This is a genomic window from bacterium (assembly GCA_031082185.1).
Taxonomy (GTDB): Bacteria; Sysuimicrobiota; Sysuimicrobiia; order Sysuimicrobiales; family Humicultoraceae; genus VGFA01.
In genome coordinates, this window is sequence record JAVHLI010000003.1 from 1 (window position 1) to 57671 (window position 57671).

General features: G+C 67.1%; 52 protein-coding genes, 1 tRNA gene and 1 riboswitch (1 of these 54 running past the window's edge). All 53 genes read right to left on the bottom strand.

Annotated features, from left to right (window positions below; all coding sequences use genetic code 11):
• Window positions 1-397: 397 nt before the first annotated feature.
• A complete protein-coding gene (locus RDU83_03875; protein MDQ7840151.1) occupies window positions 398-574 on the bottom strand; it encodes a hypothetical protein in 177 nt (58 codons plus the stop codon).
• 563 nt (window positions 575-1137) lie between these two features.
• On the bottom strand, window positions 1138-1368 hold the full coding sequence (locus RDU83_03880) for a hypothetical protein (protein MDQ7840152.1): 231 nt from the start codon (window positions 1366-1368) through the stop codon (window positions 1138-1140).
• 1304 nt (window positions 1369-2672) lie between these two features.
• Window positions 2673-2759 (bottom strand) — tRNA-Leu (locus RDU83_03885).
• Between the two features lie 66 nt (window positions 2760-2825).
• Window positions 2826-3554 (bottom strand): DUF881 domain-containing protein, encoded by a 729-nt coding sequence (locus RDU83_03890; GenBank protein ID MDQ7840153.1) that lies wholly within the window; start codon window positions 3552-3554, stop codon window positions 2826-2828.
• On the bottom strand, window positions 3551-7069 hold the full coding sequence (locus tag RDU83_03895) for a DNA polymerase III subunit alpha (GenBank protein MDQ7840154.1): 3519 nt from the start codon (window positions 7067-7069) through the stop codon (window positions 3551-3553). Before RDU83_03895 ends, RDU83_03890 begins: the two co-directional genes overlap by 4 nt.
• Before the next feature lie 49 nt (window positions 7070-7118).
• Window positions 7119-8549: a 23S rRNA (uracil(1939)-C(5))-methyltransferase RlmD gene (gene rlmD, locus RDU83_03900; GenBank protein ID MDQ7840155.1), complete on the bottom strand. Its 1431-nt coding sequence runs from the start codon at window positions 8547-8549 to the stop codon at window positions 7119-7121.
• Window positions 8549-10036: an Asp-tRNA(Asn)/Glu-tRNA(Gln) amidotransferase subunit GatB gene (gene gatB, locus RDU83_03905; protein MDQ7840156.1), complete on the bottom strand. Its 1488-nt coding sequence runs from the start codon at window positions 10034-10036 to the stop codon at window positions 8549-8551. The genes rlmD and gatB overlap by 1 nt, the downstream gene beginning before the upstream one ends.
• Window positions 10037-10039: 3 nt before the next feature.
• Window positions 10040-11518, bottom strand: a complete 1479-nt coding sequence (gatA, locus tag RDU83_03910) for an Asp-tRNA(Asn)/Glu-tRNA(Gln) amidotransferase subunit GatA (protein ID MDQ7840157.1) — start codon at window positions 11516-11518, stop codon at window positions 10040-10042.
• 11 nt (window positions 11519-11529) lie between these two features.
• Window positions 11530-11823: an Asp-tRNA(Asn)/Glu-tRNA(Gln) amidotransferase subunit GatC gene (gene gatC, locus RDU83_03915; GenBank protein MDQ7840158.1), complete on the bottom strand. Its 294-nt coding sequence runs from the start codon at window positions 11821-11823 to the stop codon at window positions 11530-11532.
• Window positions 11824-11839: 16 nt separating this feature from the next.
• Window positions 11840-12715, bottom strand: a complete 876-nt coding sequence (locus RDU83_03920) for an ABC transporter permease (protein MDQ7840159.1) — start codon at window positions 12713-12715, stop codon at window positions 11840-11842.
• Window positions 12716-12786: 71 nt separating this feature from the next.
• Window positions 12787-13812 (bottom strand): ABC transporter permease, encoded by a 1026-nt coding sequence (locus RDU83_03925; protein ID MDQ7840160.1) that lies wholly within the window; start codon window positions 13810-13812, stop codon window positions 12787-12789.
• Between the two features lie 58 nt (window positions 13813-13870).
• Entirely contained in the window at window positions 13871-15634 is a 1764-nt protein-coding gene (locus tag RDU83_03930; protein MDQ7840161.1) for an ABC transporter substrate-binding protein, read from the bottom strand.
• A 110-nt stretch (window positions 15635-15744) separates the two neighbouring features.
• Window positions 15745-16776, bottom strand: coding sequence for a dipeptide ABC transporter ATP-binding protein (locus RDU83_03935; GenBank protein MDQ7840162.1), 1032 nt, complete (start codon window positions 16774-16776; stop codon window positions 15745-15747).
• A gap of 10 nt (window positions 16777-16786) precedes the next feature.
• Window positions 16787-17824 carry an ABC transporter ATP-binding protein gene (locus RDU83_03940; protein ID MDQ7840163.1) on the bottom strand — a complete coding sequence of 346 codons (1038 nt, stop codon included), beginning with the start codon at window positions 17822-17824 and terminating at the stop codon, window positions 16787-16789.
• A 73-nt stretch (window positions 17825-17897) separates the two neighbouring features.
• On the bottom strand, window positions 17898-19571 hold the full coding sequence (locus RDU83_03945; protein MDQ7840164.1) for a peptide ABC transporter substrate-binding protein: 1674 nt from the start codon (window positions 19569-19571) through the stop codon (window positions 17898-17900).
• 62 nt (window positions 19572-19633) lie between these two features.
• On the bottom strand, window positions 19634-20560 hold the full coding sequence (locus RDU83_03950) for an ABC transporter permease (GenBank protein MDQ7840165.1): 927 nt from the start codon (window positions 20558-20560) through the stop codon (window positions 19634-19636).
• Window positions 20561-20580: 20 nt separating this feature from the next.
• The gene (locus RDU83_03955; protein MDQ7840166.1) at window positions 20581-21546 is read right to left on the bottom strand and encodes an ABC transporter permease; all 966 of its coding nucleotides are present in this window, start codon (window positions 21544-21546) and stop codon (window positions 20581-20583) included.
• Between the two features lie 71 nt (window positions 21547-21617).
• A complete protein-coding gene (locus tag RDU83_03960; protein MDQ7840167.1) occupies window positions 21618-23276 on the bottom strand; it encodes a peptide ABC transporter substrate-binding protein in 1659 nt (552 codons plus the stop codon).
• A 117-nt stretch (window positions 23277-23393) separates the two neighbouring features.
• Window positions 23394-23753 carry a helix-turn-helix domain-containing protein gene (locus RDU83_03965; protein MDQ7840168.1) on the bottom strand — a complete coding sequence of 120 codons (360 nt, stop codon included), beginning with the start codon at window positions 23751-23753 and terminating at the stop codon, window positions 23394-23396.
• Between the two features lie 82 nt (window positions 23754-23835).
• The gene (locus RDU83_03970) at window positions 23836-24294 is read right to left on the bottom strand and encodes a hypothetical protein (protein MDQ7840169.1); all 459 of its coding nucleotides are present in this window, start codon (window positions 24292-24294) and stop codon (window positions 23836-23838) included.
• 14 nt (window positions 24295-24308) lie between these two features.
• Window positions 24309-25430, bottom strand: coding sequence for an ABC transporter permease (locus RDU83_03975; GenBank protein ID MDQ7840170.1), 1122 nt, complete (start codon window positions 25428-25430; stop codon window positions 24309-24311).
• A gap of 11 nt (window positions 25431-25441) precedes the next feature.
• Window positions 25442-26407: an ABC transporter permease gene (locus RDU83_03980; protein ID MDQ7840171.1), complete on the bottom strand. Its 966-nt coding sequence runs from the start codon at window positions 26405-26407 to the stop codon at window positions 25442-25444.
• Between the two features lie 43 nt (window positions 26408-26450).
• Entirely contained in the window at window positions 26451-28196 is a 1746-nt protein-coding gene (locus RDU83_03985) for an ABC transporter substrate-binding protein (protein ID MDQ7840172.1), read from the bottom strand.
• 138 nt (window positions 28197-28334) lie between these two features.
• Window positions 28335-31649, bottom strand: coding sequence for a UvrD-helicase domain-containing protein (locus RDU83_03990; protein ID MDQ7840173.1), 3315 nt, complete (start codon window positions 31647-31649; stop codon window positions 28335-28337).
• Between the two features lie 59 nt (window positions 31650-31708).
• Entirely contained in the window at window positions 31709-32164 is a 456-nt protein-coding gene (locus RDU83_03995) for a PIN domain-containing protein (protein MDQ7840174.1), read from the bottom strand.
• A complete protein-coding gene (locus RDU83_04000; protein MDQ7840175.1) occupies window positions 32161-32394 on the bottom strand; it encodes a hypothetical protein in 234 nt (77 codons plus the stop codon). The genes RDU83_03995 and RDU83_04000 overlap by 4 nt, the downstream gene beginning before the upstream one ends.
• Window positions 32395-32525: 131 nt before the next feature.
• Window positions 32526-33080, bottom strand: coding sequence for a Uma2 family endonuclease (locus RDU83_04005; GenBank protein MDQ7840176.1), 555 nt, complete (start codon window positions 33078-33080; stop codon window positions 32526-32528).
• Window positions 33081-33186: 106 nt separating this feature from the next.
• Window positions 33187-34740, bottom strand: a complete 1554-nt coding sequence (guaA, locus tag RDU83_04010; protein ID MDQ7840177.1) for a glutamine-hydrolyzing GMP synthase — start codon at window positions 34738-34740, stop codon at window positions 33187-33189.
• A gap of 26 nt (window positions 34741-34766) precedes the next feature.
• On the bottom strand, window positions 34767-35981 hold the full coding sequence (locus RDU83_04015; GenBank protein MDQ7840178.1) for a GuaB3 family IMP dehydrogenase-related protein: 1215 nt from the start codon (window positions 35979-35981) through the stop codon (window positions 34767-34769).
• Between the two features lie 20 nt (window positions 35982-36001).
• Window positions 36002-36547 (bottom strand): hypoxanthine phosphoribosyltransferase, encoded by a 546-nt coding sequence (gene hpt / locus RDU83_04020; GenBank protein MDQ7840179.1) that lies wholly within the window; start codon window positions 36545-36547, stop codon window positions 36002-36004.
• 58 nt (window positions 36548-36605) lie between these two features.
• The gene (gene pyrE / locus RDU83_04025) at window positions 36606-37181 is read right to left on the bottom strand and encodes an orotate phosphoribosyltransferase (protein MDQ7840180.1); all 576 of its coding nucleotides are present in this window, start codon (window positions 37179-37181) and stop codon (window positions 36606-36608) included.
• On the bottom strand, window positions 37178-37867 hold the full coding sequence (gene pyrF, locus RDU83_04030; GenBank protein MDQ7840181.1) for an orotidine-5'-phosphate decarboxylase: 690 nt from the start codon (window positions 37865-37867) through the stop codon (window positions 37178-37180). Before pyrF ends, pyrE begins: the two co-directional genes overlap by 4 nt.
• 5 nt (window positions 37868-37872) lie before the next feature.
• Window positions 37873-38292 (bottom strand): type II toxin-antitoxin system HicA family toxin, encoded by a 420-nt coding sequence (locus RDU83_04035; GenBank protein MDQ7840182.1) that lies wholly within the window; start codon window positions 38290-38292, stop codon window positions 37873-37875.
• A gap of 65 nt (window positions 38293-38357) precedes the next feature.
• Window positions 38358-39332: a dihydroorotate dehydrogenase gene (locus tag RDU83_04040; protein ID MDQ7840183.1), complete on the bottom strand. Its 975-nt coding sequence runs from the start codon at window positions 39330-39332 to the stop codon at window positions 38358-38360.
• A 65-nt stretch (window positions 39333-39397) separates the two neighbouring features.
• On the bottom strand, window positions 39398-39799 hold the full coding sequence (locus tag RDU83_04045; protein ID MDQ7840184.1) for a type II toxin-antitoxin system VapC family toxin: 402 nt from the start codon (window positions 39797-39799) through the stop codon (window positions 39398-39400).
• Window positions 39796-40074, bottom strand: a complete 279-nt coding sequence (locus RDU83_04050) for a hypothetical protein (protein ID MDQ7840185.1) — start codon at window positions 40072-40074, stop codon at window positions 39796-39798. Before RDU83_04050 ends, RDU83_04045 begins: the two co-directional genes overlap by 4 nt.
• A gap of 79 nt (window positions 40075-40153) precedes the next feature.
• A complete protein-coding gene (locus RDU83_04055; protein MDQ7840186.1) occupies window positions 40154-40510 on the bottom strand; it encodes a nucleotidyltransferase domain-containing protein in 357 nt (118 codons plus the stop codon).
• Window positions 40461-40694, bottom strand: coding sequence for a HEPN domain-containing protein (locus RDU83_04060; GenBank protein MDQ7840187.1), 234 nt, complete (start codon window positions 40692-40694; stop codon window positions 40461-40463). The genes RDU83_04055 and RDU83_04060 overlap by 50 nt, the downstream gene beginning before the upstream one ends.
• Window positions 40664-40951: a hypothetical protein gene (locus RDU83_04065; GenBank protein ID MDQ7840188.1), complete on the bottom strand. Its 288-nt coding sequence runs from the start codon at window positions 40949-40951 to the stop codon at window positions 40664-40666. The genes RDU83_04060 and RDU83_04065 overlap by 31 nt, the downstream gene beginning before the upstream one ends.
• Window positions 40952-41118: 167 nt before the next feature.
• Window positions 41119-42861 carry an S-layer homology domain-containing protein gene (locus RDU83_04070; GenBank protein MDQ7840189.1) on the bottom strand — a complete coding sequence of 581 codons (1743 nt, stop codon included), beginning with the start codon at window positions 42859-42861 and terminating at the stop codon, window positions 41119-41121.
• 372 nt (window positions 42862-43233) lie between these two features.
• Complete coding sequence (locus tag RDU83_04075) at window positions 43234-43644, bottom strand: pre-16S rRNA-processing nuclease YqgF (GenBank protein ID MDQ7840190.1); 411 nt, start codon at window positions 43642-43644, stop codon at window positions 43234-43236.
• Entirely contained in the window at window positions 43641-44465 is an 825-nt protein-coding gene (locus tag RDU83_04080) for a TonB family protein (GenBank protein MDQ7840191.1), read from the bottom strand. The genes RDU83_04075 and RDU83_04080 overlap by 4 nt, the downstream gene beginning before the upstream one ends.
• Window positions 44462-46264 carry a TonB-dependent receptor gene (locus tag RDU83_04085; protein ID MDQ7840192.1) on the bottom strand — a complete coding sequence of 601 codons (1803 nt, stop codon included), beginning with the start codon at window positions 46262-46264 and terminating at the stop codon, window positions 44462-44464. The genes RDU83_04080 and RDU83_04085 overlap by 4 nt, the downstream gene beginning before the upstream one ends.
• A gap of 25 nt (window positions 46265-46289) precedes the next feature.
• Window positions 46290-46537: riboswitch (cobalamin riboswitch) on the bottom strand.
• Between the two features lie 9 nt (window positions 46538-46546).
• Entirely contained in the window at window positions 46547-49348 is a 2802-nt protein-coding gene (locus RDU83_04090; GenBank protein ID MDQ7840193.1) for a fused MFS/spermidine synthase, read from the bottom strand.
• A gap of 1 nt (window position 49349) precedes the next feature.
• Window positions 49350-50255: a DUF3084 domain-containing protein gene (locus tag RDU83_04095; GenBank protein ID MDQ7840194.1), complete on the bottom strand. Its 906-nt coding sequence runs from the start codon at window positions 50253-50255 to the stop codon at window positions 49350-49352.
• Window positions 50252-51868, bottom strand: a complete 1617-nt coding sequence (locus RDU83_04100; protein ID MDQ7840195.1) for a glycosyltransferase family 39 protein — start codon at window positions 51866-51868, stop codon at window positions 50252-50254. The genes RDU83_04095 and RDU83_04100 overlap by 4 nt, the downstream gene beginning before the upstream one ends.
• Window positions 51853-52923: an LptF/LptG family permease gene (locus RDU83_04105; protein MDQ7840196.1), complete on the bottom strand. Its 1071-nt coding sequence runs from the start codon at window positions 52921-52923 to the stop codon at window positions 51853-51855. Before RDU83_04105 ends, RDU83_04100 begins: the two co-directional genes overlap by 16 nt.
• 5 nt (window positions 52924-52928) lie before the next feature.
• Entirely contained in the window at window positions 52929-53645 is a 717-nt protein-coding gene (lptB, locus tag RDU83_04110; protein MDQ7840197.1) for an LPS export ABC transporter ATP-binding protein, read from the bottom strand.
• Window positions 53646-53656: 11 nt separating this feature from the next.
• On the bottom strand, window positions 53657-54418 hold the full coding sequence (locus tag RDU83_04115; protein MDQ7840198.1) for an LptA/OstA family protein: 762 nt from the start codon (window positions 54416-54418) through the stop codon (window positions 53657-53659).
• A 61-nt stretch (window positions 54419-54479) separates the two neighbouring features.
• The gene (lptC, locus tag RDU83_04120) at window positions 54480-55079 is read right to left on the bottom strand and encodes an LPS export ABC transporter periplasmic protein LptC (protein ID MDQ7840199.1); all 600 of its coding nucleotides are present in this window, start codon (window positions 55077-55079) and stop codon (window positions 54480-54482) included.
• A 28-nt stretch (window positions 55080-55107) separates the two neighbouring features.
• Window positions 55108-56280 (bottom strand): lipid-A-disaccharide synthase, encoded by a 1173-nt coding sequence (lpxB, locus tag RDU83_04125; protein ID MDQ7840200.1) that lies wholly within the window; start codon window positions 56278-56280, stop codon window positions 55108-55110.
• Complete coding sequence (gene lpxI, locus RDU83_04130; GenBank protein ID MDQ7840201.1) at window positions 56267-57106, bottom strand: UDP-2,3-diacylglucosamine diphosphatase LpxI; 840 nt, start codon at window positions 57104-57106, stop codon at window positions 56267-56269. The genes lpxB and lpxI overlap by 14 nt, the downstream gene beginning before the upstream one ends.
• Window positions 57085-57671, bottom strand: the 3' portion of a protein-coding gene (lpxA, locus tag RDU83_04135; protein ID MDQ7840202.1) for an acyl-ACP--UDP-N-acetylglucosamine O-acyltransferase. 241 nt of this gene lie beyond the right edge of the window; 587 of the gene's 828 nt are visible here — the last part of the coding sequence; the start codon falls outside the window, past its right edge — the gene reads right to left on this strand; the stop codon is at window positions 57085-57087. The genes lpxI and lpxA overlap by 22 nt, the downstream gene beginning before the upstream one ends.

The following is a 57671-nucleotide window of genomic DNA, read 5'->3' on the forward strand; positions in this document are numbered from 1 at the left end:
CCCCCTATATAGAGACCCCCCCCTAAAACATTGGGTGTTGTGGTGTCGTATGTTGCGGACGACACTTAAACCCTTAATAAACCCAGACCAGAGCAGCCCCCTTCGGGGGAAAGACCAGAGCCTCCGCCGCCGACCACACCTCTAGGGGTGTGGCGTCGTCGGGAAGACCAATGCGACGACCCAGACCAGGGCAATTGCCTTCGATCCCGGCCGGAACCCTGTTGACGGGCGTGGCCTGTAGGCCCCGCTTTCGAGCGTTGACCCTACCGGCCAGCCACATGATGACGACAACAGAACGAAGCCAGCAGGGCTTAGAGCCTGCTTGCCTTGTCGTTCATTGCCGCCACATTTCATAATCCGCCGTGTTTGTTTAGCCTCGGCCTTCTGCCTGCGGCGGTTATTGTGGGCAGCGGTGCTTCTCGGCCGCCGCCAGGATCGCCAGCTCCGTCGCCTTCTCGCGCAGGATGGGGGTCCACACGAAGCAGCGGGCGCAGTGGATCTCGACGTACCGGGCTGTAACCTCTAACCGTAAGTGAGAGGGCAACAGGCGGCGGATCTCCTCGAATGGTTGCATCGAACGGGCTCCTCTCAGGTGTTGTCGTTCAGGAACGACGCTAAAACGAGCGAGAAAAGGCGGACAACCGTGGATAATTCGCATGGGATTCCCCCCGCTTCTGCCCAAGTGGCTGCATTTAGGCGGCGAATCGTGATTCGTCGGGGGTTGATAAGCGAACATTTGTTTGGTATACTTCGGGCGCTGGTTCCGGGCCTGGCGGCACATTCCACCCGCCTGGTTCCCGAGGTCGCGAAGTCCTGCCCCGGATGGGGGGCGCGCCTGCAGTGGTCGATAGTGGACTGCTGGAGGTTGTTTTATTTTGGGGCGTTCCTGTGTGTCCAGCGCCAACCGTGGCCAGCAAGCCGCCGAACGGGCGCAGGCTTGCCAACAATCCGATGACCTCCGGGTCGTGTGGATTCAGAAACCGTCGCCCGCCGTGCAGCAAGACTTCCTGAACGGACTTGCCGAGATAATCGCGGCGGCTATCGTCGCAGGAGAACTGAAACCAGGGAGCGAATGGTCCCGGCTGGAGGTCGGCGATGCCTAACGCAGCAGCTATTTATGCCCGTTACTCGTCCAATCTACAGTCCCCTACCTCCGTTGACGATCAAATCGCCTTCTGCCACAAAGCCGCCGCACGGTTTGGCCTCGCCATCGACAACCGGCACATCTACCAGGATCGTGAGGTTTCCGGGGCCGTCGCCGACCGGCCCGGATACAGGCAGCTGATGGAAGCGGCCGAGAAGCGTGAAATCACAGCGGTAATCGTTGAGGCGCAGGATCGCCTCTGGCGCGACCAGGCCGAAATGCACTCTGCCCTGAAACGCCTCCGCTTCTGGGGCGTTAAGGTCTTCTCCGTGGTAACAGGTACAGACCTGACGGACAGGAGCGGGCGAATCCTGGCAACCGTCGTCGGACTCCAGGACGAATCGTTCTTGGATAATCTGCGGGAAAAGACTCACCGAGGACTGAGCGGTCAATTTGGCCGGGGCTTCAGCACGGGCGGTCGACCTTACGGGTATCTACTTGTTTCCGCCCCTGACCTTGTGACCGGGAAGCGGAACAGCCGGTTGCAGGTGGACGAGGCGCAGGCCGAAGTCGTGAGGCACATCTTCGCCATGTACGCCGCCGGGAGCAGCGCGAAAACGATCGCACACCGGCTGAACGAAAAAGGTGTCGTGCCGCCCCACGTGAAGGCCGGGCATAAGTCGAACGGATGGACGGCGGGAACGCTTGTTGGCGACCGCAAGCGCGGCCTGGGCGTTCTAAACAATGAACTTTATATTGGCCGCGTGGTGTGGAACCGTACCCGAAAGGACCGGGATCCAGAATCGGGACGACGCGTCCCACGACTACGGCCCCGCGAGGAATGGCTTAGCCGGGCGGCTCCAGAGCTCCGCATCGTGCCCGAGGATCTGTGGCAGCGGGTCAAAGCTCGGCAAGGAGAGGTCACCTGCCAGACCGGGGGTGGAAAGTTTAACCGTCGTAAGTTCTTGTTTTCCGGCCTGTTGAAATGCGGCGTGTGCGGCGCGAATTATGCCATGCGGAATGCTGCTTATTACGAGTGTTCCTTCCACCTCAACCGAGGGAAGACGGTCTGCGCGAATGGCCGCCTTGCGCGCCGTGATATCCTAGAGGAGCGGTTACTGCGGGCGATTGAGGAGGAGATTCTTTCACCCGAGTCCGTCGCATACCTGGCGCGAAAGGTGAACGACGCCCTGCAGCGGGCCAACTCAAGAGGCACGTCTGCGCGGCGCGCGCTGGAGGCCGAACTCCGCGAGGCCGAGCGGGAGGCTGAGAGCATCAAGCAGGCCGTGCGGCACGGCAAGGCAACGGCAACGCTGCTAGAGATGCTGGAGGAGGCCGAGGCCAAGATCCAGCGCCTCCGGGCGGAGCTGGGCGCGGAGCCGAGAGCGAAGGCCGTCGTGAAAGTCCTGCCGGGGCTTGTGGAGAGGTACGCCCGCGAGCTGCGGTCCGTCCTGGGCCACGACGTAGAACGAGCAAGGTTCTTGCTCGCCAGGCTCCTGGGTGAGGTCGTCCTGCGCCCAGATAAACAGGGGCTTGTAGCGGCGCTGCGAGGCGACCTGAGCGTTACCCTGGACGGTGCTGTTTCGACTGGTGCCGGGGGCGGGACTCGAACCCGCAAGGGGTTTCCCCCACTTGATTTTGAGTCAAGCGCGTCAGCCAGTTCCGCCACCCCGGCGCACACCAACCGCGCAACAACCAACAGGAATCATAGCATCTACATCTGCAGGCGTTCAATTCGACGCTACTCAGTGGGCCTGGAGTGCTCGAACTTGGGAGCGCCCCTGTGGGCCGGGACGGTGAGATCGCCCGCCCGGCTGATTGTGATGCCCATCCCCAGGGCCCGCAGGCCTTCCACCATCCCGCCGCGGATGTTGAGCGCACCCTCCAGCGTGGCGGGGTCGCCCAGCGCCACGATCGTGAACGGGCCCGTGAGCCGCGCCAGGTCTACCACCACCGTCCCTCCGACCTGGCCGAAACCGGTGGTGGCGGTTACCCGCTGACCGTTCACGGCAACGGCTTCCACGCCGGCGGCCCACAGTTCGTTGATGACGCTCACCAGGTCCTGGTAGGTTACCACGACCGGGCTACTGCCTGCCGGGTTGCTCTTGGCATCCTCCAGGCGCACGACGATCCCCGGTCCCTTCATCGGCTTCAGCCCTGCGAGCACGCGGAGGCTCTCCAGTTCCTTGCTCATCGCCGCCGTCAAGGTACGACCCTCTGCGGTGGCCTGCTCGTACTCCGCAAGACGCCGCTGCATCTCGCCGACCTTCCGCTCCAGCGCCAGCCGCACCTCACGCTCCTGCCGCAACAGCGTTGCCAGAGCGTACACGTTGCGGGTAGGCACCTCCGGCTGTGCGCTCAGAAACCGGCTGGCCCGGAACTGAACCACGAACAGGAACCCGATTCCCAGCAGCACCACCGCCGCAACTACCTGCTGACCGCTGACACGCCCGCGGGGTCGCGCGCTCATTGCCGGACTCCTCTTGTGCCGTTGGCGCGGCTGCCTGTCTCGCTCGCGGCTCGCGCCGGAATCCATGACGCGGTCTTAGGACCCAACAGTCTCTCGACGGCCTCGACGACCTGGGGGCCTGCCGTCACGCTGATGTCGCGAGCCTGCATCCGCACCTGCCGGCCCTCCGAGGTCACGGTGAGCAGCACCGGGCGGTCGCCACCGTGGCGGGCAAGCAGGTCCCGCAGACGCCGCAGCCCCTCCTCCCCGTGCCGGTCGGCGTCCACGAGGACGTGCAGCACCGCCTCGCCCGGCGGGCCGGCCCCCGGCGGGCCGGCTCCTGATGGACCGGCAGCGGGCGGACCGGCCTCGAGCGGAAAGACGCCGTCGGCCAGTACCTTCACCTGGTGCTCGGACGCGTCCAGGCGGCCGCGTACCACCACGATGGCGTCACGGCGCATATCCGCGTGGCTCTGCTCGTAAGTCTTGGGAAACACGATTACCTCGGCGCTGCCGGTGGGATCCTCCAGCGTCATGAAAGCCATGGCGGCGCCGTTCTTCGTTGTGGTGCGCTTCAGCGCCGTGATCAGCCCTCCGATGACCACGTCGCTCCGATCACGCAACTCCGGCAGTTGGGCGACCGTTGCGGTCACCCGCGCGGCCAGCGCGTCGCGGACAGAGGTCAGGGGATGGTCCGAGACGTACATGCCGAGCATGTCGCGCTCCATCGCCAGGAGATCGGCCTTGGAGAACTCTTCGCCCCCGGCCTGAGAAGTTCCCGCCGGAGCCGGCGGCGCGGCTTCGCCCGCGTCGAAAAGCCCGGTCTGTGCCCCTGCCCGTGCCTGCCGCTGGCCGCCGGCCAGGGCGGCTTCGACCTGCCGCAGCATCGAGGCGCGCGTGCGGCCGAGCGAGTCGAGGGCGCCGGCCTTCACGAGGCTTTCCAGCACCCGCCGGTTCACGACGCGACCATCCACGCGCATCACCAGGTCTTCGAGGGACGTGAACGGGCCCCCCTCCGTGCGCGCCCGCACGACGGCCTCGACCGCGCCGCCGCCGACGTGCTTGATCGCGGCGAGGCCGAACCGGATCGCGTTGCCGACCACGGTAAAGGTGTCCGCCGACTCGTTCACGTCCGGGGGCAGCACGCGGATGCCCATGCGTTCGCACTCGGAGACCGCGGTCGCGACCTTTGCCATCCAGTCCTGTCCCTGCGCCTCGGTGGTCAGCACCGCGGCCATGTACTCGGCGGGGAAGTTGGACTTGAGGTACGCGGTCTGGTAGGCAATCAACCCGTAGCACGCCGCGTGCGCCCGGTTGAAGCCGTAGCCCGCGAACGGCACAAACTGCTCCCAGATCTGATCTATCTTCCGCTTGGACACCCCACGCTTGCGGGCGCCGGCAATGAACTGCTCCCGCTGGGCCTCCAGCTTGTCCTTGATCTTCTTGCGTACCGCGTAGCACAGGACGTCGGCCTGGGCCAGGGTGTAACCGGCCACCACCTGGCAGACCGCCATTACGTCTTCCTGGTAGACCACCACGCCGTAGGTCTCGCCCAGCACCGCCTCCAACGAGGGATGCAGGTAGGAGATCGGCTCCTGCCCGTGTTTGCGGCGGATGTAGGACGGGATATTGGCCATCGGTCCGGGCCGGAACAGGGCCACCATAGCCATGATGTCCTCTATCCGGGTAGGCTTCAGCTCCTTCAGGTGACGGGTCATGCCCGCGCCTTCGAGCTGGAAGATGCCCACGGTCTCGCCCCGCGAAAGCAGATCGAAGGTGGCCCGATCGTCCAAGGGAATGGCCTTGAGGTCAATCACAACCCCCCGCACCGCTTCGATGATCTTGAGGGCCCGGTCCAGGATCGTCAGGTAGGAAAGGCCCAGGAAATCCATCTTGAGGAGGCCGATCTGATCAACGGCCCCCATGTCGTATTGGGTCATCACCAGGTCGCCCTTTGTGGCGCGCTGGAGCGGCACGAGGTCAATCAGCGGGTCGCGCGATATGATTACACCCGCGGCATGGGTGCTGGCGTGGCGCGCCACGCCCTCCAGCTTCTGGGCCAGCCCGAGCAGGCGGCCGACCGCCGGCGTCTCCTCCGAAGAGCGGCGCAACTCGGGGTCGGCCCGCAGGGCCTCGTCGAGGGAAGCGTTGTAGGGAATCAGTTTGGCGATCCGATCCACGTCCGAGTACGGCATCCCCATCACCCGGCCGATGTCCCGGACCGCCTGGCGGGCTCCCATCGTCCCGAAGGTGATGATCTGCGCCACATGGTCGGCGCCGTACTTGTTGATCACGTACCGTATAACCTCGTCGCGCCGGCTGTCCATGAAATCCACGTCAATATCCGGCATCGTGTACCGCTCGAGATTGAGGAACCGCTCGAACGGAAGCCGGTAGTGAAGCGGGTCCACATCGATGACGCCCAGCGTGTAGAGTACGAGGCTGCCGGCGGCCGATCCGCGGACGGTGGTTAGGATGCCCCGGCGCCGTGCAAACGAGACGAAATCCCAAACTATGAGGAAGTAGGCAGCGTAGCCCATAAGCGCGATCACGCGCAACTCCTCGTCGAGGCGTGCGCGCTGCGCCTCAGTGGGCCCTCCGTACAGGCGATGGAGACCCTCCTCGCAGAGCCGCCGGAGGTAGGCGTCGGGTGTCTCGCCTTCCGGCACTGGAAAATGCGGGAGCTTCAGCTTCCCCAGCTCCAGCTCCATCCCAACGCGGCCGGCGATCTCCAGCGGCGCGCGTAACGCCTGGCCCAGGCCCGGGAACCGCGCCGCCATCTCCTCGGCGCTCTTCAGGTAGAACTCGGGCGTATCGCCCATCCTGGGCTTGTCCGTGGCTGAGAGCGCCACGTTCATCTGGATGCACATCAGCGCGTCCTGCGCCTCGGCCTCGTCGCGGCGCACATAGTGGACGTCGTTCGTCGCGATCAGCGGCAGGTCCAGATCGGCGGCCAGGCGGAGCATGCCTCGGATGTTGGCCTGCTGCTCCGGGAGACCGTGGTCCTGTACCTCCAGATAGTAGTTGCCCGGACCCAGGATCTCGCCGTAGGCGGCGGCCGCCTCGCGGGCCGCGGCGTAGTCGTCACGGATGAGCGCGCGCGTAACCTCGCCCTGCAGGCAGCCCGACAGCCCCACCAACCCCCTGCTGTGCCGGGCCAGGAGTTCGCGGTCAACGCGCGGCTTGTAGTAGAACCCGTCCAGGTGCGCAATGGTTGTCAGGCGCAGCAGGTTGCGATAGCCCTCGAGGTCGGTCGCCAGCAGGACCATGTGGTAGGGACTGACATCGAGCCTGGGGTCGCGGTCACTGTGGCGGCGGGGAGCCACGTACGCTTCGACACCCAGGATCGGGGTGAGGCCGTAATGACGCGCCCGCAGATAGAACTCCACCGCGCCGTACATGGTCCCGTGGTCGGTGATCGCGATCGCCGGCATCCCCATCCCGGAGGCAGCGCGCATCAACTGGTCTATGCGGGCGGAACCGTCCAGGAGGGAGAACTCGGTATGCAGGTGGCAGTGAACAAAGGGATCGGACATGGGCTCACGGGCATTGTAGCACAGGCTCAGGTGGCGGAGGTGTCGCGCTTCAAGCGGGCTGCGTCCGACCCCGAAGCAGCGTAACAACGAGCTGCACGTGGCCGGTCTGCGGCAGCACATCCACCGGCTGGACGGCAACGGTTTGATACCCGACCCGCCCCCAGCGGATGAGATCAGCCGCGCAGGTCGCCAGCGATCGTGCCAGGTACGCCACGCGAGGAATCCGCGCGGAGGCCACAGCCTGGACCGTCGCATCGTCGAGGCCGGGGCCCCGAGCGGTCACGACCACCGCCTCCGGGCGGCTGCGGGTGGCCGTCCTCGCCAGGACCCGGAGCGGGCTGCGGGCGTAGAACACCGCGTTCGCGATGCCGTTCCACTCGGCCGCCTTCCAGGCGTCGGCCATCGCCTGGCGGTCCGGGGTCACACCGGTCACCAGGGCGGCATCGCGGGCAAGCGCCAGCGCCAGCAGCGGCGTCGCGGCCGTCAGGTCGAGTGCGGTCTCAGTGGTCCGCAGCGCCGCCGCCTGCCGAACAGCATCAAGCAGCAGGGGCATGGCGCTTGGGTTGGGCGGAACCTCGGTGGCCGGACGCAGCGGCACCCTCATCCCGGCAAACTCTTCGACGATGCTGTCGCGCCCCCAGAGCAGGCGCAGCCGGGGCCCCAGCAGTTCGGGAGCCGGTCCGGGCTGCACCGTGCTCAGGATGCCGACAAGCCCGCTCACCCGGCCGGTGAGGGCGTGCACCAGCGGCGCCGTATCCCGGAGAGGCCTCGCGACGGATAGCGTCAGCAGTGCCTCCCCGGTGGCAAAGGACGCCAGTCCCAGCACGCCCCTCACGAGGCCGGTACCGCTCGTCCGGTCGTGGATCGGCAACCTTAGAGCGCGCACCGTGCTGCGGACGGCGTGCAGGATCGCCTCGTTGGCCGGATGCTGTACAGGACACCGGGAAATGTCTATCACCCGGTCTGAGGCGATGGCACGGAAGCCGGCGACCGCTACTCCCTCTCTCTCGGCAAACGCCGCGCGGAGGGTGCTGCGATATGCCCAGGACTCTCCCCCGACAGTCTCGCGCACGATGTCGCGGTGAACGCCGGCGTGCTCCTTCAGGAAATCCTTCACCAGCGCGGTCTTGAGGCGGCGCTGCGCCTCGGGCACAAGGTGCTGCCATTGGCACCCACCACACCGGCCGAAGTGGGGGCACCGGGCCACCACGGTGCTGGCCGACTTGCGCAGCAGCGCTACCAGGCGGCCCTGGGCGCAGCGGCCGCCCTTGGTCACCTCGACCACGGCCTCTTCGCCGGGCACGCCGAACGGCACCGACAGTACGACCGGTCCGAGGCGCGCGACGGCCACGCCGTCCGGGCCCACCGCTGATAGGCGGACCGTCAACCGCTCCCCAACGTGCACTGTGCCCAGGCCGCCACGCCGGGGATGCTTCGTGGGCGGCCCGGCCTTGGGGATGAGACGGGCGGTCTGCGGCATTATGACAACCGCTCCCTGAGCAGGCGGTTGGCCGCCTCGGGGTTGGCGCGGCCGGCGGTAGCGCGCATGATCTGTCCCACCAGGAACGGCAGCGCGCGCACCTTGCCCGCGCGGATCTCGGCCGCGGGTCCGGGGTGATCGGCTATGACCTTGTCCACGACGACGCGCAGCGTGGCCTCGTCGCTGATCTGCTGCAGACCCCGGGCCTCCACGACGGCTTCGGGCTCCTGATCGTGGGTGATCATCTCCACCAGGATGTCCTTGGCGGTCCGGCCGCTGACTGTTCCGTCGTCCACCAAGCGGAGCAGAGCCGACAGGCGCGCTGGGGTAAGCGCGATTTGGTCAATCTCCACGGCGTGCTCGTTCAGGTAGGCCGCCACGACGCCGGATAGCCAGTTGGCTACCACCTTGGGGTGCGGCCCCAGGGCCACCGTCTCCTCGAAGAAGTTGGCCATCGCCGGAGTAGCCGTGATCAGGTCGGCGTCGTAGGCCGGCAGTCCGAAGGTGGCAATCAGCCGATCGCGGCGGGCCGCGGGCAGTTCGGGGAGCGCCTTACGGATGGCCGCCACCCACGCCGCGTCCACGTCCAGGGGAACGAGGTCTGGCTCCGGGAAGTACCTGTAGTCCTCGGCCTCCTCCTTCGACCGTGAGGCAAACGTGACGCTGCGCCGCTCGTCCCAGTGCCGCGTTTCCTGCACAACGGCCTCCCCTCGGGCAAGCACCTCGCGCTGCCTGACGGCCTCGAACGCGAGCGCCCGCTCGACTGCGCGGACCGAGTTCATGTTCTTCACCTCGGTGCGCACTCCTGGCGGACCGCCTGGAGGCTGGAGCGACAGGTTCGCATCACAGCGCAGCGTCCCCTCCTCCATCCGGCAGCTGCTCACCTCCGCGAACTGAAGCAGACGGCGCAGCGCGTTTAGGAACTCGCGGGCCTCGCCCGGAGAGCGGAGGTCGGGCTCGGTCACGATCTCCATCAGCGGCACGCCCGACCGGTTGTAGTCCACCAAGCTGGACGAGGCGCCTCCGGTGCCGGCGGGGTGTACGAGGCGCGCGGTGTCTTCTTCCAGGTGGACGCGGCGGATTGCGACACGCCACGGCCGTCCGCCCACGTGGATCTCCAGCACGCCGCCGGTGGCCAGCGGTGGGTGGTCGGCGTACTCGTACTGAGATATCTGGTAGTTCTTCGCCAAATCGGGATAGTAGTAGTTCTTTCGGTGGAACCGGCTGCGGGGGTGCACCCGGCAGCCCAACGCCACGGCCGTCCGCAGTCCAAGCTCCACCGCCCTCCGGTTGAGTACGGGCAGGGAGCCCGGAAGACCCAGGCACACCGGACAGACGAGCGTGTTGGGAGGTGCGCCGAACTCCGTCGCGCACCCGCAGAACATCTTGGACGCGGTCAGGAGCTGAACATGGATCTCAAGCCCTATGACAACCTCGCGGGTCCCAGTGCCGGCACCGGTCGGATCCATGGGCTCTGGCTTCTCCATGGCTCAGGCCTCCGGCGAGTGCCGCAGGTGCCAGGAGGTCGCCTGCTGATAGGCGCCTCCTGCCCGCAGCAGCGTCGCCTCGTCAAAAGCCCGCCCCACGAGTTGCATCCCGATCGGCAGGCCGGCGCTGAACCCGCATGGCAGCGCAAGACCTGGCAGGCCGGCCAGGTTCACCGGAATCGTGAAGATGTCCGAGACGTACATCCGCAGCGGGTCATCCACCCGCTCTCCGATGGCGAATGGAAGGGTCGGGGAGGTTGGCATCACCACTATGTCCACCCGAGCGAACGCGCGATCGAAGTCGCGCGCCACCAGGGTACGGACCTTCTGCGCCTTGATGTAGAACGCCTCGTAGTAACCGGCGGACAGCGCGTAGGTCCCCAGCATGATCCGGCGTTTGACCTCGGCGCCGAACCCTCCCTGCCGGGTCCGGGTGACCATCTCAAAGAGATCGTCGGATCCGTCCCGCAACCCGTATCTGACGCCGTCGTACCGGGCCAGGTTCGAGGAGGCCTCGGCCGGTGCGATCAGGTAGTACGTGGGAAGCGCTACGTCCAGCGTGGGGAGGGCGATCTCCTCGACCCGGAAGCCCAGGTTGTCGAAGGTGTCCAGCGCGGCCCTCACCGCCTCCGCCACGCCCGCGTCCACCCCGGAGCCGAATGCCTCCGAGGGCACCCCCAGGCGGATCTCCCGCCGCGTCTCGCCCAACGTGGCCAAGTAGTCGGGTACGGTCACGTCGGCCGAGGTAGAGTCGCGAGGATCGGCTCCGGCGATAACGCCGAGGAGCAGCGCGCAGTCGGCCACATCCCTTGCGAACGGCCCGATCTGATCCAGGGAGGAGGCGAACGCCACCAGCCCGTACCTCGAGACCCTGCCGTAGGTGGGCTTCAGGCCGACCACCCCACAGAAACCGGCGGGCTGCCGGATCGAACCGCCGGTGTCGGAACCCAGGGCCAGGGGCACGTATCCCGCGGCGACCGCGGCGGCCGAGCCGCCGCTCGAACCTCCGGGGACGCGACTGAGATCCCAGGGGTTGCGGGTGGGCCCGAACGCGGAGTTCTCGGTGGACGACCCCATGGCGAACTCATCCAGGTTGGTCTTGCCGACAATCACCGCGCCCGCGTGGCGCAGCCGGGCAATCACCGTGGCATCGTAGGGAGGGAGCCAGCCCTCAAGGATCCGCGACCCGCAGGTGGTTGGAACGCCCCGCGTGCACAGGTTGTCCTTGACCGCAACCGGAATGCCGGCGAGCGGGGGCAGCGTGTCGCCGGCCGCGTTCCGCCGGGCCTGGGCATATAGGCCGTCCCACTCGACCGCCTCTTGGCGGGCGCGCTCCGCGTCAACGTGGAGAAAGGCGTGCAGCTTTGGGTCGCGCAGCGCGATCCGTTCGAGTGCCGCGGCGATGACCTCCGAAGGCCGCAGCTCCCCCGCAGCATAGGCGGCTCGCAGAGCTCGCGCGGACTCCCAAACGGACGGGGCCATCCTGACCGCCCCTACTCCGCCTCGAGTACCCGTGGAACCTTGAAGAACCCCTGTTCGTGCGCGGGGGCCGCAGCCAGAACCTCGTCGCGCGAAAGGCAAGGTGCCGGCAGGTCCTCTCGCAGGACGTTGACCATCGGGAGCACGTGCGAGGTCGCGGGCACGCCCTCGATCGAGACAGCGTCCAGTCGCGCGCAGTACTCGAGGATGCGGCCGAGTTGCCCGGCGAACCGTTCGCGCTCCTCGTCGGTCAGCGCCAGGCGGGCCAGGCGCGCCACGTGCTCAACGGTTGCCCTGTCAATCGCCACCGACTACCTCCCGAGATCAGTTCGAACCGCGCAGCCGTGGATCCAGTATATCCCGGAAGGCGTCTCCCAGCAGGTTCCATCCGAGCGTGAACAGGAACAGCGCGGCGCCGGGGAAGACCACGGTGTACCAGAACTGGAAGGCGTTGCCGGCGGCACCCAGGATCCAGCTCCGCGAGAGACTGATGATCTGCCCCCAGTCGGAGTAGCCGACCGGCGCGCCCAGCCCCAGGAAGCTCAGCGCCGCCGCCGCCACCACGATGCTTCCCATGTCCAGCGAGGAAACAACAAGCACGGGGTAGATGCTGTTGGGCAGGACGTGCCTGGAAATAACCTTTAGATCACTGGCGCCAAGCGCCCTGGCCGCTTCTATGAAGTCGCGCTCGCGGACCGAGAGGACCTCCCCGCGCAATAGCCGGGCGTACCCGGGCCAGCTCACCAGGGCCAGAGCGATCATCACCTTCTCCAGCCCAGGACCCAGGATTGCCACGACCACAACGGCCAGGATCAGTCCGGGAAACGCCAAGAAGACGTCCACGATGCGCATCATGATCTCGTCGAGGCGTCCGCCGTAGAATCCCGAGATGCCACCCACCAGGATCCCGATGGTAACCGAGGTGGCCACCACCGCCAGTCCCACGCGAAACGCCGTGCGCGCGCCCCACACCAGCCCGTAGAAGATGTCAAACGCCTGCTCGGTCGTGCCCAGCGGGTGTCCAGGCCGCGGCGGCTGCGGATCGGGGCTGTAGCCCTCGTGGGGCATCATGTAGGGATCTCGGGCATCGGCCTTCGGAGGTGCGATCACCGGTGCCAGGAGCGCGGTCAGCACGAAGGCCATGATGATGGCCAGTCCCAGCATGGACAGGGGATTGCGCCGCAACCTGCGCCATGCCATCTGCCAGGAACTCATGGTTATGGGATGGGCGGGCTGCCCTGATGCGGCTCGGTGGATCGCGCCCCCAGTTGTCATCGCAGCCGGATGCGGGGATCTATCAAGGCGTAGAGGATGTCGGCCGCCAGGTTGCCCATCACCAGCAGCAGAGCGTTGAACAGGGCGAATCCGGCCACCGCGGCCGCATCGAGCTGGATCGCCGCGTTCACGCCCCAGAGTCCTATCCCGGGATAGCCGTAGACCGTCTCCGTGATGGCCACGCCGTTGAGGAGTCCCACGAACAGCAGGGCGGACATCGTCACAACAGGAATCATGGCGTTCTTGCGGGCATGCTTGTTCACCACGACTCGGTCATCCAGCCCCTTTGCACGCGCGGTGCGCACATAGTCCTGGCGGAGCGTCTCCAGCATAGAGGACCGGGTCACGCGCACGAGCGTCGCACAGCTGACCAGGCTCAGTGTCAGCACCGGCAGCGCAAGGTGGCGCAGCGCATCCACGAAGATCCAGAGCTGGCCGTTCAGCAGGGCGTCCACGGTCATCAGTCGGGTGTAGGGACGGAACTGCTTGGAGAGCACGTACATGCTGGGCTCCAGCGAGAGGCGCCCGGGCGGGAAGAGCTGCCAAGCACCGTAGAACACCATCAGAAGCAGGAGGCCCCACACGAAGGTGGGCATCGAGGTCCCGCTGATTGCGAAGAAACGGGAGAAGTGGTCCAAGGCACGGTCTCGGTGCACCGCGGATAGGGTCCCCAGCCAGATTCCAACGACGAGGATGGGCACGACCGCGAAGATGGTCAGCTCCAGGGTCGCGGGGAAGAAGGTGGCTATTGCCTTCGCCACGGGCATCTTGGCGGTTTCCGACCACCCCAGGTCGCCCTGCACCACGCGGCCCAACCATCCCACGTACTGGGTGTGGAACGGCTTGTCCAGACCGTGCGCGCGGATGATGCTGTCCACGGCACGAAGCTGGCGCGGGTCGGTCACGTACAAGGCGGCCCGCATCTGTGGGGAGAGCATCTGTAGCAGCCCGAAAATCAGGAGGGTTACCCCGAAGGCAACCAGGGGCAACAGGAGTAACCGCCGGACAACAAATGCCGTCATGGGAGTCCCGTGGTGGGGATCGGGAGGAAGCTTCCTCCCGATCCCCGTGCGGGAGTGGCTATCCCTTGAAGATCGTGTAGTAGTACGTCCCCGGGAACACCGGGTTGTTGTACCATCCCCTCACCCAGGAGCGCTGCACGCGGAACACCACCTGGTGGACCGGCGAAACCGACGGTGCCAGCTCGAAGAACTTCTGGTTGATCTGGGAATAGAGCTGCTTACGCTTCTCGGGGTTGGTCTCCTTGATCGCCTGCATGATGAGCCGATCCAGCTCCTCGTTCTTGAATCGCTGGGACTTGGGGAAGGTGCCGTCGCTGTGCAGGAAGTGGAAGGCGAAGTTGTGGGGGTCCGGGTAGTCGGCCACCCAGCCTATCCAGAAAACCGGGAGCTTGCTGTCGTTCATCGCGGCCAGATAGGACGCCCAGGTGATGCCGCGGACGTCCAGCCGGAACTTGGGGTTCAAAGCCTCAACGCCGTCTTTCAGGATCCGCGCGCCGACCTCGCGGACGACATTGCCGGTGTTGTACAGTACGGTCGCCCTGAACCCGCGCTCCCACACCTGGCCGCCCCACGCCTCCCTCAACTCGGCAATGGCCTTCTCGCGGCTATGGGAGAAGTACTCCCTCTTCGCATCGAAGCCCAGCATGCCCGGAGGTATCACGCCCTTGGGCAGTGTCCCCTGATTGCGGAAAGCATCTTGGAGGAATGTGGCATAGTCGAAGGCATAGGCGAACCCGCGCCGGACCCGGACGTCGGAGAAGAAGTTGGCCGGGATGCCGGCGCCGTCCAGCCGTCCGCTACCCACGTCGGGATTGCCGCGCGTGTCGATGTCCACCGTGAAGAAGAACGCGTCGGTGCGCAGCCACGGCAGGTTGTCAATCAGCCGGATGTTGGGGTCGCCCTCTACTTGGGGCTGCTCACGCCGGCTGATCGCGATGCTGTCGGCATCGCCGGCCTTGAGCATCAGAATGCGGGTGGCGGTTTCATCAATGCTTCGAAAAACGACCCGGCTGAGCCTGGCCGGCGTGCGCCAGTAACCATCGTTGCGCACAAGGATGACCTGCTTGCCGGCGCGATCCCACCGCTCAAGCTTGAACGGCCCGGTGCCGTTGGCCTTTTCAAACAAGGCGCTGGACTCTTTCTTGAGGTTGTTGTAGCGGGCCATTGTCGCGGCCGTCCCATCCCAGTCGCCGTTGGCCGCGGCCCACTTCTTGGATACCACGCTGGACCACAGCGCCATGATGCTCAGGAATGGACCGAAAGGCTCCTTTAGGGTAACAACCACGCTGTTGCCCTTGACCTGAACCGCACGCTCTAGGGCCGAGAAGCTCAGCATCAGGTTGCCCTTGTCATCGCGGGTCTTGGTCATGCCCAGAATCGGCTCCAAGAGCAGCGAGGAAGGGCCACCGTCACGGTCAATGAGCAGGAACCGCCGCAGCGAGTAGGCTGCATCCTCGGCGGTCATGGGCGTCCCGTCGTGGAACTTCACGCCCTCCCGGATCGGAAAAGTGTAGGTCTTGCCGTCAGGCGAGACCAGCCCGTTCTGCACGCTGGGCACGGTCGTGGCAAGACGGGGAACGAATCGATCGACGCGGCCGCCGTCGTAGAAAATCAGTGGCTCGTAGACGTTGAAGATTATGGTGTGGCTCGAAGTGTCGTAGGCCCACGCGTAGTCGAAGGTGTCCCAGTCGCCGAAGCCGACCTGGATGAAGGTGTCCGGGTTCTTCACAGCCTGCCCCGTGGCGGTCCCTGTCAGTCCCGCGAGGGACAGCGACAGCGTCAAAGCAAGCAGGATCAACACCTGCCTTCGCACTCGTCTCATCTGTCACCCTCCTGTCAGTCTGTCTCTCGTACCGGACCAAGAAGTCATAAACCCGCCCTCAGCCGCACTAGCGAGCGGGCGGGCGTAACGCGTCACTCAGCGATCGGCTACTACGCTGGCGTCTTGAGCACGGCCGCCTTGCTGCGCTGGTGCTTGAACGGCTGAACCGGACATGCCACATAGTGCCCATCCGCAACGTCCACCATCGGTGGCTCGTTCACACGACAGGACTCAACGGCATAGAGGCACCGCGTGTGGAAGCGGCAGCCCTTGGGCGGGTTGGAGGGGCTGGGCACGTCGCCGGGCAGGATGATCCGCTCGCGGCGCATCCCCGGGTCGGGAATCGGCACGGCCGACAGCAGCGCCTCGGTGTAGGGGTGCTGCGGGTTGGCAAAGATCTCTTCGACCGGGCACACCTCGACAATCTTGCCCAGGTACATCACCGCGACCCGATCGCTGATGTGCTTGACCACCGAGAGGTCGTGGGCGATGAACAGGTAGGTAAGCCCGAACTCCTTCTGCAGATCCTCCAGGAGGTTCAGGACCTGCGCCTGGATCGAGACGTCGAGCGCGGAGACCGGTTCGTCGCAGATGATGAGCTTGGGGTTGACCGCCAGAGCCCGGGCGATGCCTATCCGCTGCCGCTGCCCGCCGCTGAACTCGTGCGGGTAGCGGTTGGCGTGGTAGGGGGACAGGCCGACCACCTCGAGCAGTTCCTGAACGCGGCGCACCTTGTCCTTGCCCCGCGCCAGGTTGTGGATCTCGAGCGGCTCGCCGACGATGTCACCGACGGTCATGCGGGGGTTGAGCGACGAGTACGGATCCTGGAAGATGATCTGCAAGTTGCGCCGCATGAGGCGCAGCTCTTCCTTGCGGAGCGAGAAGATGCTCCGTCCTTGAAACACCGCGTCTCCGGCGGTGGGCTCCATGAGCCGCAGTATGACCCGGCCGGTCGTCGTCTTGCCGCATCCGGACTCACCCACCAGCCCGAGCGTCTCTCCAGTGTGGATGAAGAACGACACGTCGTCCACGGCCTTGACGGCCCCGACCTGCTTCTGGAAGATGAACCCCTTGGTAATGGGGAAGTACTTGCGGAGGTTGCGCACCTCCAGGATGATCTCTCTCTCTGTCCCAGTAGCCACAGCCTACCTCCTACGCTTTCCGCGTCGAGGCCAACAGCCCCGCCGCCTCGGCCGCCCGCTTCTCTTCTCCGGTCGCGTGTTCCGTGTACAGATAGCACTTCGCGTAGTGCCCCGCCTGGATGTCCACGTCCGGCGGGTCCTCCTGGACGCAGATCTCCATGGCGAACGGGCAGCGCGGCGCGAATGGACAACCCGGGGGAAGGTCGATCAGGCTTGGGGGCTGGCCCTCGATGGGAATCAGCCGCTCCTTGCGCTCGTGCAACTTCGGGATCGAGTGCAACAGGCCCCAGGTGTAGGGGTGCTTCGGGTCCCGGAAGACACGGTTCACATCGGTGTGCTCCACCGGCTTGCCGGCGTACATCACCACCACGTTGTCGGTCATCTCGGCCACCACGCCCAGGTTGTGGGTGATGACGATCACCGACATGTTGAACTCCTTTTGGAGATCACGGATCAGGTCCAGGATCTGGGCCTGGATCGTCACGTCCAGCGCCGTGGTGGGCTCGTCGGCGATCAGGATCGAGGGGTTACACGACAGCGCCATGGCGATCATGACGCGCTGCCGCATGCCGCCGCTGAACTGGTGCGGGTAGTCCTTCAGGCGCTCCCTGGCCAGCGGGATCTTGACCCGCTCGAGCATATCCGCGGCGCGGTCCCAGGCGGTCTTCTTGTCGAGCTTCTGGTGGAGGATGACCGCCTCTGCGATCTGCTCGCCGATGGTCAGGACCGGGTTGAGAGACGTCATGGGCTCCTGGAAGATCATGGCGATCCGGTTTCCCCGGATGTGACGCATCTGTTCGTCGGAGATCGTCAGCAGGTTACGGCCTTCAAACCAGATCTCGCCGCTCACGATCTTGCCCGGCGGGGTGGGGATGAGCCGCATGACCGACAGCGCGTGGACGCTCTTGCCGCAGCCCGATTCGCCCACGATCCCCAGCGTCTCGCCCTTCGCCAGGTCGTAGGTTAGCCCGTCCACGGCCCGCACTACGCCTTCGTCGGTATGAAAGTACGTCTTTAGGTCTCGAACAGAAAGCAGCGGCTCTGCCACACGCCTCACCTCTCAATAGTCTTCCTGAACCTTCTCCGCCGGAGGGGTGTATCCTTCTCCGGGCTCCGAGAAATCACTGATCGCCCCACCGCCACTGCCAGATGTTCCAGGGGAGGTAGTACGTCCCCAACCCCACCGGCTTGACGTTCCGCATGGCCTTGGGGAATGTGGTCAGGTCGAGCCGGAAGTAGAGCGACAGGCTCGACAGTTCCTCAGCGAAGATCTCCTGCTGCTTGCGCAGCAGCGCGTTGCGCTTCTCAACGTCCAGCTCGGCGATTATCTGGTCCCAGATCTGGTCGTTCTCGGCGTGGCGCCAGCCAACGCGGTTGTTGCCCGACCAGTTGTTGGCAAGCGTCGGGATGCCGATGCTGTGGAACCTGTCGTGGGGCAACGATTCCGGCGTAAACAGGCTGGCGTACATCGCCATGTGAGGGAACTGCCGGCGGGTCGTGTAGGTCCCGAAGAATACCGTGGCCGGCCGGTTGTCGATCCGCACGTCAATGCCGACCTGGCGGAGCTGCTCCTTGATGATCTGCTGGATCTGCTCGCGGATGGAGTTGCCGGCCGTCGTCGAGATAGACATCTCGACGCGCTTCCCTGTGCCGTCGCGCAGGAAGCCGTCCGGGCCGGGCCGGAACCCGGCCTCGGCCAGGAGCGATCGCGCCCTCGCGGCGTCGAGGTCATACTTCTTCAAGTTGGGGTTGGCCGCGGGATGCCCGGGCGCCATCCACGAGTTCGCCACGGGCTGGCGGCCGCCGGAGCACGAGACCTCGGCAAGGGCCTTCCGGTCCAGCGCGTAGGCGATCGCCTGCCGCACCCGCTTGTCCTTCAGCCACACGTCATCCAGGTTGAAGTCTATCCGCTCCCAGACCATGGCCTCGCGGTAGTGGGCGTTCACCCGGGCGGCCCGCTGCGAGATCTGTTCCATCTGCAGACAGGAGAAGTTGCTGATCTCCGTGGCGTCCACGCCGCCCGTGATCGCGTTGGCCTGCAGCACGGTGCTGTCCAGGATGAACCGGATGGTCACCTTCTTGATCGCCGGCGCGCCCAGGGGCCACTTGTCGTAGGCCTCGAAGCTCATGTGGCTGCCCGCCACCCACTCGGTCATCCGGTAGGGCCCGTTCGCCACAGGCAGCCGGAAGTACGGCTCCGCCCGCAGGTTCTCCGGGTTGGACAGATAGGGACGCTCCAGCAGGTGTCGCGGCAGGGCGTACGCCGCGCCGAACGGCTCACTGCCCGCGAACGGCCACAGCTCGTTCCACTGGACCACCATCTCGTAGGGATCGTTCATGTTGGTGACAAGGATGTTGTCAACCTTGTTCACAACGAATCTGGCGGTCGAGGGCGTGCGCGGGTTGCGCATCAGGCCGTAGGAGAACCGCCAGTCCAGCGCGGTGACGGGCTTCCCGTCGTGCCAGGTGAATCCGCGCTTGAGCTTCCAGGTGACGCGCATCTTGTTGTTCGGGAGAACCTGCCAATCGCCGTCCTTCAGCGTCGGGAGCTTCTCGGCCATTACGGGGACACGCACCCACTTCTCGTTGAAGGGCGCCGCGTACCCGAAGATCACGTTGTGGATGACGCCGGTTGCGGCCATGATCGAGAACGGGCCGATGATGTCCGGCTCCTGCGCCATGCCGATCGTCACGCTGTCGCGACGCTGCTGGGCCTGTACGACCGGCCCCGCGGCGGACAGCGCGATCACGGCGCCCAACACGAGAACGCACACGCGAAGCAGAACCCGCGCCATGTTGCCACCCCCTCCAGTCAGATTACCCCTCAGACTACCACGACCATTCCTGCCTCTACCGCCTATGTCTTGAGCCGTGGGTCGAGCGCGTCGCGCAGCCCGTCCCCCAGGAAATTGAACGACAGAACCGTTATGAAGATGAACAATCCTGGAAAGATCGCCAGCCACGACGCCTTCAACAGGTACTCCTGCGCGCGCTGCAGCATGTTGCCCCACGACGGTATCGGCGGCTGGATCCCCAGGCCCAGGTACGACAGACCCGACTCCGACAGGATCGCGGTCCCCACCGTCAGCGTCGCCGCCACGATCACCGGCGCGAGCGCGTTTGGGATGAGATGCCGCAGGATCAGACGAGCCTCCGAGGCGCCCATCGCGCGCCCTGCCTCCACGAAGTCCTGGCTCTTGAGCGACAGGATCTGCCCGCGCACCAGCCGTGCCACGGTGGTCCAGCCGAAGAGGGTGAAGATCAGCACGATCCTGCCCACGCCGCCGCCCGGGATGAGCGCGGCGAGGATGAGGTAGAGCGGCAGGAGCGGAATCGCGATCAGCATGTCCACCAACCGCATGAGCACGCTGTCCACCCACCCACCGTAGAAGCCGGCGACCGCGCCCACGAGGGAGCCCACAATCGAGATGGAACCCGCGGTCACGTACCCCACGACGAGCGAGATGCGCCCGGCGTACATGATGCGCGTCAGCACGTCGCGACCCAGTTCGTCGGTCCCGAAGACGTTCCCCGTCAATCCGGGTTGCCCCCAGCGCTCATCGAGGTTGATGCGGTCGAAGGTGTGGGGTGCGATCCACGGCGCCAGCACTGCCATGAGCGTCAAAAGGAGGCAGGCGGTGCCGCCTATCATCGCCAGCCGGTGCTTCAGGAAACGGCGCCTAGCGATCTGCCAGTACGACTGCCCTACGGAGTAACCGGCGGCCGCCGTACGACGCCGCTCAAGTTCCAGCGCGAGCTGTCGTGGTGTTGAGCTACCCTGCATGCGCCTTCCCCCAACCCGGCCTAGTCATACCGTATGCGCGGGTCCGCCAGGCCGTACGCGAGATCCGCGAGGAGATTGAAAACGACCGTCATCAGGGCCAGGAACAGCAGGACGGCCATCGCCACGTTGTAGTCGTGTCCCAGCACCGCCTGGAAAAGCAGCAATCCCATTCCCGGCCACGAGAAGACGGTTTCGGTCAGCACGGCCCCGTTCAGGATGCCGGGGACAGAGAGCGCAATCAGCGTGATGATCGGGATCAGGGCGTTCCGCATGGCGTGCCGCCTGATTACCACCCGTTCGGGGTTCCCCTTGGCGCGCGCGGTGCGCACGTAGTCGTGCCTGACCACCTCGAGCATGCTGCTCCGCATGTAGCGCGTCCACGAGGCCATGCCGCTGGTGGCCAGCACCGACACCGGCAGCACAAGGTGCCACAAACGGTCCAGGAACATCGGCCAGCCGGGTGCGACACCGGGGGTCATCATGCCGCCGGCCGGAAACCACGGCAGCCACACGGCAAACAGGAGTATGAAGACGATCCCCTGCCAGAACACGGGCATGGCCAGGCCGGCGAACGCGGCCACCGTCACCACGTAGTCCGCGGCCGAGTACTGGTGTAGAGCCGAGTACACGCCCGCGGTGACGCCAACCGTGAAGGCGACCGCCACGGAGGTGGCCAGGAGCGTAAGGGTGTTGCGCAGCCGATCAACGACGAGCTTGGTCACCGGCGTCCCGTAGGTCCGCGAGTAACCCAGATCCCCCTTGAGCACCGACCGGATCCACTTGAAGTAGCGCACGTACATCGGATCGTCCAGCCCGTAGTACTTCCGGAGCATGGAGACGTCTTCGGGCCGGATGTCGGGGTTGCTGGCCGCCATGAGTTCCACGGGGTCGCCGGGCGTGAGCACGAGCAATGTGAACATCAGGATCGACAAGCCAATAAGAATGATGACCCCGTGGACCAGCCGGCGCGCAAGGAATCGCTGCATTGCTACCCTCCGAACCGAGGGGGGTGGGCGATCCCCACCCCCCCCTCGATACCAACCTACGCGTGCCTAGGTTACTGCTGCCACTGCCAGATCTGTGAGTTCCAGTTGATGTAGGTACCCGAGAGCCCGGTGGGCTTCACGTTCGTCAGCTTCTTGTTGGACGTGGTCAGGTGCAGCCGGAAGTAGAGCGGGATCGAGGGCAGCTCATCGGCCCAGATCTCCTGCTGCTTCCTGAGCAACGCCACGCGCTTGGCCGCGTCGATCTCGGTCATGTACTGGTCTATCAACTTGTCGGTCTCCGCGTGCCGGAAGCCAGGGTAGTTCTGACCCTCCCAGTTGTTGGCAGGTGTCGGAACCTGGGTGGAGTGCCAGAAGGTATTGCCGAGCGTGGTCGGCGACATCAGCCAGGCGTACATGACCAGGTGCGGGAACTGCCGCCGTTGGGTGGTGGAGCCGAACAGCACGCTGGCCGGCCGGTTGTCAATCCGGAGGTCAATGCCCACCGCCCTGAGCTGCTCCTTGATGATCTGCTGAACCTGCTCTCGGACGGCATTGCCGGCCGTTGTCATGATCGTTATGTCAAACCGCGCGCCCTTGGAGTCGCGCAGGATGCCGTCGGGGCCCATGGTGAAGCCGGCCTCAGCAAGAAGCGCGCGCGCCCGGGCCGGATCGTGGGCGTACTTCTTGACGTTCGGGTTGAAGCCCTCGTGCCGCTCCGGCAGCCAGGTGTGGGCGACCGGTTGCTTCCCATAGAAGAGCTTGGTGCTCAACTCCTCGCGGTTGATCGCGTGGGCAAGCGCCTGCCGTACCCGCTTGTCCTTCAGCCACTCGTTCTCCACGTTTACGTCAATGTGCTCCCAGATCATGGCCGGCGTGTAGTGAGCGGTTACGGCGGGGTTGCGGCGCTCGATCTCGATCATCTGGTCAATCGAGAAGTTGTTGATCTCGGTGGCGTCCACCTGGTTGGCGATCACGTTGGCCTGCAGGACCGTGGCGTCCAGGATGAAGCGCCACACCTGCTTCTTGATCTTAGCCACGCCCTCGGGGAACTTGTCGTAGGCCTCAAGGGTGATGTGGCTGCCCGGCACCCACTCCACCAGCTTGTAGGGGCCGCTGCCGATTGGATTGCGCACCTGCTTGTGGGATTTCAGGCCCGCCGGATCCCGAAGGTAGTCGCGCTCCATCACGTGCCTGGGGTAGACGGTGTGCCCGGTGTTGGCGAACGGGTAGGTCTCGTTCCACTGGACGACCAGCGTGTACGGGTCGCTGGGGTTGGGAACGAGCATGTTCTCGATCTTGCGGAGGACGAACCGGGTAATCGCCGGGCTGCGCGGGTTGCGCAGCATCAGGTAGGTCCAGGATGCGTCCAGCGCCGTGTGGGGCTTCCCGTCGTGCCAGGTGAAGCCCTTCTTGAACTTGTAGGTCACCTTCATCTTGCCGCCGGGCAGTAGCTGCCAGTCCCCGTCCTTCAACGTCGGGACCTTCTCGACTGTTTGGGAATGCAGCTGCCACTTGTCGTCGTACTTCACCATGTCGGCGAAGACGGAGTTGACGACGGCCATGCCCGCGGCCATGGAGCAGAACGTCATGGCAAGGCAGTCCGGCTCCTGGGCCATGCCAAAAACAACGGTGTCGCGGCTCTGCTGGGCCACAACCGACGGAATCTGGGTCCCCAGCGCCAGAGCGGCAACAACAACCAGCGCCAGAAGGGATCGTTTGGAATTCGTCATGCTGCTACCTCCTTTTACTTTTGCCGTAATGGGATCTGACCAACCTTCTACCATTCCGCCTGCCATTCCGCGTACTATTCCGCCCAGAACCTCACCTCCCCTGCACGGCCCGCCGCCTCAATGCAGGACCCGCAGGATCCAGTCCACAGGGTTACCCGGCATCGTCGCGGGGTCCGAGGGCTGAAGCTTCCCGCGGAGATGGGAACTGACGCAGATCTCTTCCGGCCGCTGGGGGCGAACGGACTTGACAGGCACCCGCGCGCTCCTCCCCGCGCCCAGCAACTGGGCTTCCAGGAAGTGGTCCACATCCTCCCGGAAGATACGGTAGACCTTGCCTATCCGCGCTGCGGGGAGCCTACCCTCGCGCACATACCGATAGACGGTCAGCCGGTTTAGCTGAAGATAGGCCGCCACCTGGGCCACCGTCATCACGGGACCCGGCTCTGTCGCCGCGCGGGTTTTGAGCCGCCTTGTCATCTGCGCATCTCTGCCCATTATATACCAGATTTGTCAATTGTATACTACGCTGCAAAGGAAAGACCGGTTCCGTGGCTGTGGCTCAGCGGGGGGCTAGGGGGCCGGCGTAGTCCACGGCAAACTGGCCGTACTCCTGGTCCGCTCGCGCTGTTATGGTAGCCAGGAGCGTCCGGCCGGTGAAGAGCCGGATCACTACCTGCCGCACCGAGGGGTCACCATCCTGGGCAAGGGACAGCACGAGTTGCGCTCCCAGGCGTCCCTCGGTGGCCAGGTGCTCCCGGTTGTCCGCGGCCGGCCGGCCGGCATCGTAGTAGCGGGAGGTAACCTCCACGGTGGCCGCCTGGGCGGCTGCGTCGTAGGCCGTCCGCCGAACGCTGTCGGAGCCCGAGATGCTCCGAACCGCGCCGGCCACCCGCACGGCCGGGTCGCCGGCATCCAGGCGCTGCCTAGCCTGCCAGCCCCGGTCCAAACCGACCAGGAGGGCCGCGACGGCCAGGACCCCGGCCGCCCAGAGCAGGGGCCCGACCAGCGATCCGCGCACACGGGGCAACAAGGCTATGAAGCGGTCCGGTGGCGGGGATCCAGGGCGTCCCGCAGCCCGTCCCCGAACAGGTTGAACGCCACGACCGCCGCGATGATGAACAGCCCGGGAAAGAGCAACCAGGGCGACAGGATGAGCGTCGGAAGGTTGGAGGCCGTCGTCAGCAGGTTGCCCCACGAGGCGCACGGTTCCCGAACTCCGAAGCCGAAGAACGACAGCGCCGACTCCCCCAGGATCGCGCCCGGGATGCCGAGCGTCACGACCACGATCACAAGCGAGGAGGTCTGGGGCAGGATGTGGCGCACGATTATCCGAAAGTCGTCAAGCCCTGCCGCCTTGGCCGCCAGCACGTACTCGCGCTCCTTGAGCGATAGAACCACGCCTCGGATGAGCCGCGAGAATCCGGCCCAGCCTATGAAGGACAGGATCAAGGTGATCAGGTAGAACCGCGTGGTGCACCCCACGGCCGACGGCAGCACGGCACTGAGGGTCAGCAGCAGGTAGAACTCGGGGAAGGCAATGATGATCTCCGACAGGCGCATCATGACGTTGTCCGCCCTGCCGCCGTAGTAGCCCGCCAGGCCCCCATAGACCATGCCTATGGGAATGGTGACGGCGGCCGCCATGATGCCTATCGTAAGCGAGATGCGCGAGCCGTAAAGGATACGGCTGAACTGGTCCCGGCCCGACTGGTCGGTACCCATCAAGAAGATGCGGCCGGGCTCGTCCACCCCGAATAGGTGCAGCGTCGAGGGGACTACGCCGAACAGCCGGTAGGGCTCTCCGCGCACGAAGATCCGGACATAGTGCCTGCGCGCGGGATCCACCTCGAACCTGCGCAGCCCGGGATCGGCCAGCGTCGTTCCGTGGACGAATGGCCTCGGGCTGAACCCCTGCGCGTCGCGGAACTTGGGAATGATCGGCGGGTGGAAGAAGCGTTCCCGGTCCGAGAAGTCCAGCGTGTACGGCGCCAGGAACTCGGCGAAGATGGCCAGGGTGTAGAGCACGATCAACACCCCGCCGCCGAACAGGGCCATCCGGTGCCTGCGGAGCTGCCGCCAGGCGAGACGCACCTGCGTGCGCACCTGTCCAGCCGCCACCGGCTCCGGCCTCCTCGGCCGTGCCTGCCGAACCATCCCCGTACCTCCTAGTCGTACCGGATGCGGGGGTCGCTCACCACAAGCAACACGTCCGCTATGAGGTTTCCCGCGACCAGGGTCACCGAACCGATCACCAGCGACGCCATCACCACGTAGAGGTCCTTCTGGATCGTTGCCTCCACGATCAGCTTGCCGATTCCGGGCCACCCCATCACGTTCTCGAGGATCGCCGAGCCGCCCAGGAGTCCGCCGAGGCTGAACCCGAAGATCGTGATCAGGGGATTGATGGCGTTGCGCACCGCGTGCCTGTTGATCACCGCGCGCTCGGCCAGGCCCTTGCTCCGGGCGGTCCGGACATAGTCCTGGCGCAGCACCTCCAGCAGATTCGCCCGCATCTGGCGCATCAGACCGGCCACGCCCAGCACGCCCAGGACTAGCACCGAAAGCACCATGTGGTGGGCCACGTCGAGGATCTTTCCCCACCAGGGCAGGAAGTCGTGGTCAATGCTGGTCATGCCGCCGATTGGGAACCAGCCCGTCCGAAACGCCAGGTAGAGCAGGAACAGCCCCGAGAAGAATGTCGGGGTCGAGATGCCCAGGTACGCTGAGAACGAGAGCACGTTGTCGGATAGAGAGTACTGCCGCCGGGCGGCGTGGATCCCCAGCGGTATGGCGATAGCCCAGGCAACCGCGAACGACACCGCGTTCAGCAGCACCGAGTTCATCAGCCGTGATCCAATTAGCCAGATCACCGGCACCTGGAACGCGAACGAGTAGCCAAAATCCAGCCGGAGCGCGTTCCAGAGCCACCTGAGGTACTGGATGTGCAGCGGCTGGTCCAACCCAAAGCTGATGCGCATCCGGTCCACCGTCTGCTGGCTGACCACCGGGTTCATGCGGGCCTCAGCCAGGAAGTCCCCAGGTGAAATCTGGATGATGAGGAAGGAGATCAGCGTGATCCCAAAGAGCATCGGGATCAGGTGGAGCAGGCGGCGCGCTACGTGCCTGAGCATCGGAATCGGGCAGGAGGGGCATGCCCCTCCTGCCCTGCGGAACCTACCTGTACGGGGTCCGGTAGTACAGTTCCTCGATGTTGGCCGTGGTCCCGCCGAACCCGAGCCGGATGTTGCCCATCGTGTTGCGCACCGCCGGCTGCGTGAGCGTGGTGGTGAAGTAGATCATCGGGACCTGCTCGGCAACGATCTCCTGCCAGCGGTTGTAGAGCTGCTTGCGCTTGTTCTGGTCCACCATCTGAGCGGCCTGGTCGAAGATGCGATCAATCTCGGTCTCCCAGTCCGTCGCCGGGGACTCCTGGCGCGGGTGCCACATGTGAAGCGAGCCGGTCGAGCGCCAGACGTTCTGGCCGGTGTGGGGCTCCAGCCCACCGGTCAGCCCGATGATGATCGCCTCCCAGTTGAAGGTACCGGTCAGCTTGCCCACCAGGGTGTTGAACGCCTCGGGAGCGAACGTCACGCGCATCCCCAGTCTGGTCAGGTCCTGGCGCACCAGGTTGCCGATCGCTTCGCGGTCGGTGTTCCCGGCGTTGGTGGCCATGGTGAACTCGACGACATTGCCGGCCGCGTCGCGGAGCAACCCGTCGGCGCCCTTTGAAAACCCGGCCTCACGGAGCAGCACCTCGGCGCGGGCCGGGTCGTAGGAGTAGCGGCGCGTGTTCGGGTTGAAGAAGAACTTGTTGGCCGGGCTGACAGGGCTGAACTGGGCGGTCGCCCGCCCCGCGTAAACCTGGCGGACGATGGCGTCACGATCAACCGCGTGGCTGACCGCCTGCCGGAACTTCACGTTCTGGAACCAGGCCAGCTTGGGACCGGAGATCCCGCGGGGGTTCAGGTTGAAGACCAGGAACTCGGTGGAGAACGTAGGCGGTCCGTCGAAGATCGTAAAGTTACCGGCGGTCTCCTTCTGCTTGAACTCCGCGAACTCTCGGGGCCGGGCGGCGTAGTGGTCGGTCTCCTTGGCCTCGAACTTGAGCCGGGCGGCGTCGAGGTTCGGTACTACCACCACCACGATTCGCGCCAGGTACGGCAGCCGCTGGCCCTTCTTGTCCACCCTGTAGTACTTGGTGTTGCGCAGGAACACGATCCGCTGCCCCGGGACGTACTGCTGCATCACGAACGGCCCCTGGCCGATGATCTCGCGCGGCGGGGTGGCCACGCTCCAGGTGCGGTTGAACTCGGAGGCGCCCTGCTTGAGCGCGCCTTCCAGCTTGTGCTTGGGCAGCACGCTGAAACCTATCGTTCGTAGAAATGGGCCGAACGGCTGCTCGGTTTTGAACTCGACCGTGAGGTCGTCCACCTTCTTGTACTGGATCGGCTTGCCGGCGATCGTCAGCACGTCCGGCAGGCTGGACTGCACGCCCTTGGTGAAGGCCGCATCCAGCGTGAAGATCACGTCGTCGGCCGTCACCGGCACGCCGTCGTGCCACGCGACGCCTTTGCGCAGCTTGAACCGCCAGGTGCGGCCGTCCTTGCTCACGGTCCAGGACTCGGCCAGCGCGCCCTCGATCTCGGTCGAGATCCGGTTCGTCTCCACCAGCCCGTCGAAGGAGTAGCTCAGGGGCACCGTGGATGAGGTTTCCTGAGCCACCACCGCGTTGAACGTCCGCGGGTCGGAGATCGAGGTGGTCACGTAGGTGCCGCCGAACCGCCCGACCTCGCCCTCGGCGACCAACGGGTTCGCGACATCCGGCAGCGTCAATTTGGGGGACTGGGCGATGACCGGCGTGGCAACGACAAGCGCGCCTGCGATCGCCACCACAATCAATCTGGGAATCATCCCTCTCATATCATGCCTCCTTCTCCCGGACCCCGGGAGAGGGTTGGGTTGGCCTTCCAAACGCCTGGCCTTTCCGACCACAAGTATACAGCATGGGCAGCGGTAACCTGAGTAGTACGCCGGGCCGGGGGCAACTCCTGTGGCGGCTCACTCGGCCCGCTCCAGAGGAGCGTAGCTCAGCGCCAGGCGCTTAACCGCGCCGGAGAACCGGACGGTCACTATTGCCCCTTCACCCTCCCCTTCCGCGTCCAGCACCTCGCCGTCGCCGAACTTGGAGTGCCGGACGCGCATCCCCACCTCAAAGTGCGGCAGCGGACGGCGCGCGCCCAGGCGGCCCCTGCCGCTCCCTGGAACCGCGGCCCGCCCAAGGCCGTGCTGCACCGGCCCTTCGACGACCTGACGGACCGCCCCTGCGGTCAGCTCGGGCGGGACCTCTTCCAGGAAGCGCGACGGCAGCGCCAGGTTGGGCGCGCCGAAGGTCGCGCGCATGCGTGCATGGGTCAGGTACAGCCGGTGTTTGGCCCGCGTGAACCCCACGTAGCAGAGGCGCCGCTCTTCGTCCAGCCCGCCCTCCTCTTCCAGCGCGCGGACGTGCGGGCAAAGGCCCTCCTCCAGCCCGGTGACGAACACGGCCGGGAACTCTAGGCCCTTGGCGCTGTGCAGCGTCATCAGGGTCACACGGTCGAGGTCGTCCCGGTGGGTGTCCACGTCGGCCACCAGTGCCAGGTGCTGGAGGAACGCCCCCAGGCCGGGCTCGCCCGCGAACTCCTCGATCTCCCGCGCGACGGTTACGAGCTCACGCAGGTTCTCCAGCCGGCTGAAAGCCTCCTCGGTGCCCTCGGCCTGCAGCATCGCCTGGTAGCCCGTCTCCACGATGGCGCGGGCGATCACATCGCCGGCGGGCAGGTTGGCAGCGGCCTCGCTCAGTCCGGCAATCAGGCCGGCGAACCCCTCCAGCGTGCGGGCCGCGGCGCGTGGCAGGCCTTCGGTAAGCTCGGACCGCCGCATCGCTTCAAGCACCGTGCACCCGGCTGAGCGGGCGCCGGCCGTGAGGCGGGCCAGGGAGACCTCCCCGATGCCCCGCCGCGGCGTGGCGAGCGCGCGCCGCAGGCTGATCTCGTCCCGAGGCGCCACGGCCAGTCGCAGGTAGGCCAGGATGTCCTTGATCTCCTTGCGCTCGTAGAAGCGGACGCCGCCCACAACCTGGTAGGGGATCCCGGCCTTGAGGCACTCCTCCTCCAGCAGCCGCGACTGGGCATTGGTCCGGTAGAGCACCGCGATCTCGCGCAGCCGCACGCCGTCTGCGACCAGAGTGCGGACCTGGTCGGACACGAACCGCGCCTCGTCGCTACCGTCCAGCGCATCAAAGACCTGTACCGGCAGGCCCTCCTGGTTACCGGTCCACAGCTCCTTGGCATGCCGGTGGGGGTTGTGCCGGATCACCGCGTGCGCCGCGGCCAGGATCGTCTTAGTCGAGCGGTAGTTCTGGGTCAGCGCCACGACCTTCGCATCTGGGTAGTCGCGCTCGAACTCCAGGATGTTGCGGACGTCCGCGCCGCGCCAGCGGTAGATCGAGTTGTGCACCAGCACGCCGTTGGCCACGTATGTCCGGAGGTCGGGCACATCCAGATCGAAGACAGGCCCTTCGTAGTGCCCAATGGTCCGGGTCGTCACCTCGTCCTCCACCACGCGCCCGTCATGCACAACCGCCAGTCGCATGCCCGGATGGAGATGCCCGAGCGGCATAACGAGGTGGACAGGTTGTGATCGCGATGCCGGCTGCCCGGTCGCCGCCGCTGCGCCCGCAACACGGGCGCGCAGCACAGGTTCTCCCTCCACCATCGTCGCGAGGTGCTGCGCCATGCGCCACCCGGCGTCGTAGTCACGGCGGGCGGTCTCAACCCGCCATACCGCGGCGCGGGACTCCCGCGTGCTGTAGGCTCGGTCCACTTTTGCGCGAAGCTCCGCGCCCGATGTCACAAGTTGAACGCGGTGATCGTGCCAGGGACGCTGCTGGTAGGTGCGGCCGTCGCCGAACATCGTGAAGTGCACGAGCCGCCTGGTTGTCTGGCCCCGAATCACGGCCCCAGAGCGATGGTGGGGATACTCAGGGAACATCCCCAGCTCCGACAGCAACCGGTGCGCGCGATCCTCGGTCTCGATCTCCCGAAAGATACGATCCACGTGGGGCTGCCCTATCTGCATCCGCCGACCGCGGACGTGGAAGACGGTCGTGGGGATCCCGTACCTGAAAGCATAGAGCTGCTCGAGGCAGGCTGCCTCCGCTTCATCGGGGGACGCGGCCAGCACCCAGAGGCGATCAGCGACCTCACCGTTCAGCCTCAGCGCGAGACCACTGTCCACCCCGCCGGGTGCCCTGCTGCGCACGCCGCGGGTCCGTCCGATCCTGTATCCCACGCCACGCCGGTGCATGAGATAGACGTAGTGCAGATCTGGGTGAGGAACAAGTCTGGCAAAGGCGAGATGGTTGGGCGTCGCGGTCAGCCTCAACCCGCCCGCCGTCTCCACGGTCACGACGGGCCCGCGATATTCACGCCGCAGCGGTGCGGAGGCACGTGCCGCGGCCAAGCGGCCGGATCCGCAGGCCGCCTGAAGCATTGAGCCTTCCTCGATGGACTCGATGGACGTCGCACCTGGCGGGGAGGCCTGCCCGGCGCCCGCCATCGCGATCAGCGTGCCCGCAGGCAGGCACTGGTCGTCGTCGCCCACCACGGTCACGTTCCGGTGCCTGCCTGCCAGCGCACGCACCAACAGGTACTGCGCGTGGTTGGTGTCCTGGTACTCGTCCACCAGCACGTGCTCGAAACGGTCCTGGTACTTCCGGAGCACCTCCGGATGCTCTTCGAACAGCCGCAGCACCTCGCACATCAGGTCGTCGAAGTCCAGCGCGCCCTGGGCGCGCAGCTCGGCCTGGTACGATTGCCAGACCCTGGCCGTCGCCTCCTCCATGAACGTCGAGGCGCGCGCGGCGTACCGGGCCACATCCAGCACCTCATCCTTGGCCCGGCCTATCATGGCGTGGATCGCGGCCGGCGGATACCGCCGCTCGTCGAGCCCCAGCACGGCCAGGCAGTCGCGGATCACCCTGCGCTGATCGTCCTCGTCATAGATCGCGAACTGCGCCGGCACGCCGATCGCCTCGCCGTCGGCTCTGAGGATGCGGCTGCAGGTGGCGTGGAAGGTGCCGACCCAGATCGGGCGCGCCGCTGGTCCGCCCAGCAGCGCGTCAATCCGCTCGCGCATCTCGCGCGCGGCCTTGTTGGTGAAGGTGACCGCCAGGATGCGTCCGGGAGCCACGCCGCGCTCGCGGATCAGGTAGGCGATCCGGTGCGCCAGGACCCGGGTCTTGCCCGAACCGGCCCCGGCCAGCACGAGCAGCGGCCCGCCTGGATGGGTGACCGCATCGCGCTGCGGAGGGTTCAGGGAGGAAAGCAGGTCCATGGTCCGCCGTCCACTATATCGGCCGGCGATGTTGGAGGCAAACGTGTCGTTCGGCCGTACTACGGCATCAACCGGTATCGTGCGGCAAGAGCTTCGGGAGTCTCAACGCTGATCCCCTGATACCCGGAGAAGCCCTTGGCATCGTACGTGCAGATGGTCCCGATGTTGAGGGTTCGCATCTGCGCCACGAGGAATGCATCGAACACCCCCTGCCCTGTCGGCCCCCGACTCGTCACGATTTCGGCGAACTCGGCAAAGACGCCGGGTTCCGGATACACCACCTGGAGTGCCCCCGCCAGTACATCGAGCCCTTCCCATGCCTCAACAGGAGCCACAGGGCGTTCTACCCGTCTGTGGTCGGTGATGATCGCAAAGGCTTCGAGCAGCACCTGGGGTACAAGCACGCCCGGCACCCTTCGTGACTTTGCGCCCTCCAAGACGGCGCGACAGATCGGAAATGCACGAGCATTGCCGTCGACCCCGGCCACGATGATGTTCGTGTCGAGAAGGATCACCTGGGAGCCTGGCGCTTCAGACGATCCTCATAAAGGTCTCCGCGCTTCCACGGTTTCACCTCGCCCAGGTGGAATGTGGGGAGTTCGCGAGGGTGGGTCTTGAAATAGCGTTCCAGGGCTTCGATGACGATGTCGTTCTTCTGTCGCCCGGTCTCCTGGCTCATGCGGTCCAGCTCGGCGAGAATGTTGGCCCGGGATCGCGGCACGTACACGTTCAGCTGCATCTCCATCACCAGTTCCACCTTCCCACAACCAGTAGTGATTGTCAATAGCTATTTCCTGGGGCTACGACGGCCACTCGATGACGGGCCCGGAGGGCTCGCGGCCGGGGGCGTACGGACGGTCCCCAGGAGCCCGTGTCTCAGTCAATCTCTGCGAACACGGTTTGAAGGGGAAGCGCGAGGTCGGGGAGCGGCGGTGCGCCCTGCATCACCTCGTCCCGCGCGAATCGCATCACATCGGCGTGCGCGTGAACTGTCACCGTCCGCGCGTCTGGATCGACGACCCACACCCCATGGGCGCCCGCCCGCAGGTAATCAGCTACCTTCGCCGCGACCTCGGAGGGGCGATCGTCAGGCGAGAGCACCTCGACCGCGAGATCGGGTGGACCAGGGAAGAACTTCGCGGGGAGCGGTGAGGGCACGCGTCGTTTCAGCACGACCGCGAGGTCCGGCGCCCGAACGGTCGGGGGCTCCTTGATTAGGATGAAACCGGCGTCGGACACGACGATGCCCAGACCACGGGCCGCCACATGCTCGCGGAGCCGCTGGCCCAGGCTCAGAACCAGCACCCCGTGGCGAACCCCCGGCGGGACCAGTTCGATCACCTGCCCTCCGATGAGCTCCGCCTTGGGCAACCGGTGGGCCATGTGCCAGAACTCATCAACGGAGACCGGGGTCCGAGTTTCAGGCGCCATGACGCAAGTATAACACCCTCCAGGTCCACCCCACATATTCATTCGGCAGCGGAGTCCGTTCTTTCAGGGGGTCAGGTCGAACCGTGCGAGTAGAACGTCGGGGGCCCTACTCCCACTCTATCGTAGCCGGAGGCTTGCTCGTGATGTCGTAGACCACCCGCGTGACGCCGGGTACCTCGCGGGTGATGCGGCTGGCCACCGACTCGAGCACCTCTTCAGGCAGGCGCGCCCAGTCGGCGGTCATGCCGTCCTCGCTGGTCACCGCGCGCACGACGATCACCTGGCCGTAGGTGCGGGCGTCGCCCATGACGCCCACGGTGTGCACCGGCAGCAGCACCCCAAACGCCTGCCAGATCTCGAGGGCCAGGCCGGCCTCCCGCAGCTCTTCCAGGATGATCGCGTCGGCCGCCCGCAGCCGATCGAGGCGCTCGGCCGTGACCTCGCCCATTATCCGGATTGCCAGCCCCGGCCCGGGGAAGGGATGGCGCACGATCATGCGATCTGGCAGCCCTAGCTGCCTGGCAACCTCGCGCACCTCGTCCTTGAAGAGGTCGCGGAACGGCTCCACCAGCCGCAGCCGCATGCGCTCGGGCAGGCCGCCGACATTGTGGTGGGTCTTGATGCGGGCCGCGGTCCGGGTGCCGCTCTCAATGACGTCAGGGTAGAGCGTGCCCTGCACCAGGTACTCGATCGCGCCCAGGCGCTGCGCCTCTTCCTCGAAGACGCGGACGAACTCCTCACCGATCGTGCGCCGTTTCTGCTCCGGATCGGTCACCCCGGCCAGGCGGGCCAGGAATCGCGCCCGGGCGTCCACGTGGATCAGCGGCACCTGGAAAGCGTCGCGGAAGGTCTTGACCACCTGCTCCGGCTCGCCCTTCCGCAGCAGGCCGTGATCAACGAAGATGCAGGTAAGCTGGTCTCCGATGGCGCGGTGCACGAGAGCCGCCGCGGTGGCCGAATCCACCCCGCCCGAGAGCGCGCAGAGCGTCCTACCCCCGCCCACCTGTTCCTGAATCACGGCGACGCTGCGATCTATGAACGACGCCATGGTCCACGACGGCTCGCAGCCGCAGACACCGTAGAGGAAGTTGCGCAGAACCTCGATCCCCCACGGCGTGTGGGAAACCTCGGGATGGAACTGCAGACCGTAGAGACGTCGGGAACGATCGGCCATCGCGGCCACCGGGCTGCTATCGGTGTGGGCGAGCGCCGCAAACCCCGGCGGCAACTCGGTCACCGAGTCGCCGTGGCTCATCCAGCAGATGAGGCGGAGCTCCAGGCCGGCGAAGAGGTCGGCGCCGTCGTCCACGAACAGGCGCGTGCGGCCGTATTCCCGCTGCTCGGCCGCGGCGGTGCGGCCGCCCAGTAGGTGGGTCATGATTTGCATTCCGTAGCAGATCCCCAGCACCGGCACGCCCGCGTCGAACAGCGCCGGATCCGCCAGGGGCGCCCCTGGCTCGCAAACGCTCGCCGGGCTGCCCGAGAGAACGATCCCCTGCGGCCGATGGGCCAGTATCTGCTCCAGCGGGGTATCGTAGGGCAGGATGATGCTGTAGACCCGGCTTTCCCGGATGCGCCGGGCGATCAGTTGGGCGTACTGCGCGCCGAAGTCGAGGACGATCACCGGGCGGGGCGGCGTGCCCGGCTGCGTGGGGAGCAGGAGCTGCGGCTGGGGCTGCGCGGGCGTCAGCGTCCCTGCCCCACTTTCTGGCTGAACTGTGCGGCCTTGCCCTCGGTGCCCAACGCAGGGGCGAGGACGATCTCCGCGGCGTGCATCTGGCGGATCGTAGCGGCCCCGCACAGCCCCATCGCGGTGCGCAGCGCCTCGATCAGGTTGTGCGATCCGTCGTCCACCCGAGCAGGACCCAGCAGGATCTGCCGGAGCGTGCCCGTTGTGCCGACGCGGATCCGGGTGCCGCGGGGGAGCGCGGCGTGCGGTGCGGCCATCCCCCAGTGGAAGCCGCGGCCCGGGGCCTCTTCGGCCCTCGCGAGCGCCGAGCCCAGCATCACCGCGTCGGCCCCGCACGCGATCGCCTTTGCCACGTCCCCGCCGACCGCAATGCCGCCGTCGGCCACCACCGGCACATGGGTCCCGGTCCGGCGCAGGTGATCGTCGCGCGCGGCGGCCACATCGCAGATCGCCGTTGCCTGCGGCACGCCGATGCCGAGCACCCGGCGGCTGGTGCACGCCGCGCCCGGCCCGACCCCCACGAACAGCGCTGCGGCGCCTGCCTGCAGCAGGCCTGCGGCGGCCTCGTACCCGACGCAGTTGCCCACCATCACCGGGATCCGCGTCCCGGCGGTGAGCGCCCGCAGCGAGACCGCCCTGCCGCGCGAAGACCGGTGCTCCTCGGTAACCACCGTGGACTGCACCAGCAACAGGTCGGCGCCGGCCTCCTGGGCCAGCGGCACCAGGTGCCCGGCGGCGGCCGGCGTCATCGAGACCGCGCACGCGGCGCCCGCATTCTTGATGGCGCGGATGCATGCGGCCACCAGCGCATCGTCAATGGGCGCGCGGTAGAGCCGCTGGAGCAGACCGACCACCTCATCGGGCACCGCCGCCGCGATCGCATCCAGCGGTTCGGCGGGATCGGCGTACCGCGTCTGCAGGCCTTCCAGGTTGAGCACGGCCAGACCGCCCAGATCCGCGATGAAGCCGGCGGTGCGCGCGTCCACCACGCTGTCCATAGCGGAGGCCACCACCGGGAGCCGGAAGGCGTGGCCGCCTACCTGCCAGGAGCAGTCCACATCCTCGGGGTCCAGGGTCGAGGCCGCCGGCACCAGGGCGATGTCGTCGAGACTGAAGGTCCGCCGCACCCTCCGGCCCTGCCCCAGCCACTCACCGGGTGCGTCCGGCCCGCTGACCCGGGCGGCATCGCGCGTCGGGGTCTGGACGATCATGGGCTCTCGCCTCCCTGTGGCTAGATGCCGTAGAGCTCGGGCTTGAGGACGCCTATGAAAGGCAGGTTCCGGTAGCGGCCCGAGTAGTCGAGTCCGTACCCGATGACGAACTTGTCTGGGATCTCGAACCCGCGGAAGTCAATCGGCACCTCGCGCCTGCGGCGCGGACGCTTGTCCAGAAGCGCGCACACCCTCAGCGAGGCCGGATACCGGGCCTTGAGCGTCTCGAGCAGGTAGTCCATGGTGAGCCCTGTGTCAATGATGTCCTCGACCACCAGCACGTGCCGGCCCTCGATGCTCTGATTCAGGTCCTTGAGGATGCGGACGATGCCGCTGCTCTCGGTAGCGTCCCCGTAGGAGGCCGTGGCCATGAAGTCCACATTGCAGGGGATAGTGATCGCCTTCAGGAGGTCGGCGAGAAAGACGAAGGCACCCGTTAGGATGCCGACCAGCAGTGGTTCTTTGGTGCCGTACTCCAAACTGATGCGCCGTCCGAGTTCCCGGATTCGGTCCTGCAAGACCTCCTCCGGGATAAGGATTTCGTCGACGTCGTCTGCCAGGCCCAACGGCGGTCCTCTCCTTGCGCTGGGATTTCAGTAATTATAGGCCAGCCCCCACAGGGCGTCAACCGGGTGTGGCGCGGCTGCCCGGCTTGCGTACGGGCACTCCCTCCCGGCACTGCGGGCACCGGTCGGGAGCAAACGTCGGCAGGTCGAGGGTGATGAGCGCTTCCAGATGGGCCTTCAGGTCCATGCGGCCGCCGGTCCGGTCCACCAGCGCGCCGAAACCCACCACCGCGCCGCCGGCGGCCCGCACCAGGGAAGCCACCTCCGCGGCCGATCCTCCGGTCGTAACAACGTCCTCCACCACCAGGACCCGCTCGCCCACGGCGATCGTGAAACCGCGCCGCAGCGCCATCTGTCCGCCGTCCCTCTCTGCGAAGATCGCGCGCACGCCCAGTGCCCGCGCGACCTCGTGCGCGACAACAACGGCGCCCAGGGCCGGGCCGATCACCACCTGCGGCCGCAGCGGCCGCAGGCGTTCGGCCAGCGCCGCGCCCAAGGCCTGCGCCTCCTCTGGGTACTGGAGGATCAGTGCCGATTGCACGTAGATGGGACTGTGCAGGCCGGAAGAGAGCAGGAAGTGACCGTCCGCCACCGCGCCGCGCCGACGAAAGCGAACGAGCCAGTCTGGACTCATCGCGACCCGGCGTCCCTTGCTGCGGCCATCTCTTCCGCTACCGCCTGCGCGGCCGCCGCCGGATCCGGGGCGGCCGTGATGGGACGGCCGACTACCAGGTAGTCCGCGCCGGCCCGCACCGCCTGCCCGGGAGTCGCCACGCGCGCCTGGTCGTGGACGGCTGCCCCGGAAGGCCGGATTGCCGGCGTCAGCACTCGGAACGCGGGACCGCAGGCGGCCTTGATCTGCGCGCACTCCTGCGCCGAGGCCACAACGCCGTCGAGGCCGGCCTCGCGGGCTGAGGCGGCGGCGCGCAGGACGCCAGCGCCGACCCGGCCGGCGTCGCTGGTCAGGCGCGTGACGCCTAGCACGCGGGTCGCACCGCCGGATCGCCGGGCGGCGTCTGCCGCGGCCTCCATCGCCGCCGACCCGGCGGCGCAGTGAACGGTCACCAGCGCAACCCCGAGCTCCGCCGCGGCCGCAACGGAGCCGGCGACCGTGTGCGGGATGTCGTGGAACTTGAGGTCGAGGAAGACCTGCCCGCCGGCGGCGTGCACGGCACGCACCGCCTCTGGTCCGGTCGCGGTAAAGAGCACGGATCCTATCTTGAACCAGGGAGTCACCGGCAGCACGCGGTGGACCAGGGCTGCGGCGGCCTCCAGCGTCGGGAGGTCCAGGGCGACGACGAGGGCTGGGGTTCTGGCCAACGGCTCTAGACCGGGACCTTCACCCGGTACTCTCGGACCTCCGCGATCGGGAGGCCGAGCGCCCGGCGCGCGGCAATCCATTCTGCGATGGCATCCTTCACGTTCTCGAGGGCTTCCTGCTCTGTCATGCCTTCCGAGATCACTCCGCGCAACGCAGGAACTCGAACAACGTAGACGCCGCTGGAAGCGTCGTAGTCCATGATCGCGGTAAACTCGGTCCCCATCAGTTCCTCCACGCTCATCCCCATCTCCTCAAGTATGGCTCGAAGCGTGCCCGTCTTCAACACGCGATGACGAGGAACCGTCACCGTGATGCTACCCCGCTCGATAACCGTGTGCTTCCGCCCTTCGCGCACCACGCGCCAATCGGCCCGGGCAATCCCCCGGAGGAAGAAAGCAGTTGGAAGGTCTCTCGGGAGTCGCACTCCAACATGTCCCTCACCTCCTCCATCGACCGCTCCACCCGGACTTACCGTGTCCTTGCGCGCCCTCACCGCCCGGCAGAGCCATCCGGGCCCGAATGAGGGACGTTATCCATGCCTTCCAGCGCCCTGATGAGATCGGTCACCCGCTCGATGCCCACCTCAGCCATGTACGCCCGCAGGCCGTCGGTGATCTCCTCTGCCGCGCGGGGGTTGTCAATCAGCGCCGAGGCCACGGCCACCGCGTGCGCGCCGCAGAGCAGGAACTCTACCGCATCCTCCCAGGTGGCGATCCCTCCCATGCCGATGATCGGCAGCCGGACCGCCTGCGCCACGTCCCACACCATGCGCAGCGCCACCGGCTTGATCGCCGGCCCGGAGAGCCCGCCGGTGCCCGCGCCCAGCCGCATCCGCCGCGCCCGCGCGTCCACCGCCAGGGCGTTCAGGGTGTTGATCAGCGCCAGCCCGTCGGCCCCCCCGTCCGCGGCCGCCCTTGCCACGACCGTGATGTCGGCCACGTTCGGGCTGAGCTTGACAAACAGCGGGAGCGGAGTGCGCGCGCGCACCGCAGCGACCAGCGCGTGCGTGCGGTGGGGATCTGTGCCGAAGTGCAGTCCGTCCTCGACGTTCGGGCAGGAGACGTTGAGCTCAAGTGCGGCAACCCCCTCCTCATCGCTCAGCAACTCGGCGAGGGCCGCGTACTCGTCAGAACGGTGGCCGGCGATGCTCACGATGATCGGGCGCCCCAGCGTGCGGAGGAACGGCAGGTCGCGCGCGATGAAACCGGCGACGCCGGGGTTGCGCAGGCCCACCGCGTTCAGCCACCCGCCGGTCACCTCGACGGTCTGCGGCCCGGGATGGCCCTCGCGCGGCTCCAGCGTCACCGACTTTGTAACGATGCCCCCGAACGCCCTGAGGTCGTAGGCGGCCTGCACCTGCCGGCCGAACTCCAGCGGCCCGGGCGCGGACAGTACGGGAGTGGGAAACGTGATGCCGGCGAGGGTGACGGAGAGCGTAGGCCCCGATGGGAGACCTTCGCTCATCGCCCCGGCCTTCCAACTACTGTTATATGTCATCGGCGACTTCCACGCGAGGGTATCCCGGCCTCCTACCAGTACATCTTCACAAGCCCGGACCGGGCTATCTCGCTGTCCTTGGAAATCAACGGGATGCCCAACTGGACGGCGGCGGCAACAATGAGGCGATCAAAGGGATCGGCGAAGCGCCGCATGGCCCACGCCTCCTTCACGTGGACCGGTTCCATCGCCACGGGAGCGAACCCTGGCGACTCGAAGAGACTGTCAACCCACGCCGGGAAGGGGGTCCGGAGCCGGATCTTGCGGTGCTCTTCGAGTAGCGCCAGCTCAAGTATCACGACGGTAGGGACGTAAATGAGCAGCCTGCCCTCCGTGCACGCCTCGAAGGCTCTCCGCGCGCGCACGCTGAGCTTCTGGCGAGAACCTGCCCACCAGATGAGCGGGTGTGTGTCGGTGATCAGGGCACCCGTCATGCGGCAGGATGGCGGCGGACCGCTTCCTGCAAAACCTCCCCGACAGACGCCCTCTCCAGATCCGCCATCACCTCAATCGTGTCCCTGAGGCGGTCTCTCTGTCTGCGGTCCCCCGACGACACGAGAAGGTGCCGCAGCATCCCGGGGTGCAGGAGGACGGCAACGGGTCGCCCCCGCGAGGTGATCTCGACGGCGACCTCCACCCCGACCGGCAGTTCCCTGGTGACCAGCGCGCAGAAATCTCGCCTGACCTCGGTGATAGGCATCCGCCTCATCTTCACGGCCACCACCCCAGATCTGAGCAGATAATCTGCTCAGATCATAGCCCCACCGGATCGGCCGGTCAAGCGCCCCCTACGGCTCTTCCGCGGCGAAGAGGACGACGCCTCCCGCGGTCATGCGATCCAGGCGATCACGCGCGGCCTCGGCCTCCTGAAACGTATAGACGTGGGGCTCCAGGCCGGGCACTGCCAGCGATGTCTTCACGGCGCCGAAGGCATCTTCTCGCTGGTCCCCCTGATAGACAACCAGGAGATCCACGTCGCTGGCCACCGTATGACGGCCGGCTGCCCAGGATCCAAACAGGACCACGCGCACGAGGGGGAGCCGCGCGGCCAGGGCCGGCATGCGCTCCCTCAGCGCGCCGATCAGGGCCTCCCGGTCAAACCTTGGAAAGAAGACCCTGGCAGAAGGCGAGGATCTGCTCGGCATGTGCGATGTGCCTCCTGGCCTCCTCCGCAGTGTACCTGCTGGCTGGCGAGCCGGTGGGATGCGCGTTCGGATAGCGGCTTGGGATGTAGGCCTTGTCCAGGTCCAGAGCGCCGTCAAGCAGGGCCTGCGGCACACCGCGGCGTGCCCAGTCCTCTAGCCCCGTGCCTTGCGCACGACCGTCCACTTTCCGCCCACGGACTTCACCAGGTCGCCGACCTCGACCGCCATCCAGAACTCGTAGGGAACGCCGTACTCCTGGTGGTTGATCACGACCATGTACGGGGTTTGCTCCCAGACGCGGGAGCGCTTCTCCGCGACCCAGCCGATGATCTCGGCCTGGGAACTAACCCCCGATCCTCCGGTGGGAGAACCCGGGCCCCCGCAGGAGGGCAGGATCTGCGCCACGGCCAGCAGTGCGACGATCGCCATCACCTTGATCATTGCCCATCATCCTCCGTCACCTTCGCGGTGTCGTCCCCATTCTACACCAAATCGGGTTGGCCGCAATCCGCCGCGCGGCCCGCGCCTGGTCCCCAGCAGAGTCCGGAAATGAAGTCCCCCGGGGAGGAGACCCTCCCCGGGGGACGATAGAAGGAGCCGCTACCCTGTTACCAGGAGTAGGTCAGCTCTGCGCGGTAGAACTTCATGTACTCGGCCTGGGCGTAGCCGAGCGCGTAGTTCGGCCCCTTCCCCAGGTAGTAGTTGAACGAGATGGTTGTGCGCGGCGCCAGCGTGTGCGCCAGGCGGAACCACCACTCGCTGTAGGCGTTGTCGACAGTCGGCCAGTAGTTGGTGCCGGCCTCGTACAGGATGCTGCCGGACCAGGCCGGAGAGAAGGTCAGGTTCAGCCGTGCCAGGTAGCCCTTCATGTTGAAGGCATAGGCCTGGCCGGTGATGGTCGTCGCGTAGGTGTTGATCGGCCAGCACGCCGCAAACGGGGCAGCACCGACCGCGGTGCAGGCGCCGTCCAGCGGGCCGTAGTCGTGGTACTCGAGGTCCAGGGTGGGCCTCCAGGTGGAGAACCCGATCAGCCGGGCCAGGTCGAGGTTACCGCCTACGCGCCAGGCCTTTGTGGTCGGAGAGGCCACCAAGGCGTTGGTCGTCCACGAGGCGTAGTCGAAGTACATCCTGATGCCTGGAACCAGGGTGCCGGCAGCGTCAAAGCTCCAACCCGATCCGCCGCCGACATTGGTCGGCGCAGACGGAAGCACCCACTCCTGGAAGTAGCTCCCGCCAAGCGTCCAGCCAGGCAGGATTGCACTGGAGGTCACGCGCACCATCCGGTTGTCGCGGATTGTCTGGGATGCGCCCGTGCCGGCGCCGACGGGAATGGTGCAGTAAGGGACGGCGGGGGGGACGGGGGTGACGAGGGTGCAGTTGTCGCGGAAGAGCGCCAGGTCAACGTTCAGCGGTCCGAGCACCCACCTGGACAGGATACCGTCCGAGGTCCCGGTGGTCGTCGTCCCGAGAGGCAGGGTGGAAAAGCCCGCTGGCGCTCCGACGACAGCCGCGCCGCCCGCGCTGCTGCTGGCCGGGTCGTAGAGCAGGCCCACGCCGTAGGGGCCCTGGGGGGACAGTGAGTAGAACTGGCGGCCGATTCTCCAGAGACTCGCGCCGTAAACGTTCCGGAGGTCGAGGTAGAGCATGTCGAAGGTGACGTTGTTGTAGGCGTAGTTGTGGCCGAAGCGGACGTCGTAGCCGATGCCGGCTGTGTTGGCCTGGTTGTTCGCCGTCAGCCGGATGACGGCCGTCGCGTTGGGGGCAATCGTGCCGGTGAAGGTCAGCCGGGTCCGCATCCGGCCGTCGGGGTGCTTGTTCTGTGCTCCGCCGCCGCTGGGGCCTGCCGGGAACACGTTGTAGCGGAAGCGGGCGTCGCCGGTGACCCGGGTGTTGTCCATCCGGGCGCGGAGAGCAGCCAGCTCCTCCTCGACCGCGGTCACCCGCACGCCGAGGGCGGCCAGCTCAGCCCGGAACTCCGCCACGAGGCGGTTCAGGGTCGTGATGCTGCCGGTGAGACGGGTGTCAAGCGCGCGAAGCGCCGTTGTCTGCGCGGTCATGGCAGTGGTCAACTGGCCGGTCCGGACCAGGTCCGGGGGCATGGGCGGGATCTTGATGGCCTCGATGCGCGCCAGAACGCGCGCAACTACCATGGCCATCTCGTAGCGGGTCATAGCCCGGTCGCCGCGGAAAGCCCCATCGGGATAACCCTCGATGAGACCCTTGGCCGCCAGCTCAGCGATCGCATCGTATGCCCAGTGATCGGTGGGCACGTCTGCGAACGGCTGCGCCATGGCGGGGGCGACCAGCGTGAGAGACAGCAGAGCTGCTAGAACGACAGCAATGTGCTTCATCGTTGGTTTCTTCCCCCTTCAGGTGTGTGTTGCGTGTGTCGGGCCTTCCGGCACACGGCGCGGGGGATGGAGTGAGCGTGTTTCCTCAACCTCCCGGCCTGTTCCCTGGGCCCTTCGTCCCGCCGCCTCGGTACCCTACCCTCTCCCCGGCCCTCCTCTCCGGGTGGGCTCCGCGATGCCTCTTCGGCCGCGGCTGCGGATGACGCCCTTCAATACTTATGTGAACACACTATCATTCAACCCTGTCCGGCGCAATAACCGGAACATGGGCGGCACAGATGGCGCAACAATCTCTCCCTTGTCCCTTCGCCGCCCAAAGCCAGAATCCTCCTCCCCGGACTTCGAGAAGTCAGATCTGTCTACGCCGCGTGATCACCGGCGTCCCTCCAGAACCGCCTCGGCCAGCAGCACCGCCGCGTAATCGTCGTAGGGCTCAGGCGGCGTCTGGAGAGTGCGCGGCACCAGCCGTCGCCACCCGCGGGGGGGGTGTTCATCGAAGTAGCGCGACCGGGCCCGCAGCGTGGTGCCCGCCTCCTCGACAACCGACACCGGGGCCACGCCCGCGTCAGCAAGCAGCGCGATCACCGTTGCCGAGGCGGTGCGGTTGCCGACGACCACCTCGGTCACCCCGTACCGCGACTGCCAGTCCCGCACCAGCGCGGGCAGCGCCTCGCGCGAGACCACCGCCCTCGCGTGGACCTTCCCGGGCTCGCAGACTGCCACGCCGCACCTGGCGCGGCCCGGGTCAACCGCCAGGATTACCTTGCTGCCGGGCCTGCTCACGGCGCGCTCACGAACGCAACCCAGATCAGCACGACGCTCGCAATGGGCGCGCCGTCCCGGCGCGCCGGCAGGAACTGCCAGAGATAGGCAGCAGCCGCGGCGGCCGCGTCCAGTTCGGGCCTGCCCGAGCTCACCGCGACCTCGACACGGCCCACCGCGCCGTCCTCGCGCACCAGGAGCCGCAGCCGCACCCGCGCTGAGGCCTGTTCCGGCCGCGCCTCGGCGGCAAGGCCGGGGGGTTCCACGATAACCCGCCAGGCATCGGGATGGCGCGGCGGATGCAGGGCAACGGGCACCGGGGGCGTGACGATCGGGGCAGCGGTGACCGGCGGCGGTGGCAGTGGAGACGGTGCCGGTGGATGCGCCGGCAGGGGGGCAGGAGCGGCGGCAGGCAGCGGCGCTGCGGCGTCGGCACCATGCGCCCCGGCTCCTGGGCCGGGCTGGGGCGCTGCGGCGGTCGAGGGTCCGCCGCTTCCCGCGGCAGGTGCAGCCGCCTGCAGTGTCTGGGCCTGTGGTGTCTGGGCCTGTGGAGCCCGGGGCCTTCCTTTCGCGGCAGCGCGGCGCGGCGGGGATTGTGTTGCCGCCGGCCTCTCCTCTTGTGGCCTCGGCGCCACCACGGCCTCCTCCTCTGGCAGGCCCGACTCCTGCGCCGCCGATGGCGCAGGTATGGCAGAGGCCGTGGCATCGGGCACCGATCCGCCCGGCCGCGCAGCCGGCGCCACATCGGCGGTGCCTCCCCTGCCGCCCAACAACACCGCGCCGGCGACCGCGGCCAGGAGGGCCAGCGCGATCAATGCGATTGCGGCAGGCGGCCGTTTCATCTCCGAAGCACGTACTCCACCATGAGCGTTCGACCGGGAGCAGGATAGCCCTGCACCGGTTCGTAGCGGGCATCCAGCAGGTTCTGGACGGAGAGGCGCAGCGCGGATCCCGCATTCAGCGGCACCTGCGCCGCCAGACCGACGCTCACGTACGCCGGCAGCGTCACCGTGTTGGCGGAATCGGCAAACCGCGCGCCTACCAGGACCGCTGAGGCGGTCGCAGAGGCGCCGCGCGGCAGCGCCGCGCTCAACGCCAGCGCCGCGCTGTGGCGCGCCCGGTTGGGGAGATCCAGCCCGGTGGCCGTATCGGTGGCCGCCAGCCAAGTGGAGGATGCGCGCAGGTGCCAGATGGGGTTGATCGCGCCCTCGAACTCCACCGACGCGCCGCGCAGCGACGCCCTGCCCACGTTCTGCGGCGAGAAGACGAAGAACGCGTCAGGGACCCAGAGTATGAGATCGCGCACGTCGCTCCAAAATACCGTTGCGCGCGCCGTGGCGCGGGGCCCCAGCGAGGCCTCCAGCCCGGCGTCCACCGACCAGGCGTGCTCGGGCCGCAGCGCTGGATTGCCGACGGCGAAGCCGTCAAAGGGATAATAGAGATCGGCCATCGTCGGCCCGCGGAATGTGCGGCCCGCCGCCAGCCGCAGGCGCAGGTCGGGCCGGAGGAAGTAGACCAGTCCTACCCGCGGGTTGATCTGCGCGCCGTAGACCGAGTGCAGGTCAGCGCGCAGCCCGGCAGAGAGCAGCAGGCGCGGTCCGAGCACGCGGTCGTCCTGCACGTAGAGCGCGCCTACTGTTGCGGACCGCTCTCCCACGCTGGTGCTGCGCAGGTGTTGAAGTTGCGCGTCGGCGCCCAGCGCCACGACCCGAGAGGCGGAAATCCGCGCTGTGCGCTGCCACTCCGCGGCCCAAGCCGTGCCGGTGTGGCTGTCGTCAGTCCACCAACTGGGATCGCGGAAGGCCAGGTTCTCCCGGTGCACCGTCAGCCGTAGGCGGTCGGTGGTGGTGCCGCGCTCCTGCTCCACCGTCAGTGCCGCGGCCAGGCGGCTGTCCTCCTGCCGCGCCAGCGGCGAGGGCCAGAAGGTGGAGCCCGGAGAGCCGCGGGATCCGGTCGAACCGATCAGACTTAGGTCCCACCGGCGACCGGGTGAGGCGTCGCCCAGGCGCAGCGAGAAGTAGCCGCTGCGCAGATCGCTGTTGGGCCGTTCGCCCGTAGCGGCGTCGTACCGCAGCGTCAGGCGGGCCGCTCCTCCGCCGGCGATTCCCAAACTCAACAGGCCGAAGGAGCCGCCGCCCACCGTGGCCGCATCCGGCGCCCGGCGGCGCGTGACGATGGAGATCACGCCGCCCATCGCGCCGCTGCCGTAGATGGCCGAGAACGGCCCGCGCAGCACCTCGATGCGTTCGATGTCGTCAATCGGGATGGTGCTGAGGTCCACGGTCCCTGCGAAGACGCCGTTGAGTGGAACGCCGTCCAGCAGCACCAGTACCTGCTCGGCGCTGCTCCCCCGGATGCTCGGGGTGATCAGGCCTCCGGCTCCACCGTACGCGCGTGAGGCCACCTCGGGCAGGAACGCGATCGCCTCGCCGGCGGTGCGCACGCCCAGCCGCCGCAGTTCCGCGGCCGTGATCACCGACACGCTGGCCGGCGAGGCCGACGCCGGCTGCGGCCTCCTGGCCGGCGAGATGACGTCGGGCAGTTCGAACTCGGGTGGGGGTTCCTGAGAGAACAACGGGCCAGAAGGGCCCAGGGTCAGCGCAGCACAGAGCAGTGCGGACAGCAGAACACGAACGAACAACCTGCCCACCTCCCTTGCCTCGAAGGCGTGTGGCATCGGTGCAGGCAGGTCTTCTGGCTCCGGGTCATCGCAGGCCGCCGGCCTTCCCGGGAAACCTTCCCAGTGGCATGACCCTTTGGGGTGGCGCCTGCTCTCCGTGACAGCGGCGGGACCGCGCCGGACTTCCCCGGCTGCAACGCGCTGAGCCGCAACGCGCAGACGGGTGATACCGGACTTCCCTTTTATGGCGCAGTGCTTGGTGCCCCTGCGCCAACCTGCACCGCTATGAGATATGTTCGACGGCTAGGGCTGCTTTCCTCTTGCCCTCTCGGCCAGCGCTCCTGCCCTGAGATCGTTGGGCGCCAGGCGTAGCGCCCTCTGCGCCAGCGCCAGCGCCCGACCGGCCTGCCCTGCCTCCAGGAGCACCTCGCCCAGGGCCACCAGCGCTTCGACGTTACCGGGCTCGAGCGCCAGCGCCCGGCCGTACGCCTGCTCGGCATCGCGCACCCGGCCGACCTCCCGGTACTGGTTGGCGAGGCCCAAGAAGAAGGCGGCGCGCTCCGGCGCCATCGCAGTGCTCCGCTCCATGTAGGGAATCCCCAGTTTCGGCCGGCCCAGGGACGCGTATGCGAATCCGATCAGGTAGATGGCGTCCGCATCGAGGTCGCGCACGCTCTCAAACCCTGATATGCGCGGGAACGATGGCGCGCCCAACTTGCTCAGGAACGTCTCGATCTCCGCGGTGGTGTCCGCATAGAGCAGGCGCGGCGTGCGGAACTCCATCACAGGACGATCGTCGGTGTGCGGACCTGCGAGGCCCAGCGTCAATGCGGCGATCTGCGGCTCGCCCAACATGTGGCCGGCGAACAGCGCCAGCGGGTGCCAGATTCCGATGGACCGGAGGTCTTCTCTCACGCCCGGAACCTTCTCCATGCGGTCGGCCACCTGTGCTTGGTCCCAGTTCAACTGACCGGTCGAGCCGATGAGCAGGAGGTCGCCGACCCCGGAGGTCCAAAGCTCGGCACGCGTGAAGACCGAGCGAAACGTGCCGACCAGCAGCGCCAGGTCAGGCGGAGCCAGGGTGTGCGTGTGGATCCACTGTATCATCACGCCGCCGGGCCGGAGCCGGGCCCGGACGGCCCTGTAGAACTCGAGTGTGAACAGCGTGCCGGTCCCGGCCACCCAGAGGTCGGAAGGGTCGGAGATGACCACGTCATACCGGTCGGCCGCCGCGAGCAGCCGGTTGCGGCCGTCGGCCACGAGTATTCTAAGCCGCGGATCGTCCAGCACCCCCTGGTTGTGCCGGCCAAAGAGCCGTGCCGCCTCCCGGGCCGCGGGCTCTATCTCCACCACGTCAATGCGGCGCACCGGGTACCGCGCCACCGCCGCTGCGGTGACGGCCGTACCCAACCCCAACACGAAGACATCTTGAGGAGCGGGATGCAGCAGCATCGGCAGGTGCCCCAGCAGGAGCTGGTTGGCCATGTCGCTGGGATAGGTGGACGCATCCGTCTTGCCGTTCGACCGGTAGATCAGCTGCCCCTCGGTTTCGTCCACGGAGATCGTGGAGTTGATCCCGTCACGGTAGTACAGCAGCCGCAGCGCTGCCACCGTGCGTGTGAAACCCTCCACCGAACCGAACCGCGGGGCAAAAAACCCGATGCCGGCGGCGAAGACTTCGCGTGGCCAGGGCGGGAGGGTCAATGCGATCAGGAGCGCTGCGGCCGCGGGCGCCATCGCCGGCAGCCGGCGCCTCCAGGGCAGGGGCGCCCGCAGCAGGACAGAGATGCCGGCCAGGAGGTTGGCCAGCGCTCCGGCCAGGATCGTCGCCCGCACACCCACGGCCGGGATGAGCACGAAACCGCTCAGGTACGCGCCGGCCACGGTGCCTGCGGTGTTGGCGGCGTAGGCGGTCCCGATAGAGCGGCCCACCCGCGACAGCGCCGGGCCGATGATGCCGACAACCGCGGGGAAGGTGGCGCCCCAGAGTAGGGCGGGCACAAACCCAACCAGTCCTGCCAGGCCGATCTGCGCGGCGATCTGCCAGCCGAAGGCGTCCCGAAAGACCGGGAAGAACCGCATGAACAGGAACGGCAACTGCGGGGCGATCAGAAGCGAGACGACGGTCCAGAGCCCGATCAGAAGCTCGATGACCGCGAAGGCGAGAACATGGCCGCCGGGAGTCAGGCGCATCCGGCCGTACAGCACGCTGCCTATCCCGATCCCGGCCAGGACCACGACCACAATCGTGCCGAACGCGTAAACCGACGATCCCATGACCATGGCAAGGAGCCGGGCCCAGGCCACCTCGAACGTCATGGCCGCGAAGCCGGACAACCCAAAACCCTGCAGCACCACGAAGACCGTGACGGGATCGGGCGGCGCAAGGCCGGCCTCGGGCACAAAGCCGGCCTCGGGCAGGCGGCCGGTCCCGGGCGTACCGCCGGCCCGGGCGGGCTGCTGTAGTCCCCGCCGCCGCACCGCATCGAGCAACAGCGCCACTGCCCCGATCACCAGATTCACCGATGCCGCCAGCCGCACCGCAGCCGAGAGTCCCAGGAACGGGAGCAGCCCGTAGGCGGCCAGGGCGGCGCCCATGGCAGCGCCGACGGTGTTCCAGCCGTAGAGCGATCCCACGCCCCGGACAGTCCCTCCCGCGCCCACGGCGAGATGGCGTACCAGCAGCGGCACGGTTCCTCCCATGAGCACCGTGGGCGGCAGTATGACGAGTGCGCTCAGCACGAACTGCGCGCCCGCGTAGAGGCCGGGCCGGCCTTCGAGCACCGGATAGAGCCCCAGGTAGACGATCTCCATCCCGCGGAAGATCCACGGGCTGGCCAACCCGTAGAGTCCGGTAGCCACTTCCACCAGGCCGAAGAGGGCAATCGCCCCACCCGGCCTCCGGTCCGCAACCCTGCCCCATACCCATGCGCCCACGGCCAGGCCGCCCAGGAAGGCCACCAGCACCGTGCTGGTGGCCAGCGTGGTGCTTCCGAACACCAGTGCCAGGCGGCGCATCCATACCACCTGATAGATGAGCGCGGCCAGACCGGAGCCGACGGCCATCGCCAGCAGCAGCGACGAAGGCGGCCTGGGGGTTGGCATGCTACTTGAGGGCAAAGGTCACCGCCAGCGGAGAGTCGGTCATGATGTTGCCCCGTGCCAGGACCTGCACGCGCACCTCGCGGCGTAGCTCCGCGATCCGCGTCACCATGGCCCGGTGCTCGTCCCCGTCAACCTGACCGCGGGGCAGTTCGGTGATCCGGGCCAGCGGCGGGGAAAGGATCTTGGCCTGTGCCCGCTCCGCGGCCTCGTCAACCAAGGCAAGCAGGCCGCGGCTGATCTGCTCGCGTGGCGCACGGCCGTCAACGAGACCGTCCCAAAGCAGCGCCCCCTTCGCATAGACAAGACGGCGGTCCACGAGCTGTACGAAGATCAGCAGGGACTCGCCCCGCAGTGAGTTCTCCTGCGCCACTATCCGCACCACGGTCTCCCTGCCGCGGAGCGAGATCAGGCGCGCGAGCGCCTCCCATGTCAGGTTGGGTGGGTAGAGACTGAACACCGCGCCGGTGACCAGGTTGGGGGCGACGCCGTTGCCCGCGGCGGCGTCCACCGCCCGCAGCCGCAGCGCGTCCAGCCGGGCGAGGATCTCGGGCTGCGGCAGCCGGCCGTCAATTACCTCCCGCAGCACCTCCTGGTTGCGCATGTAGGCGATGTCCCCTCCGGCCACCTCGCGCAGCCGTGCTTCGGCGTCCTCGATCTGTCGGCGAAGATCGTCTAGCTGGAACAGCCCGACTCGAGCGTCAGAGGACACCAGCACCACCGAGACCAGCGTGATAAGGGTGATGAGCATGCCAGTAGCCACGGTGATCAGGTGGGCGGTGTGCCTCGGCCTGAGCCCCAGGATGGTCAACCGGCGTCGGCCGATCGCCCGCCCGACCATGTTCCCAACGTATGCGACCACTCCGCTGACAACGATCAGCACCGGGATCAGGATCAGACCGAACGTCACTTGGCGCCCTCCCCTCCGGAACACGGCCCGGGCCCTTCCTTCAGGAAGATGCGATACCCGCGGTCCTCTCCCTGCAGGCGCGCGCCCGCGGGAAGCGACGTTGGGGTCCACCATGACGGCTGGTGAGGAGGAACGACGACAAACAGCCGCCTGTGGCGGCAGATCGCTCCTACCAGATCATCGGGACTCTCAACCCAGATTATGTGGCGGCCGGAGTAGAAGCCGAGCGAGGCGGACGTGTTCATGGCCACCGCGGCCACCGCATCGGAAGGGCGCGCCTCCTGGGCTATCGCTCGGGCAATCCGCGGCAGGGGACGATATCGCTCCATAGCCGGAAGCGTGAGGTGAACGAGCACCGGCACGGCGACCACAGGTGTCAGCAGCAGCGCCGCCAGGGCTGGAGGCGGGCGGCGGATCAGCAGAAGGCCGGCAGCCAGCAGCGGGCCTGCGGCGAAGACGGCGGCGGCGGCGGCCAGCGGGACGCGCAGATCCAGCATCTCGGCGGGGAACTTGATCCATCCGTAGAGCGCGATCGCCGCCACGAACGCCGCCGCGGTTGCCGCCAGGAGCCCAGTTGCCATCCGCATCAAGCCGGCCGTCTGCTCCTCCCACAGGCGCGCAATCCCGATCGCCAGCAACGGGTAGACCGGCAGGATGTAGTTGGGCAGCTTGGTACCGGCCAGTGAGTAGAAGAGCAGCGTGATTCCGCACCACAGGAGGATCACCTGGCTGCCCAGCTCGCGGCGCCGCCGCGCGTGGTAGGCGACCGCAGCGGGCAGGAACGCGGTCCAGGGAAAGGCCCCTACGATCAGGACCGGAACGTAATACCACCACGGTCCGGGTTGGTTCTCGACCACGCCGAAGAAACGGCTGAACAGGTAGTAGCCGACCGCGCTGCGGAGAAACGGCTCGCCGTGGCGCAGCGCCTCGATCAGATACCACGAGAGCCCGATCAGGCAGAAGAAAGCCGGACCCAGTAGCGGAGTCCTGCGCCAGGCGGACCAGTCGCGCCGGACCAACCACAGCCCGACCACGGCCATGGCAGGCAGCAACAATCCAATCGGCCCTTTCGTCAGGGTGGCCAGGCCTGCCCACACCCATGCCCACACCGCGGCGCGGCCGGAGCCGCCGGTGTAGGCGACCAGATACATGTAGAGCGCCAGCAGCATGAACAGCACCAGCGTGGGATCGAACACGCCCAGCCGCGACTGGACCAGGAACTGGAATGTCGTGGCCAGGATTGCCGCGGCAAGCACTCCGGTTGCGGGCCCGTAGAACAGCCGTGCCAGCAAGAAGGTAACGCCAACCGCGCCGGCGCCGGATATCGCGGACCAGATCCGCACGGTGGCCTCGGTAAACCCGAACGCCCATCCGGTCATGGCCTGGAGCCAGAAGAAGAGGGGAGGGTGCACGAACCACGGCCGGCCGTTGCTGTGCAGGGTGATCGGATCGCCGGTTTCTAGGATCTCACGCGAAACGCCGGCGTACTTGGGCTCATCCTGATCCCAAAGGGTACCCGCGCCGAGGCCGTATCCGAAGAGCAGTAACGCGGCCAGGGTGATCGCCAGCAGCCGCCTGTACTCCGCCCGGCCTCCGATCACCGGGCGAACCACAGGAGGCAGCCACCGCCGGTTGCCACCATTAGGTTCGGCAACCATGCTGCCCAGAAGGCAGGGATCTGGCCGCGCTCTCCGAGCGTGATCGTAATGGACATCAGGAGGTAGTAGGCCAGGAGCACCAGCACCGTGATCCCAAGGCCCGTAGACCGGCCCGACCGGTGCGGCCGCAGCCCCAGAGGCACCGCCAGCAGAGCGAAGATGAGACTGCTCGCCGGAAGAGCCAGCTTGGCCTGGAGGTTGACGGCGTAGCGCACGGCACTCTCCCCGGCTGAGCGGAGCGTGGCGATCTGAGCGCGCAGCTCGCCGATCGTCATCTCGCTGGGATCGCGGCGCGGGACCGCTATTTGCTTCGGCGTGCGTACCAGGGCCACCCGCATCTCGTCGAACGTGGTCGCCACCCCGGAGCCGGCTCCGAGCAGGTACAGGGTCCCCTGCTTCAGTATCCACCCCTGCGGCGCGTAGCGGGCCTGCCCGGCTTCGATCAGGCGCGCCGGCCGGCCTCCTTGAAACTGGGTGATGACCACGCCGTACATCGTGCCGTCACTCGTGTGGAGTTCGCGCGCGTAGAACACCGAGTCCACACCGTCCACGGGTTCGCGGAAGAGCACGTGTTGATGGACCGGCCGGGGTTGGGCCTGAAGTGCCTCGCTTAGGATCTCGCGGTAGCGCGTCTCAGTTCGGGGCACCACCCACTCGCTCATGCCCAGCGACGTCACGGTTACTGCCGCGCCTACGGCCAGCACGGGCAGCGCGATGCGGGCCAGGCTCCAGCCGGTGGTGCGCAGGGCGGTGATCTCATTGCGATCGCTGAGCCTACCGGTGGCCAGCAGCGTGGCCAGTAGCGTGGCCATCGGCAGGCCGTAGACCGCGAGGTACGGCACCCGCAGCACCAGGAGGAACAGGTTGGTTCTGATGGGCACGCCTGAATCGGCCGCCAATCGCGCCAGAAAGAACAGGTGGTTGACCAGCAGCAGCGTGGTGAAGACCGCGACACCGAACAGGAAGATGCCGCCGACCTCGCGCAGGATGTAACGGTCAATCAACCGCATCGGCGTCAGAGCCGGAACCGCTCGCCCAGGTAGAACCGCCGGGCGTCCTCACTGGCCATTATCTCCTCGGCGGTCCCCGCGAACAGGATGCGGCCTTCATGGATGATCTCCGACCGGTTGGTGATCGCCAGGGTATCCCGCACATTGTGGTCGGTTATCACCACGCCCAGCCCACGCCGGCGTAAGTGCACGACCACCTCCTGGATCTCGGCCACCGACTTCGGGTCCACGCCGGTGAACGGCTCGTCCAGCAGGATGAACGACGGCTCCATGGCAATCACCCGCGCTATCTCTACGCGGCGACGCTCTCCGCCGGAGAGCGTCGCCCCAAGCTGGTGGCGCAGGCGGGTCAATTCGAACTCCTCGATCAACCGGTCCGCCATCTCCTGCCGCGCGGCCCTGGGCCTGCCGTTGGCTTCCAGGACCGCCGCGATGTTCTCCTCAACCGTAAGGCCGCGAAACACCGAAGGCTCCTGGCTCAGGTAGCCGATCCCGCGCCGCGCGCGCAGGTGAACCGGCAGGTTGGTGATCGGCTGGTCGTCGAGCCAGACGTCACCGGCGTCAGGACGGATGAGACCCACGATCATGTAGAAGGTCGTGGTCTTGCCGGCGCCGTTGGGCCCGAGCAGGCCGACGATCTCCCCGCGTTCAACGCTGAGGTCCACGCCGTCCACCACGGCGCGACGGCCGTAGTGCTTGAAAAGCCCTCTCGCTGCCAGCATCCGGTCGCCCCCTAAGGCGGTACGACGGTCAACCGCGGGGTTCCGCGGGCCGTGATCCTCGTGCCGTCCAGGTCCACGTCAATCTGCTCGGCCGTCAGCCGGTCGCGCCCCCGGTCCACGCGCGCGTCGCCGGTCAGCGTGGCCCGGCCCTCCTTCAGGAAGATCTCCACCCGGCGCGCGCTGCCCGAGAGGTCCCCGCGGCGCAGCCGCGCCGATCCGATCCCGCGGCCGATCTCCTCGTCCATCAGGAGCGTGATGAGGTCGGCCGTCATCTGGGCATCCCTGAACCGCGCCTCGGGCTCGCCGGTGGCGGTAGCGGTCCGGGTGGCATCATCGTACTCCAGGCGCCGGCCTGAGAGCCTCCATTCTCCACGGAGGAGCAGGACCCCACCGGTCGCAACGAACCGCCTGGTCTTGAGCGACCCCTCGACCTCAGGGGCGGTCAGCGTTGCGGTTTGGTCTCCGCGCCCACTTGTCACCCGCACCGCGCCCCTGGCACGGATGCGATCATCACCCAGGTGGAACTCGACCGAGTCGGCCCGCACGACCAGGTTCGCGTCGGCAAGTTCGGCACCGGCCTCCGCTGTCAGAACCCGCGCGCGCTGGTCGTAGCGGATGCGGGGCGAGCGCAGAACCGTCGTGCCTCGCGTTGCGACCGCCGGCGTGCCCTCTGCGCGCCAGATCCCGCTGCCCTCGTCGTACTCCACGTAGGTCGCGCCGGAAAGCTCGATGACCGAGGTTCCGGCGGCGGTCGGTGCCTGTGCCCGCGCCACAGGGCTCCAGGACGCCCAGAGCGCGACCGCCGCGCAGACCGCCGCGCACTGACCGGGGAGGCTACTGCGCAACCGTAACACGGATGTTACCGCTCATCCGGGTGCGCTGCAGCGACACGTCCGCGACCAGATGGTCCCCATGTACTATCATGCCGGACTGGCGCAGTGTCACGCTTCCAGAGGCCTCGATCTGTTGCGTCTTGGGAAACCACCGGACCACGTCGGCCTCCAATGTGTGTCCCGAGGTCGCCCGCGCACGCACGCGGCCCGATAGCGTAACATTGCGCGTGGCCACGTAGAAGGTGCCGCGCGGAGCAGAGAAGGCGATGGCCGGCTCACCCGCTTGAAAGTACGTGCCCTCGACCGCGGCAAGCGTGGCCGTGCTTGAAGCGCTGTCCACGGCCACCGACTCCGCGCGGATGTCCCACTGACGGCGGCCCGCGGCGTCAACCGTCGAGATGGCCGTTCCCTCAACTTCAATCGGTGGTAGGCGGGCCGCCCGCGGGCTTGGAGATGGCCCGGCTGTTGGACTCGCCGTCGGTCCGGCGGCCAAGCCGGGACGGCCGGGCGCGGGTTCGGGCGTCTGCAGCAACGCCCAGATGACGAGAGGTATCACGGCGATGCCCAGGCCGATTGCTATCCACCGTCCGCTTCGGGACATCGCCGCTACGCCTCCTTGGCCGCCGGCCTCATCTTACCGGACGGCTCGATGGGCGTTCAAGGCCGGAGGCGGCGGACAGCACCTCCGCGGCTGCGCGCCGCGCGGCGCCCGGAGGTCCCAACGCTTCCGCCAGGGAGCGCAGCCGGGTTGCGATCGCCTCTCGCGCCGACGCGTCGCGGAGCAGTGCCAGGACTGTGCGGCTCATTTCATCGGCGGTGGCTCGGTGTTGAAGCAGCTCCGGCACGATCTGTTCTCCTGCCATGATGTTGGGAATCGAGACCCAGCGCACGTTGAACGCCGCCCGCGCGTACCACCAGGTTGGACGCGAGACACGGTAGGTAATCACCATCGGCACGCCGAGGATCATCGCCTCAACGGCGGCGGTCCCGGATGCCATCAACAGCACGGTGCTCGCCGCCATGACGTCGCGCGATCCGGGAACGATCGCCACCGGAAGGCCAGACGAAGCAACGGCCGCGGCCAGCCGGTCGCGGAAAGCCGGGGAGGCGACGGCCATCGCGAACTCCACACCGGGTGAAGCGGCGCGGACGGTGCGGGCGGCCTCCAGCATGGGCAAAAGGAGTGCATCCAACTCGAGTCCACGGCTGCCCGGGAGCAAACCGACCACCGGCGCAGCGGGTGCAATCCCGATCCGGGCCCGCGCGCCCTCCGCCCCGCCGATCGAACGCGCCAGGTCGGCCGCAGGATGCCCGACGAAGGCGACATCGGCGCCGGCGCGGCGGTAGGCCTCTGCCTCAAATGGGAAGATGGCCAGCAGGCGGGCGCCGAGCGCGGCGACGCGGGCGGCACGATTCCCTCTGCGAATCGCGACCATGGGCGGGACGTAGTACACCGCCGGGATGCGTCCCCTGAGCCGCTTCAGCAGCGCCAGGTTGAAACCGGGGAAATCAATGAGCACCAGCGCATGCGGCGGGTCGGCCACGAGCCGGTCCACGAGCCCGGACAGGCGGCGTAGAAAGGGCGACAGGCGCCGCGCTGCCTCAAACCAGCCGATGACGCCCCAATCGCTGCTGTCCGCAACTAGCGAAACCCCTGCCGCCTCCATGTGGCGTCCGCCGATTCCCTGCATGCACACCGTGGGGTCCAGCGCGGCGAGCGCGCGCGCCAGTTCAGCACCGTGTAGGTCGCCTGAGACCTCCCCTGCCACCAGGAAGAGCCGGAGGGGTCTAGCTGTGTGCATGAACCGGCGTGCCCAGCCGCGGTGTATCGGCGGCGACCACCGTGATTCCCGCCGCGTCGGCATCGGCAATCATCCGGTCCCGCTGGATGATCAGCGTGCGGTGTGCGTCAATGCCCAACACCCGTGCCGAGGCCTCGCGCATCGTCGTGATCGTATCCGGGCCGACCGTCGGGATGTCGAACCTGGGATCCTGATAGTTCCGGCTGACCTTCACCACAACCGTCCCCGCCGCGATGGCGCCGGCGCGCCGGATCGTGAGATCGGTGCCCTCCGCGGCCTCCACGGCCAGGATGACCCCGCGGCGCACCACCACCGTCTGTCCAACATCCAGGTCTGCGATGCGCCTGGCCACCGACCGTCCAAATCGCAGGTCCTCCTCTTCTTCGGGCGAGGGCGCGCGTGCCGTCAACACGCCTGTCGGGGCCAGCATGTCTCCCACGAACACCGTCTGGTCAAGCAGCACGATACCCTGCCCTGCCAGCAACGCGGCCAGATGTCGAAAAAGCGGAACGTCACGGTGGTCGCTGGCGCTCGCCATCACGCGTTCCATCATGGCGTCGCCGCGGGCCAGTAACTCCTCCCGGCCGAAACGGCCCGCGACCAGCACCTCGCGGACGCGGTGGGTCCGGAGCGTATCGAGCACCTCCTGCAGCGCGCCGGGTGAGCAGCGCTGGTAGTGATCAGCCAGATCCAGGAGGGCCGACGATTCGCCGGCGACCTGCAGGCACACCAGGGCGAGCCCGCGGGACTTGATGGCCCTGGCGATGACCTCGGGGAAGAACCCCGTCCCTGCCAGCAGGCCTATTATTCCGCTCTGGGTTGCCATCGCACTATCCCCCGGGTGCGCTCTCTGGCCGACCGGATGAAGGCAAGGAACTCCTGCGCCACAGGGCTGTTGGCGGCTTCTGCCTCGATTGCCCGCAGCGCCTCTTCCATGGTGCGCCGCTCCCTGAAGAACTGCCGGAACACGCGCTGCAGCACGAGCCGTTCGGCCGGCGGCACGCCCTGGCGCTGCAGGCCGACCCGATTCAGGCCCACGGCCCTGGCCATGAGCCCGGCTGCCATCACGAACGGTGGCACGTCCTGGCGGGCTCCAGACAGCGCGGCCAGCATCACCAGCCGGCCAATGCGGACGAACTGGTGCACGCCTGAGAGGCCGCCCAGATAGGCCTGGTCCCCTACCTGGGCCCATCCGCCCAGTTGCGTTCCGCTGACGATCGTGGTGTCGCTGCCCACGACGCAGTTGTGGCTCACACGGACCGAGGACATGATGAAGTTCCTATCCCCAATGCGCGTCTCGTTTCCCTCGCCGGTGGCGCGTTCGATGCTGCAAAACTCGCTGAACCTGTTCCCGTCGCCGATGACGACGCGGGTCGGCTCCCCGCAGTAGG

Coding starts and splice junctions, on each gene's coding strand:
- lptB (MDQ7840197.1), bottom strand. CDS start 53,645: ATGCTGGCAGCGAGAGGGCTTTTCAAGCACTACGGCCGTCGCGCCGTG.
- lpxB (MDQ7840200.1), bottom strand. CDS start 56,280: ATGCACACAGCTAGACCCCTCCGGCTCTTCCTGGTGGCAGGGGAGGTC.
- RDU83_04040 (MDQ7840183.1), bottom strand. CDS start 39,332: ATGAGCGAAGGTCTCCCATCGGGGCCTACGCTCTCCGTCACCCTCGCC.
- gatA (MDQ7840157.1), bottom strand. CDS start 11,518: ATGGCCCCGTCCGTTTGGGAGTCCGCGCGAGCTCTGCGAGCCGCCTAT.
- RDU83_04055 (MDQ7840186.1), bottom strand. CDS start 40,510: ATGCCGAGCAGATCCTCGCCTTCTGCCAGGGTCTTCTTTCCAAGGTTT.
- RDU83_03925 (MDQ7840160.1), bottom strand. CDS start 13,812: ATGACGGCATTTGTTGTCCGGCGGTTACTCCTGTTGCCCCTGGTTGCC.
- RDU83_04045 (MDQ7840184.1), bottom strand. CDS start 39,799: ATGACGGGTGCCCTGATCACCGACACACACCCGCTCATCTGGTGGGCA.
- pyrE (MDQ7840180.1), bottom strand. CDS start 37,181: ATGAGTCCAGACTGGCTCGTTCGCTTTCGTCGGCGCGGCGCGGTGGCG.
- RDU83_03895 (MDQ7840154.1), bottom strand. CDS start 7,069: ATGTCCGATCCCTTTGTTCACTGCCACCTGCATACCGAGTTCTCCCTC.
- RDU83_03985 (MDQ7840172.1), bottom strand. CDS start 28,196: ATGAGAGGGATGATTCCCAGATTGATTGTGGTGGCGATCGCAGGCGCG.
- RDU83_04015 (MDQ7840178.1), bottom strand. CDS start 35,981: ATGATCGTCCAGACCCCGACGCGCGATGCCGCCCGGGTCAGCGGGCCG.
- RDU83_04080 (MDQ7840191.1), bottom strand. CDS start 44,465: ATGAAACGGCCGCCTGCCGCAATCGCATTGATCGCGCTGGCCCTCCTG.
- RDU83_04005 (MDQ7840176.1), bottom strand. CDS start 33,080: ATGGCGCCTGAAACTCGGACCCCGGTCTCCGTTGATGAGTTCTGGCAC.
- RDU83_03980 (MDQ7840171.1), bottom strand. CDS start 26,407: ATGCTCAGGCACGTAGCGCGCCGCCTGCTCCACCTGATCCCGATGCTC.
- RDU83_03960 (MDQ7840167.1), bottom strand. CDS start 23,276: ATGACGAATTCCAAACGATCCCTTCTGGCGCTGGTTGTTGTTGCCGCT.
- RDU83_04065 (MDQ7840188.1), bottom strand. CDS start 40,951: ATGATCAAGGTGATGGCGATCGTCGCACTGCTGGCCGTGGCGCAGATC.
- lpxI (MDQ7840201.1), bottom strand. CDS start 57,106: ATGGCAACCCAGAGCGGAATAATAGGCCTGCTGGCAGGGACGGGGTTC.
- RDU83_03975 (MDQ7840170.1), bottom strand. CDS start 25,430: ATGGTTCGGCAGGCACGGCCGAGGAGGCCGGAGCCGGTGGCGGCTGGA.
- rlmD (MDQ7840155.1), bottom strand. CDS start 8,549: ATGCCGCAGACCGCCCGTCTCATCCCCAAGGCCGGGCCGCCCACGAAG.
- RDU83_03990 (MDQ7840173.1), bottom strand. CDS start 31,649: ATGGACCTGCTTTCCTCCCTGAACCCTCCGCAGCGCGATGCGGTCACC.
- RDU83_03875 (MDQ7840151.1), bottom strand. CDS start 574: ATGCAACCATTCGAGGAGATCCGCCGCCTGTTGCCCTCTCACTTACGG.
- RDU83_03965 (MDQ7840168.1), bottom strand. CDS start 23,753: ATGACAAGGCGGCTCAAAACCCGCGCGGCGACAGAGCCGGGTCCCGTG.
- RDU83_03930 (MDQ7840161.1), bottom strand. CDS start 15,634: ATGAGACGAGTGCGAAGGCAGGTGTTGATCCTGCTTGCTTTGACGCTG.
- lptC (MDQ7840199.1), bottom strand. CDS start 55,079: ATGTCCCGAAGCGGACGGTGGATAGCAATCGGCCTGGGCATCGCCGTG.
- RDU83_03955 (MDQ7840166.1), bottom strand. CDS start 21,546: ATGCAGCGATTCCTTGCGCGCCGGCTGGTCCACGGGGTCATCATTCTT.
- RDU83_03920 (MDQ7840159.1), bottom strand. CDS start 12,715: ATGGCATGGCGCAGGTTGCGGCGCAATCCCCTGTCCATGCTGGGACTG.
- RDU83_04000 (MDQ7840175.1), bottom strand. CDS start 32,394: ATGGAGATGCAGCTGAACGTGTACGTGCCGCGATCCCGGGCCAACATT.
- RDU83_03890 (MDQ7840153.1), bottom strand. CDS start 3,554: ATGAGCGCGCGACCCCGCGGGCGTGTCAGCGGTCAGCAGGTAGTTGCG.
- RDU83_04105 (MDQ7840196.1), bottom strand. CDS start 52,923: ATGCGGTTGATTGACCGTTACATCCTGCGCGAGGTCGGCGGCATCTTC.
- RDU83_04070 (MDQ7840189.1), bottom strand. CDS start 42,861: ATGAAGCACATTGCTGTCGTTCTAGCAGCTCTGCTGTCTCTCACGCTG.
- RDU83_04090 (MDQ7840193.1), bottom strand. CDS start 49,348: ATGCCAACCCCCAGGCCGCCTTCGTCGCTGCTGCTGGCGATGGCCGTC.
- RDU83_03945 (MDQ7840164.1), bottom strand. CDS start 19,571: ATGGCGCGGGTTCTGCTTCGCGTGTGCGTTCTCGTGTTGGGCGCCGTG.
- gatB (MDQ7840156.1), bottom strand. CDS start 10,036: ATGGAGAAGCCAGAGCCCATGGATCCGACCGGTGCCGGCACTGGGACC.
- RDU83_03950 (MDQ7840165.1), bottom strand. CDS start 20,560: ATGCAGGGTAGCTCAACACCACGACAGCTCGCGCTGGAACTTGAGCGG.
- RDU83_04050 (MDQ7840185.1), bottom strand. CDS start 40,074: ATGAGGCGGATGCCTATCACCGAGGTCAGGCGAGATTTCTGCGCGCTG.